General features: G+C 58.3%; 46 protein-coding genes, 1 tRNA gene and 1 riboswitch (1 of these 48 only partly in view). Of the genes, 27 read left to right on the top strand and 20 right to left on the bottom strand.

What is annotated here, in order from left to right:
* Positions 1-86: 86 nt before the first annotated feature.
* Positions 87-171: transfer RNA gene (locus tag EII23_RS03140), tRNA-Leu, on the bottom strand.
* Positions 172-289: 118 nt separating this feature from the next.
* Here EII23_RS03140 and EII23_RS03135 point away from each other — a divergent pair.
* The 4 genes from EII23_RS03135 to EII23_RS03120 all read left to right on the top strand — a co-directional run bounded on the left by EII23_RS03135 (position 290) and on the right by EII23_RS03120 (position 4,109).
* Positions 290-1,366 carry a DUF1786 domain-containing protein gene (locus tag EII23_RS03135; protein WP_124791932.1) on the top strand — a complete coding sequence of 359 codons (1,077 nt, stop codon included), beginning with the start codon at positions 290-292 and terminating at the stop codon, positions 1,364-1,366.
* 62 nt (positions 1,367-1,428) lie between these two features.
* On the top strand, positions 1,429-2,727 hold the full coding sequence (locus tag EII23_RS03130; RefSeq protein ID WP_124791931.1) for a phenylacetate--CoA ligase family protein: 1,299 nt from the start codon (positions 1,429-1,431) through the stop codon (positions 2,725-2,727).
* A 14-nt stretch (positions 2,728-2,741) separates the two neighbouring features.
* The gene (locus EII23_RS03125; protein ID WP_124791930.1) at positions 2,742-3,341 is read left to right on the top strand and encodes a DUF456 domain-containing protein; all 600 of its coding nucleotides are present in this window, start codon (positions 2,742-2,744) and stop codon (positions 3,339-3,341) included.
* Positions 3,342-3,350: 9 nt separating this feature from the next.
* Positions 3,351-4,109, top strand: a complete 759-nt coding sequence (locus EII23_RS03120; RefSeq protein ID WP_185702286.1) for an RNA methyltransferase — start codon at positions 3,351-3,353, stop codon at positions 4,107-4,109.
* A 30-nt stretch (positions 4,110-4,139) separates the two neighbouring features.
* Here EII23_RS03120 and EII23_RS03115 read toward each other — a convergent pair whose 3' ends face one another.
* Positions 4,140-5,897 carry a YcaO-like family protein gene (locus EII23_RS03115; protein ID WP_124791928.1) on the bottom strand — a complete coding sequence of 586 codons (1,758 nt, stop codon included), beginning with the start codon at positions 5,895-5,897 and terminating at the stop codon, positions 4,140-4,142.
* On the bottom strand, positions 5,894-6,613 hold the full coding sequence (locus tag EII23_RS03110) for a methyltransferase (RefSeq protein WP_124791927.1): 720 nt from the start codon (positions 6,611-6,613) through the stop codon (positions 5,894-5,896). Before EII23_RS03110 ends, EII23_RS03115 begins: the two co-directional genes overlap by 4 nt.
* Positions 6,614-6,862: 249 nt before the next feature.
* Between EII23_RS03110 and radA the strand changes: the two genes are divergently transcribed.
* The 5 genes from radA (at position 6,863) to aat (ending at position 12,334) form a co-directional block, all read left to right on the top strand.
* On the top strand, positions 6,863-8,245 hold the full coding sequence (radA, locus tag EII23_RS03105; RefSeq protein WP_124791926.1) for a DNA repair protein RadA: 1,383 nt from the start codon (positions 6,863-6,865) through the stop codon (positions 8,243-8,245).
* Entirely contained in the window at positions 8,214-8,843 is a 630-nt protein-coding gene (locus EII23_RS03100; RefSeq protein ID WP_124791925.1) for a class IV adenylate cyclase, read from the top strand. Before radA ends, EII23_RS03100 begins: the two co-directional genes overlap by 32 nt.
* A 103-nt stretch (positions 8,844-8,946) precedes the next feature.
* A complete protein-coding gene (locus EII23_RS03095; protein ID WP_124791924.1) occupies positions 8,947-9,261 on the top strand; it encodes an ATP-dependent Clp protease adaptor ClpS in 315 nt (104 codons plus the stop codon).
* Positions 9,262-9,273: 12 nt separating this feature from the next.
* On the top strand, positions 9,274-11,574 hold the full coding sequence (gene clpA / locus EII23_RS03090) for an ATP-dependent Clp protease ATP-binding subunit ClpA (RefSeq protein WP_124791923.1): 2,301 nt from the start codon (positions 9,274-9,276) through the stop codon (positions 11,572-11,574).
* A gap of 13 nt (positions 11,575-11,587) precedes the next feature.
* Positions 11,588-12,334, top strand: coding sequence for a leucyl/phenylalanyl-tRNA--protein transferase (gene aat, locus EII23_RS03085; RefSeq protein ID WP_124791922.1), 747 nt, complete (start codon positions 11,588-11,590; stop codon positions 12,332-12,334).
* Here aat and EII23_RS03080 read toward each other — a convergent pair.
* On the bottom strand, positions 12,295-12,789 hold the full coding sequence (locus EII23_RS03080; protein WP_124791921.1) for a hypothetical protein: 495 nt from the start codon (positions 12,787-12,789) through the stop codon (positions 12,295-12,297). The two genes, aat and EII23_RS03080, sit on opposite strands and share 40 nt — an antisense overlap.
* A gap of 51 nt (positions 12,790-12,840) precedes the next feature.
* On the opposite strand from EII23_RS03080, the gene uvrB reads away from it, so the two are divergent.
* The 5 genes from uvrB to EII23_RS03055 all read left to right on the top strand — a co-directional run bounded on the left by uvrB (position 12,841) and on the right by EII23_RS03055 (position 19,995).
* Positions 12,841-14,871 carry an excinuclease ABC subunit UvrB gene (gene uvrB / locus EII23_RS03075; RefSeq protein ID WP_124791920.1) on the top strand — a complete coding sequence of 677 codons (2,031 nt, stop codon included), beginning with the start codon at positions 12,841-12,843 and terminating at the stop codon, positions 14,869-14,871.
* A 20-nt stretch (positions 14,872-14,891) separates the two neighbouring features.
* On the top strand, positions 14,892-17,030 hold the full coding sequence (gene ligA, locus EII23_RS03070; RefSeq protein ID WP_124791919.1) for an NAD-dependent DNA ligase LigA: 2,139 nt from the start codon (positions 14,892-14,894) through the stop codon (positions 17,028-17,030).
* 62 nt (positions 17,031-17,092) lie between these two features.
* Complete coding sequence (dapB, locus tag EII23_RS03065) at positions 17,093-17,875, top strand: 4-hydroxy-tetrahydrodipicolinate reductase (protein ID WP_124791918.1); 783 nt, start codon at positions 17,093-17,095, stop codon at positions 17,873-17,875.
* A gap of 143 nt (positions 17,876-18,018) precedes the next feature.
* The gene (locus tag EII23_RS03060) at positions 18,019-18,330 is read left to right on the top strand and encodes a hypothetical protein (RefSeq protein ID WP_124791917.1); all 312 of its coding nucleotides are present in this window, start codon (positions 18,019-18,021) and stop codon (positions 18,328-18,330) included.
* Positions 18,331-18,537: 207 nt separating this feature from the next.
* On the top strand, positions 18,538-19,995 hold the full coding sequence (locus EII23_RS03055; RefSeq protein ID WP_260424571.1) for a DnaA ATPase domain-containing protein: 1,458 nt from the start codon (positions 18,538-18,540) through the stop codon (positions 19,993-19,995).
* A 50-nt stretch (positions 19,996-20,045) separates the two neighbouring features.
* Here EII23_RS03055 and EII23_RS03050 read toward each other — a convergent pair whose 3' ends face one another.
* The 3 genes from EII23_RS03050 to EII23_RS03040 all read right to left on the bottom strand — a co-directional run bounded on the left by EII23_RS03050 (position 20,046) and on the right by EII23_RS03040 (position 23,264).
* Positions 20,046-20,534: a HyaD/HybD family hydrogenase maturation endopeptidase gene (locus tag EII23_RS03050; RefSeq protein WP_124791916.1), complete on the bottom strand. Its 489-nt coding sequence runs from the start codon at positions 20,532-20,534 to the stop codon at positions 20,046-20,048.
* Between the two features lie 92 nt (positions 20,535-20,626).
* Positions 20,627-22,306 (bottom strand): nickel-dependent hydrogenase large subunit, encoded by a 1,680-nt coding sequence (locus EII23_RS03045; protein ID WP_124791915.1) that lies wholly within the window; start codon positions 22,304-22,306, stop codon positions 20,627-20,629.
* 10 nt (positions 22,307-22,316) lie between these two features.
* On the bottom strand, positions 22,317-23,264 hold the full coding sequence (locus tag EII23_RS03040; protein ID WP_124791914.1) for a hydrogenase small subunit: 948 nt from the start codon (positions 23,262-23,264) through the stop codon (positions 22,317-22,319).
* 429 nt (positions 23,265-23,693) lie between these two features.
* On the opposite strand from EII23_RS03040, the gene EII23_RS03035 reads away from it, so the two are divergent.
* Positions 23,694-24,959, top strand: a complete 1,266-nt coding sequence (locus tag EII23_RS03035) for an O-acetylhomoserine aminocarboxypropyltransferase/cysteine synthase family protein (RefSeq protein ID WP_124791913.1) — start codon at positions 23,694-23,696, stop codon at positions 24,957-24,959.
* A gap of 90 nt (positions 24,960-25,049) precedes the next feature.
* On the opposite strand, the gene ychF is transcribed toward EII23_RS03035, so the two are convergent.
* The 4 genes from ychF to EII23_RS03015 all read right to left on the bottom strand — a co-directional run bounded on the left by ychF (position 25,050) and on the right by EII23_RS03015 (position 27,991).
* Positions 25,050-26,150 carry a redox-regulated ATPase YchF gene (gene ychF, locus EII23_RS03030; RefSeq protein WP_124791912.1) on the bottom strand — a complete coding sequence of 367 codons (1,101 nt, stop codon included), beginning with the start codon at positions 26,148-26,150 and terminating at the stop codon, positions 25,050-25,052.
* Positions 26,151-26,365: 215 nt separating this feature from the next.
* Entirely contained in the window at positions 26,366-26,974 is a 609-nt protein-coding gene (locus tag EII23_RS03025) for a FlgO family outer membrane protein (RefSeq protein ID WP_124791911.1), read from the bottom strand.
* Between the two features lie 7 nt (positions 26,975-26,981).
* The gene (locus EII23_RS03020) at positions 26,982-27,308 is read right to left on the bottom strand and encodes a hypothetical protein (protein ID WP_124791910.1); all 327 of its coding nucleotides are present in this window, start codon (positions 27,306-27,308) and stop codon (positions 26,982-26,984) included.
* Positions 27,309-27,322: 14 nt separating this feature from the next.
* Positions 27,323-27,991, bottom strand: a complete 669-nt coding sequence (locus EII23_RS03015) for a FlgO family outer membrane protein (protein WP_124791909.1) — start codon at positions 27,989-27,991, stop codon at positions 27,323-27,325.
* A 193-nt stretch (positions 27,992-28,184) separates the two neighbouring features.
* Between EII23_RS03015 and ispG the strand changes: the two genes are divergently transcribed.
* The 7 genes from ispG to dxs are packed head-to-tail and all read left to right on the top strand — an operon-like array spanning position 28,185 to position 36,463.
* Positions 28,185-29,258 carry a flavodoxin-dependent (E)-4-hydroxy-3-methylbut-2-enyl-diphosphate synthase gene (ispG, locus tag EII23_RS03010; protein WP_124791908.1) on the top strand — a complete coding sequence of 358 codons (1,074 nt, stop codon included), beginning with the start codon at positions 28,185-28,187 and terminating at the stop codon, positions 29,256-29,258.
* Positions 29,258-30,994: a proline--tRNA ligase gene (locus EII23_RS03005; RefSeq protein ID WP_124791907.1), complete on the top strand. Its 1,737-nt coding sequence runs from the start codon at positions 29,258-29,260 to the stop codon at positions 30,992-30,994. The genes ispG and EII23_RS03005 overlap by 1 nt, the downstream gene beginning before the upstream one ends.
* A gap of 35 nt (positions 30,995-31,029) precedes the next feature.
* Positions 31,030-32,511, top strand: coding sequence for an exodeoxyribonuclease VII large subunit (gene xseA, locus EII23_RS03000; RefSeq protein ID WP_124791906.1), 1,482 nt, complete (start codon positions 31,030-31,032; stop codon positions 32,509-32,511).
* 14 nt (positions 32,512-32,525) lie between these two features.
* The gene (locus EII23_RS02995) at positions 32,526-33,419 is read left to right on the top strand and encodes a M23 family metallopeptidase (protein WP_260424570.1); all 894 of its coding nucleotides are present in this window, start codon (positions 32,526-32,528) and stop codon (positions 33,417-33,419) included.
* A gap of 5 nt (positions 33,420-33,424) precedes the next feature.
* On the top strand, positions 33,425-33,682 hold the full coding sequence (gene xseB, locus EII23_RS02990) for an exodeoxyribonuclease VII small subunit (RefSeq protein ID WP_124791904.1): 258 nt from the start codon (positions 33,425-33,427) through the stop codon (positions 33,680-33,682).
* Positions 33,682-34,572, top strand: coding sequence for a polyprenyl synthetase family protein (locus tag EII23_RS02985; RefSeq protein ID WP_124791903.1), 891 nt, complete (start codon positions 33,682-33,684; stop codon positions 34,570-34,572). The genes xseB and EII23_RS02985 overlap by 1 nt, the downstream gene beginning before the upstream one ends.
* A 1-nt stretch (position 34,573) precedes the next feature.
* On the top strand, positions 34,574-36,463 hold the full coding sequence (gene dxs / locus EII23_RS02980; RefSeq protein WP_124791902.1) for a 1-deoxy-D-xylulose-5-phosphate synthase: 1,890 nt from the start codon (positions 34,574-34,576) through the stop codon (positions 36,461-36,463).
* A 78-nt stretch (positions 36,464-36,541) separates the two neighbouring features.
* Here the strand turns inward: dxs and EII23_RS02975 are convergent, their stop codons facing one another.
* Positions 36,542-37,270 (bottom strand): translation initiation factor 2, encoded by a 729-nt coding sequence (locus EII23_RS02975; protein ID WP_124791901.1) that lies wholly within the window; start codon positions 37,268-37,270, stop codon positions 36,542-36,544.
* Positions 37,271-37,275: 5 nt separating this feature from the next.
* Positions 37,276-38,508: an HD domain-containing protein gene (locus EII23_RS02970; protein WP_124791900.1), complete on the bottom strand. Its 1,233-nt coding sequence runs from the start codon at positions 38,506-38,508 to the stop codon at positions 37,276-37,278.
* 317 nt (positions 38,509-38,825) lie between these two features.
* Here EII23_RS02970 and rplM point away from each other — a divergent pair, with 317 nt between their 5' ends.
* From rplM to nrdG, 5 genes are all read left to right on the top strand, one after another.
* The gene (gene rplM / locus EII23_RS02965) at positions 38,826-39,260 is read left to right on the top strand and encodes a 50S ribosomal protein L13 (protein WP_124791899.1); all 435 of its coding nucleotides are present in this window, start codon (positions 38,826-38,828) and stop codon (positions 39,258-39,260) included.
* A gap of 14 nt (positions 39,261-39,274) precedes the next feature.
* On the top strand, positions 39,275-39,667 hold the full coding sequence (gene rpsI / locus EII23_RS02960) for a 30S ribosomal protein S9 (protein WP_124791898.1): 393 nt from the start codon (positions 39,275-39,277) through the stop codon (positions 39,665-39,667).
* A 268-nt stretch (positions 39,668-39,935) separates the two neighbouring features.
* Positions 39,936-40,117: riboswitch (cobalamin riboswitch) on the top strand.
* Between the two features lie 109 nt (positions 40,118-40,226).
* Positions 40,227-42,482: an anaerobic ribonucleoside triphosphate reductase gene (locus EII23_RS02955; RefSeq protein ID WP_124791897.1), complete on the top strand. Its 2,256-nt coding sequence runs from the start codon at positions 40,227-40,229 to the stop codon at positions 42,480-42,482.
* Between the two features lie 121 nt (positions 42,483-42,603).
* The gene (gene nrdD / locus EII23_RS02950; RefSeq protein WP_124791896.1) at positions 42,604-42,777 is read left to right on the top strand and encodes an anaerobic ribonucleoside-triphosphate reductase; all 174 of its coding nucleotides are present in this window, start codon (positions 42,604-42,606) and stop codon (positions 42,775-42,777) included.
* Positions 42,767-43,288 (top strand): anaerobic ribonucleoside-triphosphate reductase activating protein, encoded by a 522-nt coding sequence (nrdG, locus tag EII23_RS02945; protein ID WP_260424569.1) that lies wholly within the window; start codon positions 42,767-42,769, stop codon positions 43,286-43,288. Before nrdD ends, nrdG begins: the two co-directional genes overlap by 11 nt.
* A gap of 15 nt (positions 43,289-43,303) precedes the next feature.
* Here nrdG and EII23_RS02940 read toward each other — a convergent pair whose 3' ends face one another.
* The 7 genes in view from EII23_RS02940 to EII23_RS02910 are tightly spaced (at most 25 nt apart) and all read right to left on the bottom strand, a layout consistent with a single transcriptional unit that may run on beyond the window.
* Positions 43,304-45,790: a ComEC/Rec2 family competence protein gene (locus EII23_RS02940; RefSeq protein WP_124791895.1), complete on the bottom strand. Its 2,487-nt coding sequence runs from the start codon at positions 45,788-45,790 to the stop codon at positions 43,304-43,306.
* A gap of 20 nt (positions 45,791-45,810) precedes the next feature.
* Positions 45,811-46,266, bottom strand: coding sequence for an SsrA-binding protein SmpB (gene smpB, locus EII23_RS02935; protein ID WP_124791894.1), 456 nt, complete (start codon positions 46,264-46,266; stop codon positions 45,811-45,813).
* Positions 46,263-48,032, bottom strand: a complete 1,770-nt coding sequence (gene ptsP, locus EII23_RS02930; RefSeq protein ID WP_124791893.1) for a phosphoenolpyruvate--protein phosphotransferase — start codon at positions 48,030-48,032, stop codon at positions 46,263-46,265. The genes smpB and ptsP overlap by 4 nt, the downstream gene beginning before the upstream one ends.
* Position 48,033: 1 nt before the next feature.
* Positions 48,034-48,405 (bottom strand): HPr family phosphocarrier protein, encoded by a 372-nt coding sequence (locus EII23_RS02925; protein ID WP_260424568.1) that lies wholly within the window; start codon positions 48,403-48,405, stop codon positions 48,034-48,036.
* Complete coding sequence (locus tag EII23_RS02920) at positions 48,387-49,151, bottom strand: PTS system mannose/fructose/sorbose family transporter subunit IID (RefSeq protein ID WP_124791892.1); 765 nt, start codon at positions 49,149-49,151, stop codon at positions 48,387-48,389. The genes EII23_RS02925 and EII23_RS02920 overlap by 19 nt, the downstream gene beginning before the upstream one ends.
* Before the next feature lie 25 nt (positions 49,152-49,176).
* Positions 49,177-50,025, bottom strand: a complete 849-nt coding sequence (rsmI, locus tag EII23_RS02915) for a 16S rRNA (cytidine(1402)-2'-O)-methyltransferase (RefSeq protein ID WP_124791891.1) — start codon at positions 50,023-50,025, stop codon at positions 49,177-49,179.
* A protein-coding gene (locus tag EII23_RS02910) for a YraN family protein (RefSeq protein ID WP_124791890.1) crosses the window boundary here: on the bottom strand, positions 49,970-50,057 show its 3' end. Its footprint extends 335 nt past the window's final position; only the last 88 of its 423 coding nucleotides appear in the window; the start codon falls outside the window, past its right edge; the stop codon is at positions 49,970-49,972. Before EII23_RS02910 ends, rsmI begins: the two co-directional genes overlap by 56 nt.

Below are 50,057 nucleotides of genomic sequence, written 5' to 3'. Positions count from 1 at the left end.
CTTGTGTAACAAGTTTGTGTTACAAATGGAAGAATAAGCGTTTTATTTTTAGCCAGTTATAACTGATTGAACTGGTTGGATATTCATGGTGCCGAGGGCGGGACTCGAACCCGCACGAGAATCCTCACTACCCCCTCAAGATAGCGTGTCTACCAGTTCCACCACCTCGGCTCAATTTGTAATCTTAAGCCAACCGCTCCAGCTTGGCAAGATTTTTTTCTGCTCTCCCGCAAAACTTGCGCTTGCCGTGCAATGCGGGTAGACGAAAAGCCCAGGTGGAGGCGATGCCATGGACGAAATCACACAAAAATTTCTGCGCGATGTCGGCCCTGTGCTGTGCCTGGATATCGGCAGCGGGACCCAAGACGCCCTCCTGGCCAGACCGGGGTTGGAGTGCGAAAACTGGCCACGTTTCGTCCTGCCTTCTCCGGCGCGGCTGGCAGCACAGCGCATCCGTGAGCTCACCCTGTTGAAGCGCCCCGTATGGCTGTACGGCGGCAATATGGGAGGAGGCTTTACGCAGGCTGTCAGGGAGCATCTGGCCGCAGGACTGCCCGTTGCTTCCACCGCTGCGGCAACGCGCGGCATCCATGACAATGAAGACGTGGTGCGGGGCATGGGCGTCACGGTCTGTTCGCAGTGCCCGGAAAAAAGCGTTCCGGTCTGCCTGTCGGACTATGCGCCGGATTTCTGGGCAAATTTGCTGCGGCTGTCCGGCTTGCCCTTGCCGCATCTGGTGCTGGGCGCGGCCCAGGATCACGGCTTCCACGCACAGGGCAACAGGCAGGGGAGGATGTGCTTCTGGCAGAAAGAGCTTGCTTCTTCTCCCTGTCCGACAAAGTGGATTCACGCTGTTCCCCCCGTATCGCTAACGCGCCTGGTCGCGCTGCACGAAAAAACCGGAGGCCCTGTGGCGGATACGGGCACAAGCGTGCTGCTGGGAGCCTTGTGCGATGCGGCCGTGATGGAGCGCAGCTTCCGGGAAGGCATTACCGTCGTGAACGTTGGCAACGGCCACACCATTGCGGCCCTTGTGTACAGGGGGCATGTGCGGGGACTGTACGAACACCATACGGGCATGCGCACTCTTGAGCAGCTTCTGCACGATCTTGACCAGTTCCGCAAACACTGGCTGCCGACTGAAGAAGTACAGGCCAGCGGCGGGCATGGGACGGTTTTTGGCCCGTACTGTGAAGAGGCAGGAGGGTATGTGCCGACCTACATAACAGGGCCAAAGCGCAATCTTTTGCGGGGGCATGGCCATTTTCTGGCCCCGCACGGCGACATGATGCTGGCGGGCTGCTTTGGTTTGCTGTGGGGATGGGCACATGCCCGTGCGGGTGCCGCAACGGAGCGCTGCCCATAATGCGCGCGGCTTTTCCCCTGGCGGGACAGATATGAAATCGTATTGCTGCAAGGAAATACCCTATGGAAGTTTTTGATCTGGCAGAATCCTGGAGCAGGGAGCATATTGCGGAAATCCAGACTCTCCGGCTGAAAAGCACGGTAGAGCAAACCAGAAAGTGCGCCTTTTATCGCCAGCGTCTGGACGCCGCCGGTCTGGGCCCCGGTTTTGTCCGTAGTCTGGACGACCTGCGCCGCATACCCTTTACCACAAAGAACGACCTGCGCTCCCAGTATCCCACCGGGCTGCTCTGCGTTCCGCAGTCGGAAATTGTCCGCATGCACTGCTCCAGCGGCACGACCGGATCGCCGGTGGCGATCTGCCATACGCAGAACGACATACATTCCTGGGCCGATCTGATGGCCCGCTGCATGGCGATGGTAGGGGTGCGCCGGGACGATGTTTTTCAGAACATGTCCGGCTACGGCCTGTTTACCGGAGGGCTGGGCATCCATTTCGGCGCGGAGCGTCTGGGCTGCCTGACCATCCCTGCTGGTGCAGGCAACTCCCGCAGGCAGATCAAGCTGGCCAAGGATTTTCGCACAACGGTGGCGCATATCCTGCCTTCCTATGCCCTGATTCTGGGAGAGCACTTGCGCAGCAGCGGCGAAGACCCGCGCAACCTTTCCCTGCGCATCGCGCTGGTCGGCGCAGAGCCTTATACCGAGGAATTCCGCCGCCGCATCGAGGAACTTTTTGACATGAAGGCATATAACTCGTACGGATTGTCAGAAATGAACGGTCCCGGAGTGGGCTTTGAGTGTCTGGCACAGGAAGGCATGCATATCTGGGAAGACGCTTTCATTCCCGAAATCATCAATCCGGATACCGGAGAAGTCGTGCCCGACGGCGAGGTGGGAGAACTGGTCATGACCTGCCTCTGCCGGGAGGGGATGCCCATTTTGCGCTACAGAACACGGGATCTTACCAGATTCCTGCCCGGAGACTGCCCGTGCGGACGCAAACACCGGCGTATTGACCGTATTCTGGGGCGTTCCGACGACATGTTCATCATCAAGGGGGTCAATATCTATCCCATGCAGGTGGAGCAGGTGCTCATGGCCTTTCCCGAAGTGGGGCAGAACTATCTTATCCGTCTCGAGAATGAAGGTCTGGGCGACAGCATGCGTGTTCTGGTGGAAGTGCGCGACGAGTACTTTGTGGAAGACATGCGCGTTCTGCAAAATCTTCAGCGCACCATCGCCGCGCGCCTGCGTGATGAAATTCTGGTCACGCCCAAGGTCGAACTTGTGGAAAGCAACAGCCTGCCGCGGGCGGAAGGCAAGGCGGTGCGCCTGCAGGACATGCGCAACAAGAACTGAAGACCGGGTTTTTCATGGATTTTTTGCCTTTCCCTCTGGCTTCACTGGTGGCAGGCGCCTTTATTGCCTTTCTCTGTTTTGTGCTTCTGCTCAATATTTTCGGGCTGCCTGCCAACTGGTTTTTGCTGGGCCTGGTCGCCCTCTGGAAAACGTCCCATCCGGGGGCAGTTTCCATGGATGTCTGGTTCTGGGTCATGATGGTGAGCATTGCCCTGGCAGGCGAAGCCCTGGAAATGGGTTTGCAGTACATCAAGGCCCGGCGCTACGGTTCCAGTTCCGCCGGGACTTTTGCGGGCATGGTTGGGGCGGTTCTGGGGGCAATTCTGCTGGCCCCCCTGTTTTTTGGGCTGGGGGCGCTCATCGGCGCCCTGGCTGGCGCATGGCTGGGATGCTTTGTGGTGGAACTGCTGAAGGGGCGTCCGGTTAACGCGGCGCTGGATGCCGCTTTTGGCGCCATGGTCGGAAGATTTCTGGGAACAGTGTGCAAGTGCGGAGCAGGGGGAGGGATGCTGGCTCTGGCCGCCAGGCATATCTGGCCGCAAATCCCGTTGGCGCGGCCTGATGCCGGAGACGCGCAGATTGTTTTTTCGGTCTTTTCGTGGGGAATGTGCTGAGTGGGCAGCTTGCTGGACGGTCTGGAAGTTGTGCTGGTCAGAACGCGCTTTCCCGAAAATATCGGCATGGCGGCGCGGGCGTGCGCCAATATGGGCTGCCCTTCACTCTGTCTTGTCATGCCGGAAAACCGGAATCCGGAAAAAGCCTCGCCTCTGGCAACTCCCCAGGGACAGGCGCTTCTGGACAGAATGGCTGAGTACCAGACCTTGCCGCAGGCTCTGGCGCACAGTGTTCTGGTAATCGGAACCACAGCCCGCACAGGGGGCTGGCGTCAGTCGCCGCTTGCTCCGGAACAGGCGGCGTCACTGGTGGCAGCATCGCTGGCAGGAGGAAACAGGGTTTCCCTCGTTTTCGGATCCGAAGACCGGGGCCTGATCAATGAAGAAATAACGCACTGCCACCGCCTGGTGTCCATCCCCACAGACAGTGCCGTCAGTTCGCTGAACCTGGCCCAGGCGGTGCTTTTGATGACATACGAATGCGCCAGGGCCGTTCGCGTCCTTTCCCGCGAGGAAACCGGCAGGCAGCAGCGCACAACGGGACGCCCCGTCACGGCAGCGGAGCAGGAACTTCTTTTGAACAACCTCCGCGACATGCTGCTGCGCATCGATTATCTGCACGGGGACAACCCGGAGTATTTCTTCCTGCCCTGGCGGCGCTTTTTCGGGCGGACGAAGCTGCTCCGCCACGAATACGATGCGCTGATGGGATGCTGCCGACAGATACGCAACAAGCTTGCCGGGCATTTTCCCGGCAGGGAGGGGTGAACCCGGCTTGCGGCGTTCTTTGGGCGGCTCTCATGTGCTGCGCCCGGAAAGGCCTTCCAGCTCCGCAAGGTGTGCGGAGGCAAAGTTCAGACTCGGATCCAGTTCCAGAGCCGCGCGCAGATGCCTGCGCGCCTCTTCGTTTTTCCCCAGAAATTTTTCACAGAGCCCCAGATTTGCCAGGTCTGTTGCAGACCCTTTGTCAACGCGCAAAACGTTTTCAAATATTTGGGCCGCTCCGGCGTAGTCACCCTGTTTGAAATGGGCGACCCCCAAAAGGTTGCCGTATTCCTTCATTGCAGGGCACAGTTCTGTCGCCGTTTGAAGCGGAGGGATGGCTTCGGCCCAGCGTTCCTCGCGCGTCAGAACATGGCCGAGATAGAAGGAGGCCAAAGCCCTGGAATCGGAATCGGGCTGACACTGCACAGCCTCTTCAAAAAGGGGGCGGGCGCTTGCCCATGCCCCGGTACGCAGGGCCAGCATGCCGTGGAAAAACGGCAAAAAATGGGCGTCAGGATAGATGCGCGCAAGCGTCGCCAGCCCTGTGCGCACGTCTTCGGGCGCAGCTTCTTCCAGAAGCTTGCGGCCAACAAAAAGCCCGAGGCTCTGATTGCGGTCGCGCTCACGAAATGCCAGGCCGGGGACGATGCTGTAGTGCGCGGGGATGCCCAGGTCCGGATGCGTTGTCTCCACCACATACAGCGTTTGTGGGGACAGCCTGTGCAGTGCCGTCAGCAATTCTTCCCGTATGTCGTTATTCTCCACGCTGGGCAGGAGGTGGAGGGCAGTGCCGGGGCCCTGACGCAGCCACATGGTCTGTTCCAGGGCTGTGAATTTGGAAAGACCCGATGCCTCGTAACAGGCATTGGTGCAAAAATCGCCCGCCAGTTGGGCCACCTCGGTGACGGCCCTGATGGCGGCCTTGGCGGGTGATGCGGCTGTGCCCGCAGTGAAGACGATTTCCGATGTGGCGGGAAAGGTTGCCGGATCCCAGGCCAGAGCGGCGACTGTGGGCAGAGGCATATCCAGCGAAAAATCTTTGAGGATCAGGTGTATCCCCTGCTTTTCAAAGGAGTGCAGGAGGCGGCGCAGCGTATCGTCCCCATGACAACTGGCGGGGTCAATGGTCGGCGTGGCGAGGCGCTCGCGGTCCACACGGCAGCAGACATGGCGCTCCACAAGTTCGCAGAGCCCCTGAAAAACGGATTCTTCCGTGGTATTGCCTGCGGATGTTCCGTTGAACTCGCCTAGCAGTTTGAACCAGTCCAGCGGCAGCCAGACAATCTGGCCGTCCGGCAGACGGGTGGCGGGATAAAAATGCCAGGAAACAAGATCCAGGATTTGTCGCGCCTGGTGGGAAGAAAGAGAGTCGTTGACAGAGTGCAGCATGTCGCGCACGGGAAGCAGGGCAGGGCCGAAGGCCGCTTCCGCCTCGCTCCAGGTCGCGCGCACCATGTGGGGGCGCTGCTCCCAGAAGTGGAAAAAGGCATAGCGTTCCATAAGCTCCATAAGGGCTGACGCTTCTGCCTGCTCCACGGAAGACCCTTTGCCCATCTGTTTGCGCGTGGGCATGACGGCGCTGGCGTCGGCGCCGCATACGCTCAGAAAAACGGGGATTCCCAGCCTTCCGGTGTCCACACGTTGCGTCCGGGCCAGAATGTCCAGCCGGACGCTTGCCAGACGCTCGCGCACCAGAGCCGCTGTTTGTGCCGGATCGGCGGCCTTGTCCAGATCCCTGGTGTATGCCTTGGGGCAGGGAGAAAGAGAGATGCGGGGCAGGGGGGCACTCATGCGCGCTCCAGAATCAGCACGGTATATATGCGCCGCTGTTCTCCATCGGCGTCATCGTGCGTTTTGACGCCTATGCGGCCTTCCGTGACCTTGAAGCTTTTTGCCGCCATTTTGGCGAAAGCGGGCTTGTGCCGTGTCAACTCCGTGCAGAAAAAGGCTTTTCCCGCAGGAGCGAGGTGCCGCTCGACAAACTTTATGAGCGGGCGGTGCAGGTCGTCGAGATACAGCAGTTCCGAGGCGGCAATGCAGTCGACTCCGTGGGCATAGCGCGGGTTCTTGCCCGGGGCAGTAACGTCCAGCTGTGCCACTTCAATGACATCTTGCAGGCCGTTGCGCAGGACGTTGGCCCGTGCAAAAAGCAGGGCTTCCCTGACAATATCGGTCAGGACAATGCGCGAAAAGCCGTATTGTGCGGCAATCAGGCTCAAAACGCCGCAGCCTGCCCCGAGTTCGAGCAGGGTTTTGCCTTCTGGCGCGTATTTTCGCAAAAAGCGGCCCAAAACAAAGGAGCCTGGCCATACCTTTCCCCAGAGGGGCAGGTCTTTGAGCGGGTTGCGCACGGCTTTCCGGATCAGGAGCTTGTCAATATGCTCCTGCATATTGCAGATGGAAAGGGTGTGCAGTGTTTTGCCGTCAACGTGAAGCGGCTCGAAGCGCACGTCAAACTCGGTGCTGATGGCATCCAGAAGTGTGGAGAGTTCGTCCTTTTCCGGCATGGAGTTTCCTGGGGGCTGCCTCACGGCAAACCGCCTTGTCTGGTTTGTCCGCATAAGAAGTCAGAAAAATTGTGAACTGACTTCTATATCAAAACTTTTTCCAGAGCAACGAGGGCACGGGTTGCCCCCTTGGGGGCAGGCGCGGAGCGCCCTTTTTCCAACTCCACAAACAGGGATTTTTGGAGTATGTTGTGCCTGTCATCGTGAAGCCAGCGTATTTCTTGACGGCACGGGAGTGTGGGGAGCAGCATGGCAAAACAGAAGGAAGTGTATGTCTGTTCTTCCTGCGGGGCGCAGACCATGCAGTGGCGGGGGCAGTGCCCCGGTTGCCGGGAGTGGAATACTCTTCATCCCGCCATGCGGCCCAGGGCGGGCGCTGCCGGAACATCGCGGAGTGGTGTGACGGGGCGTCCCGTGGCGCTGTCCGCGGTCACTGATGCCGGGCAGACCCCCTACGGCAGCGGCCTTGCGGCGCTTGACCGCGTGCTCGGCAAGGGGCTTGTGCCCGGTGCCGCTATCCTTGTGGGCGGTGAGCCGGGCATCGGAAAATCAACCCTAATTCTGCAAATAGCGGGATTTGTCGCCGCGCAAATGGGCGAAGAGCGCCCTGTACTCTACGTCAGCGGGGAGGAATCTCTGGGGCAGATCAAGGGGCGCGCAGACCGCCTGCGCATCCAGGCTCCCGGCCTGCTGGCCCTGGCGACATCCCGCGTCGAAGATGTGGTTGAGGCTGTTTCTGCCTCTGCCCCTCTGCTGTTGGTCGTGGATTCGGTGCAGACCCTTGCCAGCACCGAGGCGGAAGGCTTGCCGGGCAACGTCAGTCAGGTGCGGGCGGTAGCGACAATTTTGCTGGAGCTCTGCCGCCGCAGCAACTGCACCCTTGTGCTGGTGGGGCATGTGACCAAGGACGGCACGCTGGCCGGTCCCCGCCTGCTGGAGCATATGGTGGACACCGTTGTTTCTCTTGAGGGCGACAGGAGGCAGATGTTCCGCCTTTTGCGCGTATACAAGAACCGCTTCGGCCCCAATGAGGAGCTTCTGGTTTTTCATATGGGCGCGCAAGGCATGCAGGTAGTGGACGATCCTTCCACATTCTTTCTGGGGCAGCGCGATGCATCGCTCTCCGGCGCTGCCGTGGTCATGGCCGTGGACGGCCAGCGGCCGCTGGCCGTCGAGATACAGGCGCTGGTGTCCCGCACATTTTTGAGCATTCCGAGGCGCGCCGCTCTGGGCTTTGATGTCGGTCGCCTCCATCTTCTGCTTGCCGTGCTGGAAAAAAGGCTCAAACTCAATTTTTCCCAGGTTGACATTTATGCCAAGGTGGGAGGAGGCATCCGGCTTTCCGAGCCGGGGCTGGACCTTGCCCTGGTGGCAGCCGTGCTGTCTTCGTATTATGACATTCCCTTGCCGGAAAAATGTGTGCTTTGGGGAGAGGTGGATCTGAACGGGCAAATCCGTCCTGTGACCGCGCAGCATGTTCGCCTTGGGCAGGCGCGGCGGCTCGGATTTTCCCCTGTGGTGCAGCCCGAAAGAGAGCACGGGGGCATAAGCACGGTTTCTGACCTGCAAAAACTCCTTTTTCACCGGGGAAGCGCAAGCCATGCCTCTGGAAACAGAAAGAAAATATCTTGATGTGGAATTTGCTGATCTTCGCATGCGTCTGTCTGCCCATGGAGCCGTGTGTGAGGGGACGCATTTTGAAGAAAATTTTCTTTTTGACGCATCTTCGCACAGTCTTGCGCACAAGGGCTGTGTTTTTCGTCTGCGCGTGCAGGAATGCAGGGAAAACACACAGTGCCGTCTGACGTTCAAATCAGCGGCGGAGGACAGCGCAGACTACAAGATCCGGGAAGAACTGGAAACAAAAGTCGGCGACGGTGCGGCCATGTACGGTATTTTGCGCAAACTGGGCTACAGCGTTGTTGCCCGGTACGAAAAAATACGGGAAGTGTGGCGCATGGGCAGTGTCGAAGTGTCTCTTGACACAGTTCCCTTTGCAGAAATTGTGGAACTGGAAGGTCGGGCCGGTGATATTCTGGCGGCAGAGCAATGTCTGCATCTTGACAAGGCCGAAATCAGCACCAAAAGCTATCATGAGTTGCACCAAGCCTGGCTCGTGCAGCACAACAGGCCGCAGCAGCTTTCGTTCGTGTTTTCAGAGCAGCAGAGAAGCTTCTGGAGAAAAAAGCTGGATCTGCCCGAAAAAGCGCTTTGTTTGCACGGTTTTTGAATAAAAGTTTGATGCGGCACATCTGTTCCGCAGGGTACATGTGGCCGAAACAGGCCGGAGCGCGTGCCGCAAAAACGGGGTACGCTGTTTGGGGGTATTGCAGATGTCTTTCACTCATGGGCGGCCTGAAGCTGACGACAGTGTTCTTCTGAAAAAAAAGCTCAAGGAGCCTGCCCGTTACCGTGTTTTGCTGCACAACGATGATTACACAACCATGGAGTTTGTGGTTTCCATATTGCGCCGCATCTTTCACAAGACGCCGGACGAGGCGATGACGATCATGATGGCCGTTCACCAGAGCGGCATTGGGGAATGTGGTGTATACACCTACGAAATTGCGGAAGCAAAAGTCAAACATGTGCACAAGGAAGCCAGGGCGTCAGACTTTCCCCTCAAGTGCAGCATGGAAAAAATATAAAGAGATTCATATATGTTAAGCAAAAGTGTTCAGAGCGTAATACGCGAAGCCCTGATGGAGGCACACAGGCGGCGGCATGACTTGCTGACTGTGGAGCACATTCTTTTTGCGCTGACCAAAAACATGAAGGGGCGCATTATTCTGGAAGGCAGCGGTGCCAGCGTGCCGGTATTGCGTGAACAGCTCGAAGAGTTTTTCCGCAGGGAAATGGGCAGCATTTCCGCATCGACCGCGCACGAAATTGTCCAGACCGAAGGTGTGCAGCGAATACTGGAACGCGCGCTTTCCCACATCCGTTCCGCCGGGCGGGATACCGTGGAATTGGGGGATCTGCTCATTTCCATCATGGACGAAGAGGAGAGCTATGCCCACTTTTACCTGCGCAAGCAGGGGGTGGAGCGCCTTGACGTTCTGACCTTTGTCACGCACGGGTTGGAGGAAGGGCGGGGCTCGCTGGGAACAGGAGGCCCGCAGGCTGAAGACGCCAAAAACGCCAAGGACGATCCCCTGAAGCAGTTTGCCGTGGAGCTTACGGCCCAGGCCAGAGAGGGCAGGATTGATCCTCTTGTGGGGCGGGGTGCGGAGCTTGACCGCGCTGTGGAGGTTCTGTGCCGACGCCGCAAAAACAACCCTCTTTTTGTTGGCGATCCGGGGGTGGGCAAAACGGCGATGGCGGAAGGCCTGGCGCTGCGCATTGTTGAGGGCCGTGTGCCGGAGAGTTTTGCCGATGCCAGAATTTTTGCCCTGGATATGGGACTGCTGCTGGCGGGAACGCGCTACCGGGGGGATTTTGAAAACCGGCTCAAGGGCGTTGTGCAGCGGCTCAAGGAAGAGCCCAATGTCATCCTGTTTATTGACGAAATACATACCATTGTTGGTGCCGGATCCACGTCGGGCGGATCCATGGACGCCTCCAACCTCCTCAAGCCCGTTCTTGCCAGTGGAGAAGTGCGCTGCATCGGCTCCACCACGCATGAGGAGTTCCGCAACCATTTTGAAAAAGACCGTGCCCTTGCCCGCCGCTTCCAGCGCATAGACATTGCCGAGCCGGGGCAGGACGAATGCCTGCGCATTCTGGACGGGCTCAAGACGCACTATGCCGACTTCCATGGCGTGCGCTATACTCCGGCCGCTCTCAAGGCCATGGTGGAGCTTACTGCACGGCATGTGCGGGATCGTCTGCTGCCGGACAAGGCCATTGACGTGCTGGACGAAACAGGGGCTGCTGTGCGTTTGCGCCACGACGGCAAAGCCCGCAGTGACGAAAAAGGCAAAAAAAAACGCTTCCCTGTCCATGTGGCGGATGTGGAGAGAATTGTGGCCCGCATGGCGGGAGTGCCGGTGCGCACGGTTTCCGGCGGAGAGCGTAACAAGCTCGCAGCACTGGAAAAAAATCTGAAAAAGCAGGTGTTCGGTCAGGATGAGGCCATAGAGATCACGGTGCGGGCCATCCTGCGCGCCCGGGCCGGACTCGGCCAGGAGCAGAGGCCTGCCGGCGCCTTTTTGTTCTATGGCCCCACGGGAGTGGGCAAAACAGAGGTGGCCCGCAGCCTTGCCGAACTCATGGGCATAGAGTTTTTGCGCTATGACATGAGCGAATATATGGAAAAACACGCGGTTTCGCGCCTCATCGGTTCTCCTCCGGGCTATGTGGGTTTTGAGCAGGGGGGGCTTTTGACAGAAGCCGTGCGCAAGGCCCCGCACTCCGTGGTGTTGCTGGACGAAATCGAAAAAGCGCACCACGATGTGTTCAATATCCTGCTGCAGGTGATGGACTACGCAACCCTGACAGACAATACGGGGCGCAAAACGGACTTCTCCCATGTCATTCTGATCATGACCTCCAATGCCGGGGCCTTTGAAATGTCGCGCCCGTCAATGGGCTTTGGAGGCGCAGCCCCGCAAGATGCCGCGAGAAAGGGATTGAAATCTTTGGAAAACATGTTCAGCCCCGAGTTTCGCAACCGTCTTGATGCTCTGGTGCCTTTCAACAGCCTGAATGAAGACATGATGCTGCGCATTGTGGACAAGTTCCTGGCGAATATTTTGGCCAGCCTGGCACAAAAGAACGTCCGGCTGTCTGTGACGGAAAGCGCCAGAAAACGCCTGGCCCAGCAGGGATTTGAGCCAGCCATGGGAGCCCGTCCCCTTCGCCGCCTGTTGCGCGCGGAACTTGAGGATCGCCTGGCGCACGAGCTCTTGTTCGGCACGCTGACCAGGGGAGGGAAGGCGGTTTTCGGATTCAGGGACGGCGCATTTGCGCTGGAGGCAAAACCGGCTGCGCGCACCGTCAGGCAGCGGGCTGCGGAGTAGCCGCAGGGCGCTCATGCTCTCTGCATACAGGGCGCTGGCCGCACAGTTTCCTCCGCTGGGCATGGCCCGGAAAGACGGCCTGCTGTGCGCGGGGGGTGATCTGGCTCCCGCGCGCGTGCTCGCGGCGTACAGTCTGGGCATTTTTCCGTGGTATGAGCAGGGGCTGCCTGTGCTCTGGTGGTCGCCGGATCCGCGATGCATAATGCCGCTGGAAAGTTTTCACCTGCCTGAGCGCAGCCGCCGCGCACTGCGGCAAAAAGCCTTCACCATAACGCTGGACGCCGCCTTTGGCCGGGTGATACGCGCGTGCGCCGCCCCCCGGAAAAAATCTGCCGGAACCTGGATCATCCCGGAGATGATCCGGGCCTACAGCAGGCTTTTTGATTTGGGATATGCCCATTCCGTTGAGGTATGGGATGGAGAAAATCTGGCGGGAGGGCTGTACGGCATTGCCCTGGGAAAGGCTTTTTTTGGGGAATCCATGTTCCATGCCGTACCGGAAGCTTCGCGGGCGGCGCTTGCCGCTCTTGTCAGCCTGCTCCGGCTGCGGGGGGCCACGCTTCTCGACTGCCAGCAGGAGACTCCCCATATCATGCAGATGGGCGGATGCACGGTACCCCGGCCGCATTTTCTGAGCCTGCTTCAGGAAGCCCTTGAGCGTCCGGCGGGGGAGGACAAAACACAGGCCTTTCCCTGGCATCCCTGGGAGAAGGCGTATGTCTACTCCGCAGAGAGCGGATCGTGGGCTGCCAAATCGTAGAAGCCGTGTACGGCAAAGGGGAGCGGATAGTCCGGCACAGCCTCGAAGCGTATGATCCCCGTAGTCTTGCCTTCGCCGATGCCAGCCAGGGGGCCGACCCCCAGAGGCACGGGCAGATCCAGCGGACAGACCAGCAATTTTTCGATGTGTCCGGCATACCTGTTTTCCAGATATGCGGCCAGACTCCGGCTTTCTTCTTCGGTAAAAGCTTCCAGTACATAGCGCAGGGCGGCATCTCTGGTTGCCCCCTGAAGAACCTGCGGCGGCACTGAGGGATCCGGCGCGCTGACGATATCCAGTTTTTGCAGGCGTTCCAGCTCCGCATCATCTGTTTCTGCCCGGAAAATCTGGACGTCTACGTGCTTGCGTCCCTTGAAGGTGTTCAGTGTAGCGGCTATGATGTACATTCTGTCCAGCGGCGCATCGGAAGGAGCGGGAACAAAGGTGATTTCCATGCTTTTTCCTTTGTGAAATTTTTGACTCCTATTACCCCAATTTGTTGCCATATGGAAGACACTGCCTCTAGCCGCTTTTGCCTTGAAACAGAATACACGCCTACGGGAGACCAGCCCGAGGCCATCGAAGAAATCGTGGCCAATATCCGGAGCGGCGTTGCGGCACAGGTTCTTCTGGGGGTTACCGGGTCGGGAAAAACCTTCACCATGGCCAATGTGATTGCCCGTTGCAATCGCCCGAGCCTGGTGCTGGCTCCCAACAAAACACTTGCAGCGCAACTGTACGGGGAGTTCAGAAGCCTTTTTCCGCGCAATGCCGTGGAATATTTTGTCAGCTATTATGACTACTATCAGCCTGAAGCCTACGTTCCCGCATCAGATACATATATTGAAAAAGATTCTTCCATCAATGACAATATTGACAAGCTGCGTCATGCAGCTACCCATGCACTGCTGACGCGGCGTGACGTTGTCATTGTTTCTTCGGTTTCCTGCATTTACGGTCTTGGCTCTCCGGAGTATTATGCCAGAATGGTCATTCCTGTGGAAGCGGGCCAGCGGCTTTCCATGGACGCGCTGATCACGCGGCTGGTGGAAATTCAATACGAGCGCAATGATTATGATTTTCATCGCGGCACCTTCCGGGTGCGGGGGGATGCCTTGGAGATCATTCCTGCCTACCATCACGAGCGGGCTTTGCGTCTGGAATTTTTCGGGGACGATATTGACTCCCTGCGTGAAATCGATCCGCTGACCGGCAAGGTTCTGGCAGAAATCAGCAAAACGGTTTTGTATCCGGCCAGCCACTTTGTTTCTGCACGGGAAAACCTTGTGCGGGCGGCCCGCGACATTCGCGAAGAACTGGCGGAGCGGCTTGCATGGTTCAAGGGGCAGGGAAAGCTGGTGGAGGCGCAGCGTCTGGAGCAGCGCACGCAGCTTGATCTGGAAATGATCGAGGAACTCGGATACTGCAACGGCATCGAAAATTATACGCGGCATCTGGACGGCCGCCGGGAGGGAGAGCCTCCGTCCTGCCTGCTGAACTATTTTCCCCGTGATTTTCTTTTGTTCGTTGACGAGTCGCATATCAGCGTTCCGCAGATCGGCGGAATGTTCAAGGGCGACCGTTCCCGCAAGCAGACTCTTGTTGACTACGGCTTTCGCCTGCCTTCGGCCCTTGACAACAGGCCCCTGCAATTTGCGGAATTTGCGGTTCTTCTCAATCAGGTCATCCATGTTTCCGCCACTCCGGGCAAGTACGAACTGGAGCAGTCCCAGGGGCTTGTTGTCGAGCAGATTATCCGCCCCACGGGCTTGGTGGACCCTGTTGTGGAGGTGCGTCCCACGCAGGGACAGATGGAAGATATGCTCGGCGAATGCCGGAAGCGCATCGGCCGCGGTGAGCGTGTTCTGGTGACAACGCTCACCAAGCGCATGGCGGAAGACCTTACGGAATACTGCTGCGCCATGGGCGTTCGGGCGCGTTACCTGCATTCGGACATTGAAACCCTGGAACGCATACAGATCATCAGGTCATTGCGCCTGGGCGAGTTTGACGTTCTGATCGGCATCAATCTTCTGCGTGAGGGTCTGGATATTCCGGAGGTGTCTCTGGTATGCATTTTTGATGCGGACAAGGAAGGCTTTTTGCGCTCTACCGGCTCCCTCATCCAGACCTTCGGGCGGGCGGCGCGCAATATTCACGGACAGGTTTTGCTGTATGCCGATACCATTACCCAGTCCATGCGTGCGGCCATGGACGAAACCGCCCGCCGCCGCGCCAAACAGTCCGCATACAATGCGGCCCACGGCATCACGCCTGTCAGCACGCAAAAAAATCTTGATTCGCCGCTGGATGGATTGTACGCCCGTGCCGAAGAGGGAAAGGGCAGACGCAGGCACGGCAAAGGCGAGGACAGTACAGCGCAGGCAGTGCCGGTGACGGCGGAAGAAGCTGCCCGTTGCATCGCCCAATGGGAAAACGAAATGAGGCAGTCTGCCCGCAATCTGGAATTTGAACGTGCCGCAGAGCTGCGTGACCGCATCAGGGCATTGCGGGAGAAACTTCCGGCCATGCCCTGACCCGCAGGCAAAGGAATCGTATGCCGAAGCAAGACAGTCCCACAGAAATGCAAGAACATTCTTCCCGTGTTGTCGGCCCCAGCGCCGAAGATCGGGCGCGTGCCGACTGGCTGGCCGCAGAACTGGAAAAGCACAACCATCTTTATCACACCCTTGATTTGCCCGTCATCAGCGACGCACAGTATGACGCCCTGTTTCGTGAGCTTGTCCGGCTTGAGGAATTGTGGCCGGAACTGCGCTCCCCCCAGTCGCCGACGCAAAGGGTGGGCGGCAAGCTTTTGAGCGGGCTGGCCAAAAAGGATCACTCGCGGCAGATGTACGGCCTGGACAATGTTTTTTCTGTGGAGGAGTGGCGTGACTTTGTTGAGCGCATGCGGCGCGCGTGGGACGCGTCGGGCAGCGTTGCATTGCCGCTGACCTTCTGGTGTGAGCCCAAACTGGACGGGCTGGCTCTGGAAATCGTGTATGTGGACGGCCTGTTGCAGGAGGCGCTGACACGGGGCGACGGAATCACGGGGGAAGTGGTCACCGATGCTGTGCGCACCATCCGCACCGTACCTCTGCGCCTGCGCGGGGAAGGGCCTTTCCCCGCCAGGCTGGAGGTGCGCGGCGAAGTGGTCATGTACAAGAAAGACTTTCATGACCTCAATGCCCGCCAGCAGGAGCTGGGGGCAAAGGTTTTTGCCAACCCGCGCAATGCCGCTGCCGGGACTCTGCGACAGCTTGACATGACGGTGACGCAATCCCGTCCTTTGCGTTTTTTTGCCTACGGCGTGGGGGAGTGCCGCTGGTCTCCGGCAGTACCGTGCCTTTCCTGCGGGGAATTGATGGCACGGCTGGGGGCATACGGATTTTTGACCCCGCCGCACGGGAGGCTTTGCCCTGATCCGGAAAGTGTTGCGGAATACGCGGAACAGGTGCGGGCGGAGCAGGACGCGTTTTTTATGGAAATTGACGGCGCTGTCGCCAAACTTGACAATCTGGATGCTCAGGAGGCGCTCGGGTTCACCGCCAGATCCCCACGCTTTGCCGTGGCGTTCAAATTTCCTTCCCGGCAGGCGACAACAGTTCTCAGTGCTATTGAGGTTCAGGTAGGGCGCACGGGGGTACTCACTCCTGTGGCGGTTTTGGAGCCTGTTGCCCTTGGCGGGGTCATGGTGTCCCGGGCGACCCTGCACAATGAAGACGAAATCCGGGCGATGGATATACGGATAGGGGATACGGTCATTGTGCAGCGCGCGGGCGATGTGATCCCGGCGGTGGTGGGGCCAGTGATGGAACTGCGACCTCCCGGCGCGCAGGAATATGTTTTTCCCCGTTCCTGCCCGGCGTGCAGCCAGCCGGTATATCGGGAAGAGGGACAGGCTGCCTGGCGGTGCGAAAATGTTGCCTGCCCGGCCATCAGGCTCCGGGCCATCACGCATTTTGTTTCCAGGGAAGGATTGAATATTCAGGGGATAGGCCAAAGGTGGGTGGAGCAACTGGTGGCCGGGGGCAGGGTGGCGTCCCCTGCGGATTTGTTCGCCCTGCGCATGGAAGACCTGGAAAAACTGGACCGCATGGGCGAGGTGCTGGCCAGAAAATTTTTGGACAACCTGGAAACGGCGCGGCAGTCCGCCACACTGCACCGCCTTTTGTGTGGCCTGGGCATCCGGCATGTGGGCAGGGAAACAGCACGAACCCTGTCCCGGTCTTTTGGCGATCTGGCCGCTCTGGCGGAAGCGGATACGCAAAGCCTGCTGGCGCTTCCGGATATCGGCCCGGAAGTGGCTGCTTCCATACACAACTTTTTTGCCACTCCTGCCAACAGGCGCTTGCTGGAGCAGTTCCGGAGTGTGGGCTTGTGGCCGAAAGGCGAAAGTGTGGCGGCACCGTCCGCCGCACTGTCCCCGGCCGTCCAGGGACCGCTTGCAGGAAAAGCCGTTCTTTTTACCGGAACCCTGCGCATGCCGCGAACCCTTGCCCAGGAACTGGCGGAAGCCGCAGGGGCTCTTGTGCTTGGCAGCGTCAGCAAAAAGCTGGACTATCTGGTTGTTGGCGAGAAACCGGGCAGCAAACTTGCAAAAGCGCAGGCCCTGAATGTCAGCATTGTGCAGGAAGAGGATTTTGTTGATTTTTTGCGTCTGTCCGGGCTGACTGTCCCGCCCGGAACAGCATGAGAAATACGTTGACGCGGCGCGCGCCTGCAAAATGTGCCCGCACGCACGAGAGGGAGAGCAGAGTGAAAACAGATATCATTGTGATGGGTGCCAACGGGCGCATGGGCAAAAGCATCTGCCAACTGGCAGTTGCAGACCCTGACTGCACTCTTGCGGGGCTGGTCGACAACAGGGAGCATCTGGGCAAACTGGAAGGTTTCGGATGCCCCGTGGCGGACAGTCTTTCTGCGGTGTTGCCTGCCGCCAATGCCGTGGTCATTGATTTTACGGCTCCTGCGGTAAGCCTGCAATCGGCCCGTACCGTGAGCTCTACAGGCAACGCCCTTGTCATCGGCACTACCGGATTTTCTCCGGAAGAGAAGCAGGAGTTGGAAAGCCTGGCCGGGGCGGCTCCCATCTTCTGGGCTTCCAACATGAGCATTGGCGTCAACGTGTTGCAGCAGATACTGCCCGCGCTTGTGCAGGCTTTGGGCCCCGGCTACGATATGGAGATGGTTGAGCTCCACCATAACCGCAAAAAAGACAGCCCCAGCGGCACTGCCCTGACCTTGGGAGAGTGTCTGGCCAAAGCCAGGAACTGGGATCTTGGCGAAGTGCGGTGCTCCGCGCGCGATGGCATGATCGGCGAGCGTCCCGAAAGGCAGATAGGCATCCAGGCCGTCCGGGGAGGGGATGTCGTTGGGGTGCACACCATCTATTTCATGGGGCCGGGAGAGCGGATCGAGATAACGCACCATGCGCACTCGCGGGAAAACTTTGCCCAAGGGGCACTGCGGGCCGCCAAATGGCTTTCCGGCCAGAAGGCGGGCAGGCTGTACGGCATGAAGGATATTTTTCAGTCCTGATGCCCCCATTATCACCGGCCATTGGCCGATTGGAGGCTTGCTGCGCCGAAAAAACGCGGTTTTCAGCCTGTTTTCGTTGTCTTTGGTATCGTTCCGTTCGGCGTTGGCGGTCATGCCGGAAAGAGTGCCTTTCGGGAAAGTATTTGGAGGGCAGGCAGCGGGTACTGCCCCCTGAAAGTGCGGATCTGACCGGGAAAAACTTCTCCCCCGTCTTGCTGTGTATGCAGGGTGGGGGAGAGTTTTTTGTGTCAGGCGCACAACGTACCGCGCTACGCGCTTTCGTTGTGCGTCAATTCTCATGCAAACTTTCAAGTGGTTCTTTAAAAAAATTTGCCTTCTGGTGTATCATGCTGATTTTTATGAAATATTTAAAGGCGTGTTCTCTTGCAAAGAAAAAATATTTCTTGACATCCAGATTTTTCTTATGGTTTGCAAGTTTTTTGATAAAACCATAAAAAAGTGAGTATATATTGAAAATACGATAAAATATAAAAATATATCTGTTGATAATATGAATGTATTTTGTGGGTATTTTTTTCCGGGCAAATAAAATCCTTTGGACTGCAAGGATTTTTGCTGTCCATAAATTTTTGTCAATAAAAAAATTCAATTATTATCTTGAAATAAAAAAATGAGTATTGGGGACAGAGAAAAAAGACTTCATGGAAAACATCATTTTTGTCTTCCTTGGCGAAAGCTGCTCCCGTGCGTTACAAGAGGGCATGAACGACCGCTGGTTTGAAATCTCTGAAAATCTGAAAAAAATGGTGGATTCTGCCCTGTTCAGGGTCTGGATAGCACCTTTGCAGGCATGCATTGGCGATAGGGAGGTAAGCCTTTGCGCACCCAACGCCTTTACCGCCAACTGGCTGAAAAACAATCTGGTGCAGGCCTTGCAGCAGGCGGCTGCGCCGGTGCTTGGGCTCCAGCCATCCGAGGTGAACATCCGCATTGCAGTGGATGAGGCGCGCAAGAAGATTCCTGCCAGCGAACAGGGAGCGGCGGCCAATGCTTCTGCCCGCCAGGCCTGTGATTGCCCCCGGTCTCCGCGTCCGGAGCAGGGTTTGCTTCCGCTCAACGCCTGCTTTCCCCATACGGTTTCGCGCTGGCGCTATTCCTTTGAGGATTTTGTGGTTGGCCCCACCAACAATATGGCGGTGGCGGCCGCACAGGACGTGTGCACATGCAGCGGCTGTGTGCAGACCCTGTTTGTGAATTCTGCTTCCGGCATGGGCAAAACCCATTTGACGCAAGCCGTGGGGCAGGCCATCAGCCAAGAGCGCAGCGGGATGCGCGTGGGGTACCTGACAGCGGAGGAATTTGCTTCCCATTTTGTGGCCTCGTTGCGCACAAACAGCGTGGAGGCTTTCAAGGAAAGATTCCGCAACCTGGATGTTCTGTTGCTGGAGGATGTGCATTTTTTTCAGGGCAAAGAAAAAATGCAGGATATGGCCTTGGCCGTGGTCAAAAGTCTTCAGGCAAAAAACGGCAAAGTAATTTTTACCTCATCGTTTTCGCCCCGCGATTTGCAGCGCGTGGACAGTCAGCTTGTTTCCCATTTTTGTTCCGGAATCCTGGCGGAAGTCGGGCAACCAACAGAGGACATGCGGCGTCGCATCCTTGAGAAAAAGGCCAAAAGTTTCCAGGTTCTGCTGCCTGACAATGTCTGCACCCTGCTGGCCAGTCGGCTTGTCGGCGATGTGCGGCAACTGGAGTCCTGCCTCAACAGCCTGATCTTCAAGGCCCGCCTGCTGAATTGCGGCGTAAACCTGGATCTGGCCATGACAGTGCTGCGCCAGTACGCCAAAACGCCTTCTGTTGCCGATATCTCCACCATTATCCAACTTGTCTGCCAGAGCTACGGACTGACGGAGCAGCAACTGGCGTCCCGCTCCCGGCGGCAAAATTGTGTGTTGGGGCGCAATACCGTGTACTATCTTGCCCGCAAGCACACACAACTGACATTGGAAGAAATCGGAGAACAGCTGAACCGGAGGCATTCCACGGTCATCAAGGGCATCACCTCCCTGGAGCGCGAAATTTCCAGAGAAACTCCCTTGGGACGCCAAATCAGCAGTGTGCTCCGCCTTGTGGAGCGCAATGCGGGTGCCGGGGCCTGAATTTTTTTCTGTTTTGTTGCTGCACGCTTTATAGTGCTGACAGCAGAAATCTACCGGGGGATCGCCTGCGCGATGCCCCGTTTTTGCATTTCCGCCACAACTTTTTGGCAAAATTCGGGAATTTTTTTCTGGGCTTCGGGAGTCAGGCCCACATTCATGGTGTGGTAGTCGTACGGCTGAAAGCCGAAAACCAGCGCATTCACCGTATGACCGGCCATGGAGCAGGTGAGCAGAGTGTCCACCAGATCCGTCTGGTGCATGGAATCCCGAAAACTCAGGCTTTTCCGCAGATCTTCGCCTTCCAGCACATAGGTGCTGCCGGGCGCTTCCGGCCCCAGAACAACATCAAGCACCACCAGAGTATCACAGCTCATGATTTCGTTCATGAGCATGAGGCCAAGGGTGCCGCCGTCCAGAAGGCGTACATCGTCCGGCCAGTGAAAATTTTTTTCAAGATATTGCAAGGCGCAGACGCCAAAGCCTTCATCCGTCAAAAGAATGTTGCCAACGCCCAGAACAAGCACTCGTGTTTTGTCCAAAAAGATCCCTCGTGGATAAAAAGCCTGGGGCGGGGCAATGCCCCGCCCCCTTCCTTCACATCAGCGGAAAGCACGCTGCGCGCGTGCTGCGCCTACAGCACCTTGAACTTGTGCACTTCGTTGGTTTCTCCGTCAATGACGTGTACAGCACAGGCGATACAGGGGTCAAAGGAGTGGATGGTGCGAAGAATTTCCACAGGGCGCTTGGGGTCGGCAATGGGGGTGCCCACCAGGGCTTCTTCCGCTGCGCCGGGTATGCCTTTGGCGTCACGGGGGCCGAGGTTCCAGGTGGTGGGAACAACCAGCTGGAAGTTGCCGACCTTGCCGTCCTCAATGCGGATCCAGTGGGAGAGGCCGCCACGCGGCGCGTTCACAAAGCCCACGCCCTTGGCGCTGGCGGGAACCGCATAGTCCTCCACGATCTGCTTGTCCTTGACGATATTGTTTTCGTATTCGTTGAGCCAGTTTTCCGTCTGCCGGGTAATGACCAGGGTCTGGATGCCGCGGGCGGCCGTGCGCCCCAGGGTGGAGAAGAGTGCTTCCGGGCCTACGCCGAGGGTTTTCAGCACATGATCCACAACAGGCTTGATGACCTTGTGGTTTTGCCCGTAGGCGATCAGCATCTGGGCCAGAGGGCCTGTTTCTACCGAGTGGCCCGCATAACGGGGAGCCTTGAGCCAGGAATACCTGTCGGTGTCCCCCATTTTGGTGAAGGCGGGCTTTGTTTCCCCGTCAAAGGGCGGCAGGGCCTGATCGCCTTCATACCAACTGTGGCGCACATGCTCGTCAATCTTGGTGGGGTCAAAGGGCAGAACATTGCCGATTTTGCGATCCAGAATGATGCCGGGTTTGTACCAGCGGGTGTTGAGATCCCGCTCCCCTCCGGGCGTGGGGAATTCGCCGAAATCCATGAAGTTGGTAGTTCCGCCGATGGAGGCCCAGTCCTTGTAGTATCCGGCAACCATGAGCAGGTCGGGAATGTAGACTTCTTCAACAAAGGCGCGGGCTTTCTGGTACAGGTCGCGGAATTCCTTGATGCGCTGGGGGGTCAGGGCATCATAACAGGTCACGCCGCCAGCCACCATGAACTGCGGATGCGGATTTTTGGAGCCAAAGACGGCCATGGCGCGCGCCACGTCCACCTGGGCGCGGAGAGCTTCCAGATAGTGGGCTGTGGCCACCAGATCCGCTTCGGGATCCATGTAGTAACCTTCGTGCCCGCCGAGAAAATAGGCATTGGTGAAGGGGCCGAGTTGGCCGCTTTCCACAAAGGATTTCAGCTTGGCCTGAACAGCGGCAAAGTCTTCTGCCTTGGCCGGACGGGGGGAGAAGGACTGGGCAAGCTTTGCGGCTTTTGCCGGGTCTGCCTTCAAGGCATTGGTCACGTCCACAAAATCAAGGGCATGCAGCGCATAAAAATGGACCAGATGGTCATGGATGAACAGCATGGCCAGCATGAGGTTGCGGATATATGTGGCATTGGCCGGAATGGGTTTGTTGATGGCATCTTCAAGACTGCGCGTGGAGGCCAGCGCGTGCGTGTATGTACAGACGCCACAGGTGCGCTGTGTAAAATGCTGCACATCGCGAGGATCGCGGCCCTTGAGGATGGTTTCCAGCCCGCGGAAAAGGGTTCCACAGCTTCTGGCTTCCTTGATTTTGCCGCCTTCCACTTCCACTTCAACGCGCAAGTGGCCTTCAATGCGGGTCAGCGGATCCACGACAATGGGCCCGGAATATGTGCTCTGGGGCGTTTTTTTGACTTGGCTCATGAATTTCCCCCTAGTTCTGATAGAACGGCGTCATATCGTCCCAGAAATTGGGCTCGCTGCACCCGATGCAGGGATGCCCGGCAGCCACCGGCCAACTGGTTTCATTGAACAGCACTTTGGGACAGTTATTGTAGGTTTCAGGCCCCTTGCAGCCCAGATCGTACAGACACCAGCCTTTGCGGGCTTCTTCGGAATTGAAGGACGGAGCGAACTCGCCCGCATCAAAATGCTTGCGGCGTTCGCAGAGGTCGTGGACGCTCTGGCCAAAGAACATGAGCGGACGATCCAGTTCGTCCAGTTCGATTTTTTGGCCTTGCAGGAAGGCGACAAGCGTACCAACCATGTTCAGGGGGTTGGGCGGACAGCCGGGGATATTGATGCCCTTGACTCCGAGTTCGGCGAAACATTCGTTCACGCCCTTGGCATTGGTGGGATTGGGCTTTGCGGCCTGCACTCCGCCGTAACTGGCGCATGTGCCGATATTGACCACAGCCTTGGCCTTGGGCAGCACTTCTTTGCAAATGTCGTACATGGTGTGCCCGCCCACATAGCCGTACTTGTTGTCAAGCCCTGTGGGAATGGCCCCTTCAACCATGCATATGAAGCCATCGGGATTTTCCACTGCGGTCTTCAGGGTTGCTTCGGCAGCCTCACCGGAGGCAGCCATGATGGTTTCGTGATATTCCAGGGAGATGGAGTCCAGAATCAGGCTGTCAATAAAGGGTTTGTAGGTACGCAGCAGAGCTTCGGAACAGCCCGTACACTCCGCGGTGTGCAGATACACGACAGATGCCCGCCGTCCCGTGAGGGCCGCTGCCACCTCTGAAGCGAACGATGGCCCCATGCCCATGGTTACCGCTATCGCAGTGCAGAACTTCATGAAATCCCGGCGGTTGATACCCTGGCGTTCCAGACGCTTGTCGCCGCCTTTTTTGCCCAGCCCCACGGCAATACGCATAATAGCCTCCTGGCAAAAGTGAATGAAAGTGTGTCCAGCCCCCCTTGGCTCACTTCAGAGCAAAGTGCCGTTTTTCCGTGCTGCCGCTTGTGGTATTGTGTTTGCTGCGCACAGACGGTCAGGCAGAAAAACGGGGTTATCCGCATCCCGGGGTTGCTGCTGTGATGCTTTCTCCTCCGAGCGTATGCAAAGCCTGACAAATGATACGCCAGCTGTCCTGTCCGGTCAATATGCAAAGGTATTTTCTGTTATCGGCGGCAGACATTTCCCGAAAGGGGAGCAGACAGCTTTGCCGCTGCACGTGCTTTTTGCCCCCAAAAGGCGTGCATGCTGCCCCTGACCCGGAGTTGCCACGGTTTGCTTCTTGGCGTACACACTGCGTTTGCAGTATGCTGCACACCCTAAAAAGGCCGCAGGAGCCGGAAAACAATGAAAACAGAAACACTGTGTCTGCATGGGGGTTACCAGCCGGGCAACGGCGATCCGCGGGTTGTACCCATTGTCCAGAGCACAACCTTTACCTATGACAGCGCCGCAGAAGTCGCCGGGCTTTTTGATCTGGAGCGGGAGGGTTTTTTCTATTCCCGGCTTGGCAATCCGACCGTTGATGCGGTGGAAAAAAAGATCGCTGCCCTCGAAGGCGGGGTCGGGGCCCTGTGCACCTCATCAGGGCAGGCAGCCATTCTCCTGGCTGTGCTCAATCTTGCGCGCAGCGGCGATCATGTTGTCAGCAGTTCCAGCATTTATGGCGGGACGTTCAATCTGTTTGCCGTAACCTTGAAGAAAATGGGCATTGAGGTTTCGTTTGTGGACCAGAATGCCCCCGACGCAGAGCTGGAAGAAGCTTTCCGGCCCAACACGCGGGCTTTTTTTGCGGAAACCCTGTCCAACCCCTCCATGAACGTGCTGGATGTGACGCGGATTGCCGACCTGGCCCACGCGCATCATGTGCCGCTGATTGTTGACAATACGTTTGCCACGCCGGTGCTGTGCCGTCCCTTTGAGCACGGCGCGGACATTGTGCTGCATTCGACCACAAAGTATCTGGACGGGCATGCCCTCCAACTGGGCGGGGTTATTGTGGACAGCGGCAATTTTGACTGGACTTGCGGCGGTTTTGCCGAATTCACCGAGCCGGACGCCTCCTACCACGGTCTTGTCTATACCAAGGCTTTCGGCAAGGCCGCATATATCGTCAAGGCCCGTGTCCAGCTCATGCGCGATATGGGGTGCTGCCAAAGCCCGCAGGGCGCGTTCTATGTCAATCAGGGGCTGGAAACTCTCCCCATGCGCATGGAAAAACACTGCCGCAACGCTGAAATCGTTGCAGACTTTCTTGCGCATCACCCTGCTGTGGAGTCGGTCAACTATCCCCGCCTGCCGGGCCATCCCCTCGCGCATCTGGCAGAGAAATATCTGCCGGCGGGATGCAGCGGGGTCACTGCCTTTTCTCTTCGCGGGGGGCGGGATGCCGGCATGCGTTTCCTTGACGCTCTGAAGCTGGTTTCTCTTCAGGTGCATGTGGCCGATATCCGCACCTGCGTTTTGCATCCGGCCAGCTCCACCCATCGGCAACTCAGTGACGCACAACTGCAGGAGGCGGGCATCACGCCGGGCATGATCCGCCTTTCCGTGGGGCTTGAGCATGCTGACGATATTCTGGCGGATCTTGCGCAAGCTCTGGACAAGGCATAGCGGCGTTTTGCCGTCTTTTATGACACTGATGCGCGCAAGCCCCTAGCCAGGGCTTGCGCGCATCAGTGTCATATACTTTGCGGCGCAGGGCTATACATTGAACAAAAAGTGCATGATATCGCCGTCATTGACCACATATTCCTTGCCCTCCACCCGCAAAACGCCGTCTGCCCGGCAGGCGGCTTCGCCGGGACGGCTCATGTAATCTTCATAGGCAATGACTTCCGCCCGTATGAAGCCTCGCTCAAAGTCGGTATGGATGACCCCGGCCGCCTGCGGAGCTTTTGTGCCTTTGCGTATGGTCCACGCGCGGACCTCGTCCGGTCCCGCAGTGAAATAGCTGCACAATCCCAGAGTGACATAGCCGGTGCGGATGATACGGGCAAGGCCGCTTTCCTTGATGCCGTAGGAGGAGAGCATTTCTGCCTGCTCCTCTTCCGACAGGCCGTGCAGATCTTCTTCCAGCTTGGCGCAGATGCGGCAAAAGCCCGCATTGCGCTGGCGGGCAAGGTCTTCCAGAGCGCCCGCAAGGGCATTGCCTTCGGCCACGGAGTCCTCATCAACATTGGCGCAGTAAATGACGGGCTTGGCCGTAAGCATTGCCGACTCTCTCCAGACAGTCAGCAATGCGTCGTTTTGGGGCAGAGGAAAATCTCGGGCAGGCCTGCCTTCGTTGATATGGGCCAGCAGGCTCTGGACAAAATCGGCGCTCATTCTGGCATCCTTGCTGCCCTTGGCCATTTTCTGCAAACGCTCCAGACGGCGCTCCAGGCTCTGCACATCAGCAAGCAGCAGTTCCGTCTCAATGGTGTCCACATCCCGCAGGGGATCCACACGGCCGTCAACATGGGTGACATTGTCATCCGCAAAACAGCGCACCACATGCACAATGGCGGCGCATTCCCTGATATTGGCCAGAAACTGGTTTCCCAGCCCTTCACCCTGGCTGGCCCCACGAACAAGACCGGCGATATCAATAAAGTCCACACTGGCATATACGGTTTTTTTGGGTTTCGCCTTGGCGGTCAGGGCGTCAACGCGCCTGTCGGGAACGGCCACCGTGGCCTTGTTGGGCTCAATGGTACAAAACGGGTAATTGGCGGCCTGGGCGTTCTGCGCCTTGGTAAGGGCGTTGAAAAGGGTGGACTTGCCCACATTGGGCAGGCCGACAATGCCGATGCTGAGAGCCATGTTTTCTCCTTGTGCGCATTTCCGGCATACCGGGGCAGTGTGCCGAGAAGCGCACAGCTTTTTCTGTTTGCGCCGCTTTGTGACGACGTGCTTTCTGGTTTGATGCCGCTTCGGTTTTTCTGAAGCTGGATTGCCGCTTTCTGCCCGGCGTGCGAAAAAACGCTCCTGTTGGCAGGAACGGGAGTATAGACAGAAAGGCAGGTACGGGCAAGGCGCTACTGCAAGCGCGTGCGCACGGTGGGCACAAGGCTGTCGCTACCGCCCTTGCGGTCATCAAGCAGGGGCAGCAGGTCGTCGGTCACGGGAACCGTAGCCGTGCCCATGGCCAAAACTTCATTGCTGTTGGTATGGATAAGACGCATGCTGAAGCGAACCTGCTTTGCGCTGACAATATAGGTTCCTGCCAGAATAGCCTGGCTGGTGGCGCTGGTCGTGACCAGTTTGCTCACATCGCGTGTCAGCAGAAATTCTCCGGCCAGCCGGTCAAACCGCAAATATTTGCCCTTGCGCAATTCCTGAAATCGGTAGCCCCTGTCGATCAGCCAGCGCGAGATTTCTTCCGTTATTTGTCGGGCCAGAGGCGAGGTTTCTTCCAGATTGTTGATATTGACAGGGGTTGTGCCCATGATCATGATCTGTGACCGGGCCAGGGCTTCCCGGTCTTTTTTTTTCGTGTTTTCATCCTTGCCGGCAAAGCGCATCATGAGTTGACTGTCCAGTTGTTTGGCGATGCTGATGCCCGCATCGGGCACATTGCCCGCCGCTGCCGTCAGGGGTATGAGCAGTGCCGCAAGGAGAAGAAGAATAACGGTAAAGCGATTCATGGTGTTCTCAACGCATGGTGCGCAAAAGAAGTTCAACGCCGTTCAGCTCCCGCTGGAGAATGGCATGCGTATGCTGATCAGCACAAATGGAGAGAGCCTTCAGGTATTCCTGCCGGGCCAGTTCATACCGCCCCTGGGTTCTGTATTCGCGCGCTTTTTCAAGATGGTCAAGGCTGTATTCGTCGGCCTCCGTCAGGTACGCATTCCATTTTTTCGCAGCGGCTTTGGAGGATTGGGCTGCGGCAGGGTTTGCCTGGGGGCCGTCCGCATGCACGGGCATGAGCAGAGCCGCCACGCAACAGAGAATAAAGAGTTTTCGGGGTAGGGTATTCATGGTTTTTCCCGGCATTATCTGCCCTGTGTGATGCGCATCTTGCCGCTGCGTATCTCACTGGCCGGTGTGTACAGCGGCGGGGGCACTGGTTTGGGTTGCGGTCGGGCTATGAGGCTTCCGCCAGAAGCGGCGGGCTTTGGGGGCTGCACGGGTTTTCCCATGCGGCGCACAATGGGGGTGTTGACCAGCACAAGCTGCCCGGTGCGCAAGACCAGCCCATCGCTCGCGCGCACAAGGCGCGCATTGACAAAGGTCGCATCCTTGTCCACATAATAGGTGCCCACAACCAGAGCGGCCCACTTTTGTCCTGTCGTGGACACAAGCTGGTTGGCCGCCAGAGCGAGATCGCTGCGCCCTCCCTGGACAGAAATATTGCCCGTCAGGCGGTATTCCCTGGTGGGAAAACCCCGCTGCTGAAATTCGTAAAAAAGCGATTCCGCCATGAGCCTGCCCAGAGACGAACTCTGTGCCGTATTGTTTTGATTCACAAAGGATGTGGGCATGGCAACGTACCCTTGCAGGGCATCGTTGGGCATGGTGGCGAGCATCTGATCCGCCAGTTCGCGGCTTTTGAGTTTGAGCTCCACGGCATCAATATATCCGGAGGACTGGGGCGATGCGGCGCAGGCGGCAAGAAGCGCCAGCAACGGGCAGAGCAGCGAAATGCGAAAAAGTGTGGGCATGGTATCCTCAACAGGTTCTTCTGTAAGGGCATATCGGCGGGGCGCAGGAGAACTTGAGGCCGGAAAAAAATGGCATGCGGCCGCCCTGCGGCAAAAATATGCAAGACATGTTCCATGCCCCTGCTTGGCTTGAATGGCGAAATGCCGTAAAAAATTTCGCTGTTCCGGGATGTGCTGTTTTTGGGGAGATGCAATGCCTGTAAAAAAGACGCGTGCTGTTCGTTTGGGGGCTCTGACTGTGGGAGGGGGGGCGCCCGTTCTCGTGCAGAGCATGACCAATACCGACACGCGGAATGTGGCGGAAACGCTGGCACAGATCGCCAAACTGGAGGCACACGGTTGCGAGGCCGTGCGTCTGGCTGTGCCGGACGTGAAGGCCGCAGCCGCCCTGCCTGCCATCCGTGCCGGAACAAAACTTCCCCTTATCGCGGACATTCACTTTGACCACAGGCTGGCTGTGGCGGCAGTGGAGGCCGGTCTGGAGGGCCTGCGCATCAATCCGGGCAATATCGGCTCCGCCGCACATGTGCACCGCGTGGTGGACGCGGCTAAAAGCTGCGGCGCGGTTATCCGCATCGGGGTCAACTCCGGATCGGTGGAAAAACATCTGCTTCACAAGTACGGGGGGCCTTGCCCCGAAGCTCTGGTGGAAAGCGCCCTCGGGCATGTGCGGCTGCTGGAGGACCGCGGTTTTTTTGCAACCAAGATTTCCCTCAAGTCCTCTTCAGTGCAGGACACCGTGACCGCATACCGGATGCTGGCAAAGGCGTGCGACTATCCCTTGCACATAGGCGTGACGGAAGCCGGGGGCAAGATGCGCGGCACGGTAAAATCCGCCGTTGGGCTGGGAATACTGCTGCATGAAGGCATCGGAGACACCCTGCGGGTTTCCCTCACGGCAGACCCCGCAGAAGAAGTTGCCGTGGCCTGGGAGATACTGCGCGCTGTCGGCCTGCGCTCCCGTGGTCCGGAGATCATCTCCTGCCCCACATGCGGACGTACGGAAATCGATCTTTTTTCTCTTGCGCATGCGGTTGAAGAACGCCTGGCCATGTCCACGGCTTCCATCAAGGTTGCTGTCATGGGCTGTGTGGTCAACGGCCCCGGCGAAGCCAGAGAGGCAGATCTCGGTCTGGCCGGAGGGCGTGACAAGGGCATCATTTTTCGCAAGGGAGAGGTGATCCGTTCGGTGCACGGACAGGAGAACCTGCTGGCCGCGTTCATGGAAGAATTGCATACCCTGCTTACCGAAAAGGAAAATCACTAATGCGTTTCAGTACCTGCTATATCCCCACGCTCCGGGAGTCCCCCTCTGATGCCGAAGTTGTCAGCCACAAACTTCTCCTGCGCGCCGGAATGGTGCGCAGGCTCACTTCGGGCCTCTACACATATCTGCCCCTCGGGCTGAAAGTTCTTGAAAAAATCAGTGCAATCATCCGGCGGGAAATGGCCCACGTGGGCTATCAGGAACTGCTCATGCCCATGGTGCAGCCGGCGGACCTCTGGAAAGAGTCCGGACGCTGGGAGCATTATGGCAAGGAATTGCTGCGCTTCAAGGATCGCAACGAGCGCGACTACTGCCTTGGCCCGACCCATGAAGAGGTCATCACGGACCTTGTGCGGGGCGAGGTGCGTTCCTACCGCCAGCTGCCTGTTCGCCTGTACCAGATCCAGACCAAATTCAGGGATGAAATCCGCCCGCGTTTCGGACTCATGCGCGGGCGTGAATTTCTCATGAAGGACGGGTATTCCTTTGACGCTTCCGTGGAATGTGCCGAAGAAAGTTACAGGGCCGTGCATTCTGCCTATACCCGGATTTTTGGGCAGCTTGGCCTGAAATTTCGTGCCGTGGAAGCGGATGCAGGCTCCATCGGCGGCAGCTTTTCCCATGAATTCATGGTCCTTGCCGATACGGGTGAAGACACGCTGGCTTTTTGCCGGCAGTGCGAATATGCCGCCAATGTGGAGAGGGCGGAAGTTGCCTGCCCCTCTTCCCCTGCTCCCGCTCCGGGGCCGGTGGTGGAGAAGGTTTCCACTCCCGGTATTCATAGCGTTGAGGAACTGACGGCTTTTCTGGGCGTGCCCGCCACCGGCATTGTCAAGACCATGCTTTTTTCCGTGGACAGGTCTTTTGTGGCTGTTCTGGTGCGCGGCGACCGGGAAGTGAACGATATCAAACTCAAAAACCTGCTCAATGCGCAGGAAGTCAGCCTGGCTGATGCCGCAGCCGTGCAGAGGCTGACAGGAGCCCCTGTGGGTTTTGCTGGCCCTGTGGGGCTGGACATTCCCGTGTATGCCGACAATGAGCTTGAAGGCGGCACGGATTATGTGGCCGGTGCCAATGAGGGTGACGCGCACCTGCTGCATGTGGATCTGGCACGTGATGTCCGTATTGCCGGTTGGGCTGATCTGCGTTTCATTGCTCCCGATGACAGATGCCCGCGTTGTGGCGGCTCCATAAGCCTGACCAGAGGCATAGAGGTGGGGCATGTGTTCATGCTGGGGCGCAAGTACAGCGATGCCCTGCATGCCGTGTTTCTGGACGAAAAGGGAAAGGAGCAGACCATGATCATGGGCTGCTACGGCATTGGCGTATCGCGAGTGGCCGCAGCAGCCATCGAGCAGAACCACGATGAGCGCGGCATTGTTTTTCCGCCGCCGCTGGCTCCCTTTGACTGTATTCTGCTCAATCTTGACCCGCGCAACAGGGAAGTTGCGGACGCAGCGGAAGACCTGTATGCCCGTCTGCGGGCGCAGGGTGTGGACGTTCTTCTGGACGACCGCGACGAGCGGCCGGGCATCAAGTTCAATGATGCGGATCTGTTGGGCATTCCCATGCAGCTTGTGCTGGGGGCCAGAGGTTTTGCGCGCCGCATTGTGGAATGCAAGGATCGGCGCAGTGGCGTCAAGGGGGAACTGCCCCTTGACGGAATGGACGATGCCTTTGCCGCCTGGGCGCAGACGGTTCGCGCTGGCTGGGAAGAACAGCAGGGGCAGTCCTGACGGAGCGACAGGCCCAAACAGTCGACGCAGGAAATATGGAAGCAGCCATACTGACGGTCCGCGAGCTCACAGAGCGGCTGCGCAAGACCATCGAAGGAAATTTTCCCTTTGTATGGGTTCGTGGGGAGGTGAGCAATCTTTCCCGGCCAGCTTCAGGGCACCTCTATTTCAGTCTCAAGGATCAGGATGCCCAGATGCAGTGTGTCTGGTTTCAGTACATGCAGCGTCGGCAGCACCAGCATTTTGATCCGCTGACAGGGGAGGTTTTTGACAAACCCCGTCCCCCGTTGCCGGAAATCGTCCAGAACGGGCAGGAACTGCTCTGTGCCGGACGCATTGGCGTCTATGCCCCGCGCGGACAATACCAGTTGATGGTGGAAATGGCGCAGCCGGCAGGGCAGGGGCTGTTGGCAAAAGCTCTGGAAGAGAGCAGGCGCAGGCTTGCGGCGCAAGGTTTTTTCGCTCTTGAGCGCAAAAGGCGTCTTCCCCCTGATCCGCAAAGGGTGGCGGTTGTCACCTCGCCTCGCGGAGCAGCCTTGCAGGACTTTCTGGAATTGGCCCGCGGGAGGGGGAGCGGGGCGCGTATCAGGATTTTTCCCGCGCTGATGCAGGGTGAGGAAGCCGCGCCGTCCATTGTGCGCGCCATGTCTGAAGCCAATGAGCAGGAGTGGGCGCAGGTGATTGTGCTCATCCGGGGAGGAGGCTCTCTGGAGGATCTGTGGGCCTTCAATGAGGAAAGCGTGGCACAGGCCGTGTTTTGTTCGCGGCTTCCTGTGCTTGCCGGGGTCGGGCATGAGGTTGATACCACACTGGCCGACATGACAGCAGATGTTCGCGCGGCCACGCCTTCCCATGCTGCCCAGATTCTCTGGCCGTTGCGTAGCGAACTGGCGCAAAGGGTGGACGAAGCCGCCCTCGCTTTGCGCCGTGTCACAAAAAGGTGTGTTGACATGTACGGGTATAAGCTGGAGCGGTGCGAAAGCGCCTTGCGCTGGCTTTCGCCCCTGCGCAGCCACAAGCGGCTGGCCGATCAGGTGGGGGCGCTGGAAGCTTCTTTACGGCGGGCTGCCGCACGGTGGCTGGACGAAAAAGAGATCCGCTGCGCGCGCTTTGAGCAGTCCCGTCTGGCGGCTTGGGATGCGGAAAAAATAGGCATGCTGGGGGCCCGTCTGGCCGTGCTTGAGGGCGCTCTTTGCCATGCGCTGCCGTCCCTGCTGGAAAAAAAAGAAAAATTTCTTGCTCTGGCGACGCAGAGCCTTCATGCAGCGGGGGCGGCCGTGCATCTTTCCTTTGCCCACCGTCTTGACGGCTTGGCGTCAGCTTTGGAGGGGGCCAGTCCGCTGGCTCTGCTCGGAAGGGGTTATGCCTTTGTTCGCACGCGGGAGGGAACGCCCGTACGCTCGGTCAGAGCCGTCTCTCCCGGCGAAAAACTTGACATATGCCTGCACGACGGGAGTCTGGAGGCTGTGGTTTCCGGGCTGTCCCCAACGGGGAAGACACAAAAGCGCAAAGGATAAGGGGAGGCGTTACGGTGAAATCACGGGCATTTCTTCCTTTCTGGGTGCTGCTCTGGCTTTGTTGGCTGTGCGCAAGTGCGGTTGCGGCGGGGCTTGCCCTCGAAGCTCCGTCCAGAACGGCCAAGGGAGACGCCTTTCTTGCCAGGGCTGTGAGCGAGAAACCGGTACACACGTTCCGTTTTCACTGGCAGGGCAAGTCCTTCCCCGTTCAGGCTGTCCATGCAGAGGGGCTGTGGCAGGGGCTTGTGCTGCTGCCGGTAGATCTGGACGCAAAAGAGGGAAAAGGACGTCTTTCCGTGACCTGCGTGGGGGAAGAAAGGCAAAATCCGGAGCGCGTTGGGCGTGATATTGTTTTTTTTGAAAAAAAGCGTCCTGTGCAGCGCCTGACTGTGGACAAAAAATATGTTTCGCCGCCTGCGGACCAGTTGGAACGCATCAGGGCCGACCGGGAAAAAGTGCGTGCCGCCATGGCCGATCATTTGCCGCAACGCCACTGGTCGCTTCCTTTTGCGCGCCCTGTTCCCGGAGGAGTGTCGAGTCTTTTCGGAGTAAGGCGCGTCTTCAACGGGCAGCCCCGTGGGACGCACCGGGGGCTTGACCTTCGCGCGGCGGAAGGCGTGCCCGTTACCGCCTGCGCGGACGGGCGCGTGGTTCTGACGGACGATTTGTACTTCTCCGGCAATGCAGTGTATCTTCACCACGGCGAGGGAGTTTTTACCGCATATCTGCACCTGAGCGAAATTTCGGTGCAAAAGGGCGATATGGTTCGCCAGGGGCAGATGATCGGCCGCGTTGGAGCCACAGGGCGTGTCACGGGCCCCCATTTGCATCTTTCCCTGTTGGTGCAGGGAGTTTCTGTTGATCCGCAACCCTTTCTCGCGCCTGCACCGGGCCCGACGGAACAGTGAAAGACATGAGCGCAAAAACAGAAAGCCTTTTTGAAAAAAAACTGAAACGCCTGCAGGAAATTGTCAGTGCGCTTGAGTCCGGCGGTCTGCCTCTGGAAAAAGGTATGGCCCTCTACAAGGAGGGAGCGGCGTGCTCCCGGTACTGCCGCCAGCAACTGGAGAAGGCCCGGCATGACATTGAACTCTGGCAGGATGGTCAGGCGCTTCCGCTGGGGGAGCCGGAAAACGCGGAAACTGTGACGCAGCGCGAGGAGGATCTGTAATGTCGCCGGAAGACATGAAATCCCTGTTGCGCGAGCGCGGGGAAAAAACAGAGGCATACCTTTCTGTTTGTCTGGATGCGCACCCCATTCCCCCCCGTTTGAAAGAGGCCATGCTCTACAGCCTCCAGGCTGGCGGCAAACGCCTGCGTCCGGTATTGTGCCTGAGCGTGGCCTCCCTGTGCGGCCTTGACCCTGAGCGGGCCATGCCCTTTGCCGCTGCCATCGAAATGATCCATACCTATTCCCTGATCCATGACGACCTGCCCGCCATGGACAATGACGATCTTCGCCGGGGAAAACCCTCCAATCACAAGGCTTTTGGAGAAGCAACGGCAATTCTCGCCGGCGATGCCCTGCTGACGGACGCTTTTGGCGTGCTGTGCCGCTGCCCTGTGGAGGCGGAGAATTTGCTGCGGGCTGCCGTCGCTCTGGCTCTGGCCGCAGGCGCCTCGGGAATGGTCGGCGGGCAGCAACTGGATATGGCGGCCACTGGCGGAAAATTCATGACAGTGGAAGAATTGCGGAGCATGCACGCCATGAAGACGGGGGCACTGTTGCGCGCCTCCTGTTTGTGTGGAGCCCTCCTCGCTGGTGCGGATACGGCCGTCTGCGATGCTGTTTCGGAATACGGAAGTTCCTTGGGAGTGGCTTTCCAGATTGCCGACGACATTCTGGATGTCGTTGCGGATACGGAAACGCTGGGCAAGCCTGCGGGCAGTGATGCCGCTCAGGGCAAGCAGACCTATCCGGCGTTGCTCGGTCTGGAAGAAAGCCGTACCCTTGCCCAACAATACGCCCGCGCGGCTCAGGACTCCCTGAAAAGTTTTGACGGGGTTGACGCGGACTTTCTGTGCGCTCTTGCCCAATATGTAGCAGACAGGGCGGCATGAAATGAAAGTACGCCTGCCCCTCGATCAGATCACCAGCCCCGCCCAGGTGCAGGGCCTTTCCGACGGCGACCTGGCGCGCCTGGCGGAGGAAGTGCGCCAGCGCATCATTGAGGTGGTTTCCCGCACAGGGGGACATCTTGCGCCCTCGCTGGGTGCCGTGGAGCTTACGCTGGCTCTTCTGGCCACATTCAATATGGAACAGGACAAGCTTGTCTGGGATGTGGGGCACCAGGCCTATGCCTACAAGCTGCTGACAGGGAGGGCCAGGGAATTTTCTTCTCTGCGCACCTTCGGCGGGCTGTCAGGTTTTCCACGAATGGCAGAAAGCCCCTTTGACCACTTTGGCGTGGGGCATTCCTCCACCTCCATTTCCGCCGCTCTGGGCATGGCGCTTGCCCGTGACCGCTCCGGACTTTCCCACCATGTGCTGGCGATTATCGGTGATGGATCCCTGACGGGCGGTGAGGCTTTTGAGGGCCTCAATCTGGCCGGGCACATGGGGCGGCGCCTGATTGTCGTTCTCAACGACAATGCCATGTCCATTTCTCCCAATGTGGGCGCTCTCTCACTTTTTTTGAGCAGGACACTGTCCCGCAGGTGGGTGCGCCAGGCCCGCAAGGAAGTGCTCAACTTTCTGCGCTCCATCCCGCGCATAGGGCAAAAACTTGCCGTGTACGCCATGCGCGGCGAATGGAGCTTCAAGTCGTTCTTTACGCCCGGAATGCTCTTTGAAGCGCTGCGGTTCAACTATATCGGGCCGGTGGACGGGCACGACATTCCTGCCTTGCGCCGCCATCTGGAAATGGCGGCGGCTGTTGAAGACGGTCCGGTATTGCTGCATGTGCGCACACAAAAAGGGAAAGGCTATGTGCCTGCGGAAAAAAATCCCGTTCTGTATCACGGAGTGGGGGGATTCACGCCGGAAACCGGGAAGCCGCTTTCCTCTCCCGCCGCAGTGCCCTCATTTACAAGCGTGTTCAGCCAAACTCTGGTGGAACTGGCAGAGCAGGACGAAAAGATCATCGCCATTACAGCGGCCATGCCCGAGGGCACGGGTACGGACAGTTTTTATCGGCGCTTTCCCGAACGCTTTGTGGATGTAGGCATCTGTGAGCAGCATGCGGTCACTTTTGCCGCAGGACTCGCCACCCAGGGGCTCCGGCCTGTCCTGGCCATTTATTCCACATTTCTGCAACGCGCATATGACCAGATCGTGCACGACGTGTGCATCCAGAACCTGCCGGTCACTTTCTGCATTGACCGCGCGGGCCTTGTGGGAGAAGACGGGGCCACGCACCACGGTGTTTTTGACATCGCCTTTTTGCGACATATCCCCAATATGGCATTGCTGGCCCCGCGCGACGAAAACATGTTGCGCCACTGCCTGCACACAGCGCTTTTGCACAACGGCCCCTGTGCGCTGCGCTACCCCCGCGGTGCGGCCTTTGGCGCGCCGCTGGAAGATCCGCTGCGCCTGCTTGCCGCAGGAGAGGGGGATATTGTGCAGGACGGCGAGAGGGTGGCGGTGATTGCTGCGGGCAACAGGGTGCACCCGGCCCGCGAAGCCGCTGCTGCCGTGGCGGAGCAGACAGGAATTTGCCCGCTTGTTTTTGATCCGGTGTGGCTCAAGCCCTTGCCGGAAAGGCAACTGGCGGAGCTTGCCCGAAAGTTTGACCGTATCCTCCTGATTGAGGAAGGGGTGATGGCTGGCGGATTTTCTTCCGCTGTTCTGGAATTCTGGAATGATGCTGGCCTGTTGCGCGGACAACGCATCCGGCGGCTGGGGATAGCGGACAGCTTTGTGGAACACGGCAGCCAGTTGCAGTTGCGTGCGCAGGCGGGTTTGCGCAGCAGTCATATTGTTCAGGCATTGCTTGAACTTTTGGAGTGATCTGCTCCGGAAGCCTGCAATGGGGCAGGCTGCGCATTTTTGGGGGGCATCCGCTGCACGGCGGAGGCGGGCAGCTCTCTACTTCCGCAGAATGGCGCGCAAGGTGTCGGCTTCCGGCCCGCCGGCGCTGCGCAGGAAGATTTCCAGCCGTTCGGAAACGATCGGGTGGCGGGGAGCCAACTCGTACAGCGATGCCGCTGCCGCCGCAAACATCGGAAAAGAAGGGCCCTTGCGCTCTCCCCGTGCGTTGAGATGGGCATACTGCAAGGCGGCCTGAATGATCGCGTCCAGATAGCGGAGGCTGCCGCAAGCCATGAATGCGGTCCAGTACATCTGGAGCACTGTCGCTTCCGAAGAGATTTTCCAGTCGTGCAGCAAGCCGGGGCTGCCCGCAATCTGCCTCCGCAACAGGGCATCGTTCTGCCCCAGCAAGGCATTCAGGAGAGACTCTTCATCGGGCAACCGGGCCAGATGAACCGCCCAGGCCAGCGTCCTCTTGCCGTCCTGCCCCAGCGCGGGAACCGTTGCCCATATATGGATTCGGGCTTCGGGCGCAGCGCGCAGAGTTTCCGCCAGAAAGGCTGCCAGGGCAAGACGTTTCTGGCTGTCGGCCAGAACTCCTTGTGTGTCAAAGGCGCGCAGAATGCCGGGCAGGCTTTCCGGCTTGGGGGCGAGGTAGTAAAATTCCATGCTCTTGGCGTAGGACGTTATCCCTCTGGGGGCCGGACGGGAAAAGGCTGTACAGGGGGCGGCGAGAATCTGCATGAGGGCAAGAGCAACCAGCAGCCGAAGAAAAATGTGCTTCATGATTTTCAGTCAAAGTCTGCCAAAAGGGTGTCCAAATGCAGGCTTGTGAGTGGGCTTTCCCGCAGGCCGGTCAGCAGGCGTACGCGGGCTTCCAGAAGGTGGGGAGAAGAAACGCCGTTGCGAATGGAGCTGTGCGCTTCAAGAAACGCTGCCAGATTGTCGCAGATTTTGACAAGCTGGCCGTCCTTGGGGTCGAGTTCGTCCCTGTTTTGGGCGTTCAGTCCGCTGAAGCCGTCAACGCTGCGAATCCGCCCGTTTTCGCACACGCTTTCCTGAAATTCCGAGCCGACGGCAGAGCCAAGGTAGTATTCGATGCGCTCTGCCAGCGATGTCAGGCCTTCGGCGCGCAGGGGCGCAAAGACACGGCGTTCCAGCTCTTTGTCTTCATATTCCTTGATGATTTGGGGCAGGCTGGAAATGGACTGCTTTACGGGCGAAATGATATCGCGGGTGAGCACTTCCGGCAGGTCGTGAAAAAGGCCGCAGAAAAAATTGTTGTTTGCTCTGGCCTGGCAGGCATTGACCGCCAGACTGAAAAAGTAGGCGAAGCATGCCACAATGAACATGTGCCCCAGCACGGATGTTGCCGGAATGCGTGGAGCCTGCGTCCAGCGGATCTGAAAGCGCAACTGGCCGCACAGATTCGCCAGGCGAAAAAGCGCCGTGCCCGGCGTCTGTATGAGGGCAAGACCTTGCAGGTCGGTGAAAGTGTTCAGCCTGTCGGGAAAAGATTTTCCGATGTCGTCTATCTCATCGTCAAAAGGGCGGTTCAGCGGTTCGATAAGGCGAAACTCCCATTGTGAGGCAAAGAGGTGGGCGGCGGCGAGGATGCGGCGCGTCAGGCTGTCTTCTTCCGGCGCGGTATGCCAGTGGCACATGCGCTCCCAGAACGGCCCCAGGGGGGCCATGACAGGCTCCAGCCTGCCGAGAACGTGCTTTGTGAGTTGCGCGTAGTGGAGAGGATTGTCCTTGATTTTGTAAAAAATGGGCGGTTTGATATCCGTGATGATCAGCCGGTAAAAGTAGTCAAAGAGGCCGCCTTCAATAATATGCTGCGCCAGGGCAACGCGCTGCTGCATGGGGAGGTCGCGGGAGTTTTCGTGCCACAGGATGCAGGCGATCAGCATCTTGTGCGCCTGTTTGTCGATTTCGAGCAGTTCCACGGGGCGCAGCTTGTCGTTCCAGCGCAGCAGGTATGATCCTGAAAAAATGAGCTGAAGCAGGCTCTTGCGTATCATGTTGCATCCCTCCTGTTTTGGAGGTTTTCGTTTTCTTGCCTCGCGCAGGGGTTACGCAATGGCCCGGAAGGCGCGAAATTGTTTCTTTTTTGCGTGTCCGGCATGGCACTATGCCGTGCGGTACGGGAAAATTCAAGCCTTCCCGTCCGTGCGCGGACAGGCATTGGGGGGGCGATGCTGTCTTGACATTTGTTTTTTTGTGGCGTAGCAACTGTTCTTTATTGCGGTGTTTTCAGCTTCCCCGTTCGGCTGCGCGCCGCACAAAAAAATATCCATGTTACTGCGGCTGCTGGTTGCAGGCAGAGGAGTCATTACAGATGAAGACGTTTAGCCCCTCCCCGAAAGACATCAACCGCCAGTGGTTTGTGGTTGACGCTCAGGATCAGGTGCTTGGTCGTCTGGCAAGCCAGATCGCCCACCGCCTGCGCGGGAAACATAAGCCGGAATTTGCCCCGCATATGGACAACGGGGACTTTATCGTGGTCGTCAACTGTGAAAAAATCAAAACCACCGGCTCGAAATTGAGCGACAAAAAATATTATCGGCATTCCGGCTGGGTGGGGGGCCTCAAGGCCACCGTTCTTTCCGACATGCTTGCCGAAAAACCCGCCCGTGTTCTGATGCACGCCGTGCGGGGCATGCTGCCCCGCAACAGTCTTGGCCGGGCAATGCTGAAAAAACTCAAGGTATATGCCGGTCCCGACCATCCGCATGCCGCCCAGAATCCTCAGGCGCTGAGCTTGCCTTATTAAGGAGCACTAAAGACATGAGCGAAAAATTTGAATACGGCACCGGACGCAGAAAAACGGCCACGGCCCGTACCCGCCTTTATGGCGGCTCCGGCGGCATCACGGTGAACGGGCGTCCGTTTGAGGAATACTTCCCCCGCAAGACGTTGCAGATGATTATCCGGCAGCCTCTTGTGCTGACCAAGCTTGCCGACAAGATTGATGTCCGTGTCAATGTTGCGGGCGGCGGAGTTACCGGGCAGGCTGAAGCTGTGCGCCACGGAATTTCCCGCGCTCTTTTGCTGGTGGATCCGGCGTTGCGCCCCGTACTGAAAAAGGCCGGTTTTCTTACGCGTGACGCGCGCAAGAAAGAGCGCAAAAAGTACGGCCTGCGCGCTGCACGCGCCCGGTATCAGTATTCCAAGCGTTGATTTTTGCATGCCTTTTGGTCGGTGGCAAGGTTCGCGCGGCGTTGCCACCGACCTGACGCGGGCTGCCCAAGGGCAGCCCGCTCGTGTTTTTGCCGCGCTCGGCATGCGCAAGCAGAGGCCGCCCGCTGTGCAACAGATCTGCTCAAGGCATCTCTTTTGGGCTCATGCAGGTTTTTTTCAACAAAATTGTATCTTGGAAAACAGGGTATTATCTTGACCCAAGGAGTTTTTTTTCGCGTATGCGGTTGACATGCCGCAAATGTTTTGAGATTTTTTAGACATTGGAAGCGCCACAGGCTTAATAGGGAATCCCGTGCGAAACGGGAGCGGACCCGCCGCCGTAAGCCGTCAAAAAATGCCACTTTTCCACGCACGCCACTGGAGATGCTCCGGGAAGGCTGAAAAGATGGTCGGCAAGCCGGAAGACCTGCTTTCAACCAGTCTGAAGATCTGTCGGCAACGGGCTTTTGCCGGTGGATGCAGGGGACTTTTCCCCTTTCTCCGTTCGCGCTCTCTGCGGACGGGCTTTTTCGCCAAAGCCCACAGCGGAGCATTTTTTATGCTGGATACCATTATCAAGCGCGATGGTACGCAAGTTCCTTTTGATTCGACCAAAATTCTCAATGCCATCTCAAAAGCCAACCACGCCGTCGGTGGGGAAGACATGTCCCCCACGGATCTGCTTTTTGTCACAGAAAAAGTGTGCAAAAAAATTGCGGAGGGCGGGCGCAGGCATGTGGAAGAAATCCAGGATGTCGTTGAAGATGTTCTGATCCAGTTTGATTACGCCAAAACTGCCAAGGCATACATCCTGTACCGTGCGGAACATACCAAAATCCGCAATGCCGAATCCTATCTCATGGATATTTTCAAAAAGCTCACGTATTCCCCGGCAGTGCAGGAGGACATCAAAAGAGAAAATGCCAACATTGACGGCGATACCGCCATGGGAACCATGTTGAAATATGGTTCTGAAGGCTCCAAATTTTTTATCGACAATTATATTTTGCCCAAGGACGCGTCAGCCGCGCATATCAACGGGGATATTCATATCCACGACAAGGATTTTTACATGCTGACGCAAACCTGCTGCCAGATCGATCTGATCCGCCTGTTTCGGAACGGTTTTTCCACGGGCCACGGATATCTGCGTGAACCCAATTCCATCGAAAGCTATTCGGCACTGGCCTGCATTGCCATCCAGGCCAACCAGAACGAGATGCACGGAGGGCAGAGTGTTCCGCATTTTGACTTTGCCATGGCCGAAGGCGTTGCCAAAACCTACCGCAAGGAATATGCCCGCGCTTTTTCTTCTTTTGTCCGCATCGCGGGGCACAGGGACGAGGCGGCGGCCAAAGACTTTGCGCAGCGCCTGACGGATGCTGCAGGGGCTATGCCGCGCCTGGGCGGCGAAGAGGATTTCGGCCGCAGGCTGGTGGAGGCTGCCGCGCCAGAAGAGCGGCTTCTGGTGCAAAATGCGCACACATACGCGGCGGAAGAGGCGCTGAAACATACGGAACGCCGGACGTATCAGGCCATGGAGGCCCTGATCCACAACCTGAACACCATGAACTCCCGTGCGGGAGCGCAGGTGCCCTTCAGTTCCGTCAACTATGGAACCGATGTGTCCCCCGAGGGCCGCATGGTGGTCAAAATGCTTCTTCTTGCCACCAGGGCGGGGCTTGGGGGCGGCGAAACCTCCATTTTCCCGGTGCAGATTTTCAAGGTCAAATCCGGTGTCAACTACAATCCCGGCGACCCCAATTATGACCTGTTCAAGCTGGCGATGGAAGTGTCGGCCCTGCGGCTTTTCCCCAACTTCAGCTTTCTCGATGCCCCCTTCAACCTCCAGTATTATCGGCCCGGCGACTATAACAGTGAGGTCGCCTATATGGGCTGCCGGACGCGCGTGCTCGGCAATACCTACGACAAGGAGCAGGAGGTGACCTGCGGGCGGGGAAACCTGAGCTTCACCTCCATCAATCTGCCGCGTCTGGCCCTTGAGTCCGGGGGGAATGTGGAGCGCTTCTACGCCCTGCTGGACGAAAAGATTGATCTTGTTTTCCGGCAACTGCTGCACAGGTTCAAGATACAGTGCAGCAAAAAGGTCCGGAATTATCCCTTTCTCATGGGAGAAGGAATCTGGTTGCATTCCGGCGATCTGGACTGGGACGACAGCATTGAAAGCGTGCTCAGGCACGGCACGCTGTCGGTCGGTTTTATCGGCCTTGCGGAAACGCTCACGGTTCTTGTGGGCCGTCACCACGGCGAAGACGAAAAAGCCCAGAAACTGGGTCTTGAAATCGTTTCCCACATGCGCAGGCGTTGTGATGCGGAGTCGGAAAAAATGCGCCTCAACTTTTCGCTCATCGCCACCCCCGCCGAAAGCCTGAGCGGTCGCTTCATCATGCTGGACAAGGCCCGGTACGGCAATATTCCGGGAGTGACAGACAAGGAATACTACACCAACTCTTTTCATATTCCTGTGTCCAGCCATATCAAGGCGTTCAGAAAAATCGAGATTGAAGCCCCGTACCATGCCCTGACCAATGCCGGGCACATCACCTATGTGGAACTGGACGGCGATACGTGCAAAAACCCCGAAGCCTTTGAAAGCATCATACGCTTCATGCACGACAAGGGCGTGGGCTACGGCTCTGTCAACCATCCTCTGGATCGCGACCCGGTTTGTGGCTATGTGGGGTTCATCAAGGATGTGTGTCCGCGTTGCGGGCGCAGAGATGGCGAAGGCATAAGCCTGGAGGCCCTCCGGAAAGCACGCCGGACCAATGCGCTTGCTCCAAAGTGGGACTGAACGGGGAGTGCCGCGGGCATTTGCTGCACGGCATCAGTGTGCACACCTTGGTGGCCCAGAGGAAGTTAGAAATATTTTTTTCTGCTTTTGTACAGCAAAAACTCTTTTCAGGAGGTTTCCCATGTTGATGGAATCGCGTCTCTTTCAGGAAAGCAAGCCGGAACAGAAACTTGTGGGCGAGGGCGTAAGCTTTGAGCGCACCCGCCGCATCACCGGCTACCTTGTGGGAGACCTTTCCCGCTTCAACAATGCAAAACGGGCGGAAGAGCGGGACAGAGTCAAGCATGCCTGCTGAGGTCATGCTCAAACAGTATGTGCGCCTTTCCGGCATTGCGGACGAATCCATTGTTGACGGCCCGGGGCTCCGGTATGTGCTGTTCACGCAGGGCTGTCCGCACCGCTGTCCGGGATGTCACAATCCGCAGACCCACAGCTACGAGGGCGGCTTTTTTCTGTCCGTTGCCGAGATCCTTTCCCAGGTGCGGGAAAATCCTCTTTTGTCCGGCATCACACTGTCCGGGGGAGAGCCTTTTCTGCAGGCGGAGCAGCTCTGTGCTGTTGCCGAAGGGGTGCGCGGCATGGGAAAAAACGTGGTGACCTATTCCGGGTACACGTTTGAGCAATTATGGCTTCTTGCCCGTGGTGACCTTTGGAAAAAGCGCCTCCTGGAATTCACGGACATTCTTGTTGACGGGCCGTATGTGGAAGCCCTGCGGGATCTTGAACTGCGTTTTCGCGGCAGTTCCAACCAGCGTCTGCTGGACAGGCAGGAACGCGCCGATCTTCTTGCCTCTTTGGCGCAGTAAGGAAAGAGCGTCAGTTCACTTTTGTTTCCGCGCTGTGGATATGCGGGGCAGGGAAAATCCCTGCCCCGCACGCTGCCAGGCAATGCGCACAGCGCCGTCCCTGCTGGTGTACGCCAGGGAGATATGGTTTTCGGCGAGCCACTCCCGTAATTTTTTGTCCGGGTATGCATAGCGCGAACCGCAGGAGGCAACCACAAGCTGCGGGCGTACAGCCTGAAAAAATTGCGGCAAAAATCCTGTGTACGAGCCGTGGTGCGGCGCAATGAGCACTTCTGCCCGCACATCCAGTCCTTCAGCCAGCAGTCTTTGCAGCACCGGGCGTTCCGCATCGCCCATGAACAGAGCCAGGCCCCGTTCGTGATGCAGCAGGCGGGCAACCAGCGAAGCATTGTTGCCGCGCCATTTGTCTTCGCTGTGGCGGGGCGGGTGCAGAATCTCAAGGCGCAGTCCGTTTTCCGGTTCTCCCAGAACAAGCGTGTCTCCCTGGCGCAGCGGGCGTGCCGCATGCTTTTGCCGCGTCAGATCCCAAAGCTCTCCCCACTTTCCTTTGGCGTTTTTTCCGTTGTCGAACAGGCCTTGTGTCCGGAAATGACGCAGGATGTAAAGCAGGCCGCCCATATGGTCCAGATCCGGGTGGCTGTTGAGCACAGCCGTCAACCGCGGAGCATCGTTGTGAACAAGCACCGGGGCAACAAGACTCTTTCCCGGATCAAAGCGGGGAGATGCGCTGCCGCTGCCGTCCAGCAAAAGGCGCACATGCCCCGGCAGGCGCAAAAGAAGGGCCTGGCTTTGGCCCACGTCCAGAATATCCAGCCGCACTTCCGGCGAAAGGCGTTCGCCTGCGCGCAACAGCGGCCCCGCGCAGAGCAGCAGGGCGCCTGCCAGAAGCAGGCGGCGTCCGGCAGGCGGCAGCCGCAGGCGTCCTCCCCGGAGGGCCGCTGCGGCAGTCAGGGCCGCAAAGGCAGGCAGGGCTGTCCAGTGCGGACGCAGGACGACCGGAGACTCCAGAGCGTTTTGGCGTGCCAGCCATGCAAGGGCATCTGCCAGCCATTGGCAGGGCAAGGAGGCATATTCCAGAATGGCGCGCGCCGCAGCATCCCAGCCGCAAGCGCCAGCCAGCAAACCTAGAGCCGCTCCCGGCAGAACCAGAAGATTCACGAGGGGCAGCCAGAGCACGTTGAGGGGGAACCAGTGCCCAGTATTCCCGAAAAGAAGAATGCCCACAGGGAGCAGCACTGTCTGGATGATGAGCGAGAGCGCAAAGATGCGTTGCAGGCTCCATAAAGCGTCTTGCAGGAGTGAGCGCCAGCGGGCAGCGTGTTCTGCGGGATGCGGTCTGGGCAGAAGGCGGCGCAGCCACGGCATGCTCATGCCGATGACGGCCACACAGATGGCGGAAAGCTGCAAGCCTGTATCAAAAACTGCGGCGGGCGAAAACAGTGTGATGCAGAACAGCGCGCTGCAGAGAACATCCAGGGTCGTGTGGACGCGCCTTCGCAGCAGCCAGAGCGCCAGAATGCAGAGCATGATGGTTGCGCGGACCAGTGATGGCGGCGCATTGCCCAGCCAGAGGTACGCAAGGGCCGGGGGAACCGATGCCGACATGACCCAGACCGTGCGTGTGCGGCAAAGGTAGATGCCGGGGTATGCCCGCGCCACAACGACAACAAGCAGTATGCCCGCCAGACCGGCGACAGCCAGATGCTGACCGGAAAGCGCCAGGCTGTGCCCCAGCGCGGCCATGGAAAAACCGGCAATGGTTTGATTGTCCAGAAATTGGCGGTCGCCAAAAAGGAGGGCGACGAGAATGGCCTTGCCTTGGGGAAGCTTCTGGCGCGGAAAGTGCTCCGCATCCGGGGAAAGAACTGTAAAAAAGCCTTGCCGCAGGGATTCGCGCCAACGGGCAGACAGCGAAGGCTGTCCGTCAATGCGGGGCTGGCCGCTCTCTCCCTGACTCCAGATGCGCCAGCGCACATTCCGGACAGACTGAATCACGACGTCCCGATCCGGAAGTCCCGGATTGGCAAAACCCTGCATGGCTTGCGGGCGGCGGGAGAGGCAGGCCGACTGTCCCGGCAGGGGATATGCGGACGGATTTTGCCACGTCCACTCCATCAGACCGGAAAGCGATTTTTCCGCCCCGCCGTGCGGGCGCACATCGGCGAGGAGCATGCGTATGCGGTTGTCGGGCAGGCCGCGTACCTCCTGTATCTGGCCGCAAATGCGCATGCTTTTGGGGGCGGTATCAAGCCAGGCTACAGGCGTGGGCGTATGGTCGCGCCACATTTTGCCTGTGGTCAGGTGGCCCGCCAGCACTCCGGCCAACAGGACGGCCAGTGCCGCAAAAATACCTTTGGCACGCCACAGGCGCGCGTCAGCCAGAAAAAGCAGAAAGGCGCAAGATGCTGACGGTACGGGCCAGGCGACTGCAAGAATGCCCAGTATCCAGAAACCCAGGAGGCTCTGCCAGAGCAGGGGAGCGGGCAGGGGTGGGTGGCGCATACTGGTCGGGGGGAAAGCCGTTATGCGAGTTCTCTGGCCATATCGCGCTCTTCGGCTTTCCGTTTGAGGGTTTCGCGGTGGTCGTGGAGTTTCTTCCCCTTGCCCAGCGCGATTTCCACCTTGATTTTGCCGTACTTGAGATACAGGCGAACAGGAACAACCGTAAAGCCCTTTTGGGCAACCATTTCCTGCAGCATGAGAATTTCCCGCGCGTGCAGCAGGAGCTTGCGGGGGCGTCCGGGGTCTTGCGGGGCATACCCTGCATTGGCATACGGGGCCACATGCAGAGAGACCAACCATGCCTCGTTGTGGCGAAAGTCGACATAACTGTCGATAAAATTGACCTTTCCCGCGCGGATGCTTTTGACCTCCGGGCCGGTGAGCACGACTCCGGCTTCGGTAAATTCCGAAAGATTGTAGAGGTGACGGGCTTTCTTGTTGACGGCAATGGTGGCGGAAGAGTGTTTTTTGCTCATGACAGGCTGTCTGTAAAAAGGCTTGTGGTGTGAAAGAACAATTCCGGCCCCAGGGACTGGTGCAATTTTTCGTAGATCATGCGCTTTGAGGCGGCAGCGTCAGTGCTCAAGAGAACATTGTACGCCAGTTCCGTGCAGGATTCGGCGTCAAACTGGCGGATAAGGTGTTTGATGCCGGGCACAAAGCGTGGAGCGGCAGAAACGCTGTCTACCCCCATGCCCAGCAGAACGGAGAGAACAAGGGGATCAGACGCCAGCTCCCCGCAAACGGAAACGCCGATATTTTTGCGGTGGGCAGCGTCAATGATATGCTTGAGAGAGCGCAGCACCGCAGGGTGCAGAGATTCGTTCAGATAGGCCACATGGCGGTTGCTGCGGTCAATACTCATGATATAGTGGATCAGATCGTTGGTGCCGATACTGAAAAAGTCGCATTCGCGCGCCAGAGCATCGCAGATCAGGGCTGCGGCGGGGGTTTCGATCATGACTCCCAAGGGCAGGCGGGGCGCATGAGGGAGCTTCTGGGCCACAAGCTCCTGATGCAGTTCCTGAAGAATGGCGCGTACCTGCTGCACTTCTTCCAGAGTGGAAATCATGGGCAGCATGATGGCCACATTGCCGCTGGCTCCCGCACGCATGAGGGCGCGCAACTGGGTCCGGAATATCCCCTGGTGCCGCAGGCAAAAGCGTATGCCGCGCAAGCCCAGTGCCGGGTTTGGCTCCTTGAGGGCAATCTGGGCATGCAGCATTTTGTCCGCGCCGACATCAAGAGTGCGAAAAACTGCCTGCAAGGGGGCAATGCCTGTCGCAACGGACGCATATTCTTCCAGAAGCTCCTCTTCTGTAGGCAGTCTGGCCGAAAGGTGCGCGAATTCCGTGCGGTACAGCCCGATACCGTCCGCGCCGCTCCGGAGCACGGCGTCCAACTCCGTGGCGCGTTCCAGATTGGCTTGCACGCCAACGCGCACACCATCGCACATTTCCGCTGGCCATGTGCAGGTCTGGAGGGTGAAGTTTTCCCAGGCCGTATATTCTTCCCGGCGTTCCGTGTGCCGGTCCAGATCATTCTGGTCCGGGCCGAGCAGCACGCGCCCGCCCAAACCGTCCACAATGACCTGCTCATTTTCCCTGGCAATGCCCAGCAGTCCCGTAACACCGGCAAGGCAGGGGATGCGGAGGCTGCGCGAGAGGATGGCCGTATGCGATGTGGGCCCGCCTTCTTCTGTCAGGATGCCCTGAACACAGTCCAGGTCAAGTTCCATGACATCGGCTGGTGAAATATCTTCGGCAATCAGAATGTCCGTCTGCCCGCTGCTGTTTCTGGAGGGATTTTCCGTCAGCCCTTCACGCAGCCGCAGGCCGACAGCGCGAATATCCTGGGCGCGGTCGCGCAGATACGGATCATCCATGTCGCGGAATAGGGCGCACAATTCTTCAATGGTCAGCTTGAGTGCCCAGGCGGCGCAAACAAGCCTGTGTTCGATGCGAGAAAGGATGGCGTTGACGAGCTTGGGATCTCGCGTCATTTCTATTTGCGCGGCAATAACTTCTCTGTATTCCGCAAGATCTTCCGGCACGTTCTGCATGGCTGCGCTCAGGGAAGCGCGCACCTTTTCCACCACGACGCGGAATTTTTCCTGTTCCTGGGCCACGGCCTCGGGGCTGATGCGCTTTTCCTCATCGTGCGGGGCATTGTGCATGAAGCGCACAATGCCTGTGGCTATGCCGGGGGAAACAGGGATGCCGAAAAGAATTGCGCGTGCCATGTCAGTCCTGCAGGTTCAGCAGAAAATGGGACAGTCCGTGAAGAGCTTCGCGGGCGTCAGCCCCGTGGGCCAGCAGCAAAAGTTCCGCATTGCCCTGCGGGGCCAGCGAGAGGATGTCGAGCATGCTTTTTGCGTCAACCTCGCCGGTTTCCGTGACAATAAGTATGTCGGCAGAATAGGTCTGGGCGAGTTGCGCCAGACGGGCGGCAGGGCGGGCATGCAAGCCCTGACGCAGGTTGAGGCCGATCTTTGCGGCCATGCCGCGCGGAGTCTCTTCGATTTTCACTTCCATGGCCAGCCGTTCCCCTTCTGCATGCTGTATCACAAAAAATATGTTGCCGCACCAGATACCGGTCAGAAAAACAGCGGGCATTTTTGCGCCCACGCCGTGCCCCATATAATGGCCGTACCCGTTGCAACAAGCCAGAAAAGCAGCCGCGGCAAACGCCGCCGGTACATCAGAACCGTTGCGAGCAGAACCGCGCACAGGCCTGCCGCGTGCATGGCCTGGGGCACAGCGGCGGACGCCATCTCCGGCAGACGCAGTACAAGAATGGCTGCCAGAACCGCATTGAGCATCTTGATGCGCCCCACCCAGTTGATGAGGTCCATGCGCTTCAAGTGGGCAAGAGCGGCCATGCCGTAGCGCAGACCGGCCCAGAAGCTGCCGACCCTGAAGGCAGACAGCAGACAAAAAGAAAAAAGGGTCAAAACCGCCGCCCATCCGATCATGCCGAAGGAAATGAGCAGCAGGCAGCCCAATGCCCACAGGGGCAGAATGGCTCCGCTGCAAAAGGAGTCGCCCAGAGCAGAAAGGCTTGTGGCAAGGGTTTCGCGCACAGAGTCAAGGGCAGTGTCCGGGAGGGAGCCTGCGGCGATTTCTTTCTCCATCGCCAGCAATATGCCTGAAAAAAGAGGCACCATAAAGGGGTGGGTATTGCTGGGGCCAAGATAGCGCAAAAGGGCGGAGGAAAAGTTTTTGGGGGCAGGATAGAGCCAGCGCAGGCCCGGTTCCAGAAGAAAGACAAGGCCGATCTGCTGCATGTTGCTGGCTGTTCTTGCCAGATTCACGCAGTAGGTGCGCAAAAAGCATGCACATATGACCTGCCTGGGATACATGGCGCTCCTGTTTTGCGCAAAACAATCACGAACCGTGGGGGGTGTTGGCGGCGGAAAGGAGAGCATATACCTCTTTTCCCGTCCAGCCGCGCACGGCGGACTGTACCCGGCGGACGACCTGACGCGGCTTTCCTCCCTGTGCCAGCTCCCTGCGGAGCAGGCGTTCCACTTCGGATGCGGAGGAGCGGGTTTCTTCTTCCGGGGGGCCAATGACAACAGTGATTTCTCCCCGCAGATCATCAGGAATATCCGCGCTGTTTTCCAGCCTGAACAGTATAAAATCCTCGTGCGTCTTGGTCAATTCACGGCAAATGGCAACATCCCGGGGGCCGAGCAGGGCAGCCGCCTGCTTGAGACTGCTCTTCAGACGGTTTTTTCTTTCAAAAAAGACAAGAGAGCCGGGAACGGACGCAAAAACGGAAAAGAGCGCCCTGCGTCCCGCAGCATCACGCGGCAAAAAGCCAAGAAAGCTGTAAGGCAGGGGGGCGATGCCCGCTGCGGAAAGCGCAGCCGCCGGAGCCGAGGGGCCGGGCAGGGGGGAAACTTTGATGCCTTCCGCGCGGCAGGCCTGCACAAGCCGAAATCCGGGATCAGCCAGCAGGGGCGTGCCCGCATCGGACACAAGCGCCACGGCATGGCCCTGCCGCAAGAGGCGCAACACGCCTTCCTGACGTTTTTTTTCATTATGCTCATGGAAGCTCGCCACACGGTGCGCTGTAATGCCGCATGCCTGGAAAAGGCGGAGGGCACGGCGCGTGTCTTCGGCCAGCACAAGGCTGACGGAGGAGAGAACCTCACGCGTCCTGGGCGAGAGATCGTCAGGGTTGCCAAGCGGCGTAGCCGCGACCCACAAACAAGGTGCAGTCAAAGGCATGGCGAAAATGCTCCAGGTTGTAACCCTCGCCC

The sequence above is a fragment of the Desulfovibrio sp. OH1186_COT-070 genome, assembly GCF_003860215.1.
GTDB lineage: Bacteria > Desulfobacterota > Desulfovibrionia > Desulfovibrionales > Desulfovibrionaceae > Desulfovibrio.
The sequence above is the reverse complement of the archived record's forward strand: the minus strand, read 5'-3'. Positions and strand labels throughout refer to the sequence as shown.

What these genes read in the sequence shown, in the direction of transcription:
- EII23_RS03015 (WP_124791909.1), bottom strand. Translation starts at nt 27,991, where the DNA reads ATGCCCACACTTTTTCGCATTTCGCTGCTCTGCCCGTTGCTGGCGCTT.
- EII23_RS03110 (WP_124791927.1), bottom strand. Translation starts at nt 6,613, where the DNA reads ATGCCGGAAAAGGACGAACTCTCCACACTTCTGGATGCCATCAGCACC.
- nrdG (WP_260424569.1), top strand. Translation starts at nt 42,767, where the DNA reads ATGCCTGCTGAGGTCATGCTCAAACAGTATGTGCGCCTTTCCGGCATT.
- clpA (WP_124791923.1), top strand. Translation starts at nt 9,274, where the DNA reads ATGTTAAGCAAAAGTGTTCAGAGCGTAATACGCGAAGCCCTGATGGAG.
- EII23_RS03115 (WP_124791928.1), bottom strand. Translation starts at nt 5,897, where the DNA reads ATGAGTGCCCCCCTGCCCCGCATCTCTCTTTCTCCCTGCCCCAAGGCA.
- EII23_RS02970 (WP_124791900.1), bottom strand. Translation starts at nt 38,508, where the DNA reads ATGATACGCAAGAGCCTGCTTCAGCTCATTTTTTCAGGATCATACCTG.
- rpsI (WP_124791898.1), top strand. Translation starts at nt 39,275, where the DNA reads ATGAGCGAAAAATTTGAATACGGCACCGGACGCAGAAAAACGGCCACG.
- EII23_RS02920 (WP_124791892.1), bottom strand. Translation starts at nt 49,151, where the DNA reads ATGTATCCCAGGCAGGTCATATGTGCATGCTTTTTGCGCACCTACTGC.
- smpB (WP_124791894.1), bottom strand. Translation starts at nt 46,266, where the DNA reads ATGAGCAAAAAACACTCTTCCGCCACCATTGCCGTCAACAAGAAAGCC.
- nrdD (WP_124791896.1), top strand. Translation starts at nt 42,604, where the DNA reads ATGTTGATGGAATCGCGTCTCTTTCAGGAAAGCAAGCCGGAACAGAAA.
- uvrB (WP_124791920.1), top strand. Translation starts at nt 12,841, where the DNA reads ATGGAAGACACTGCCTCTAGCCGCTTTTGCCTTGAAACAGAATACACG.
- rplM (WP_124791899.1), top strand. Translation starts at nt 38,826, where the DNA reads ATGAAGACGTTTAGCCCCTCCCCGAAAGACATCAACCGCCAGTGGTTT.
- EII23_RS03025 (WP_124791911.1), bottom strand. Translation starts at nt 26,974, where the DNA reads ATGAATCGCTTTACCGTTATTCTTCTTCTCCTTGCGGCACTGCTCATA.
- EII23_RS03135 (WP_124791932.1), top strand. Translation starts at nt 290, where the DNA reads ATGGACGAAATCACACAAAAATTTCTGCGCGATGTCGGCCCTGTGCTG.
- EII23_RS02985 (WP_124791903.1), top strand. Translation starts at nt 33,682, where the DNA reads ATGTCGCCGGAAGACATGAAATCCCTGTTGCGCGAGCGCGGGGAAAAA.
- EII23_RS03045 (WP_124791915.1), bottom strand. Translation starts at nt 22,306, where the DNA reads ATGAGCCAAGTCAAAAAAACGCCCCAGAGCACATATTCCGGGCCCATT.
- EII23_RS03020 (WP_124791910.1), bottom strand. Translation starts at nt 27,308, where the DNA reads ATGAATACCCTACCCCGAAAACTCTTTATTCTCTGTTGCGTGGCGGCT.
- EII23_RS03100 (WP_124791925.1), top strand. Translation starts at nt 8,214, where the DNA reads ATGCCTCTGGAAACAGAAAGAAAATATCTTGATGTGGAATTTGCTGAT.
- EII23_RS03125 (WP_124791930.1), top strand. Translation starts at nt 2,742, where the DNA reads ATGGATTTTTTGCCTTTCCCTCTGGCTTCACTGGTGGCAGGCGCCTTT.
- rsmI (WP_124791891.1), bottom strand. Translation starts at nt 50,025, where the DNA reads ATGCCTTTGACTGCACCTTGTTTGTGGGTCGCGGCTACGCCGCTTGGC.
- radA (WP_124791926.1), top strand. Translation starts at nt 6,863, where the DNA reads ATGGCAAAACAGAAGGAAGTGTATGTCTGTTCTTCCTGCGGGGCGCAG.
- xseB (WP_124791904.1), top strand. Translation starts at nt 33,425, where the DNA reads ATGAGCGCAAAAACAGAAAGCCTTTTTGAAAAAAAACTGAAACGCCTG.
- EII23_RS03055 (WP_260424571.1), top strand. Translation starts at nt 18,538, where the DNA reads ATGGAAAACATCATTTTTGTCTTCCTTGGCGAAAGCTGCTCCCGTGCG.
- EII23_RS02955 (WP_124791897.1), top strand. Translation starts at nt 40,227, where the DNA reads ATGCTGGATACCATTATCAAGCGCGATGGTACGCAAGTTCCTTTTGAT.
- EII23_RS03040 (WP_124791914.1), bottom strand. Translation starts at nt 23,264, where the DNA reads ATGCGTATTGCCGTGGGGCTGGGCAAAAAAGGCGGCGACAAGCGTCTG.
- EII23_RS03130 (WP_124791931.1), top strand. Translation starts at nt 1,429, where the DNA reads ATGGAAGTTTTTGATCTGGCAGAATCCTGGAGCAGGGAGCATATTGCG.
- ispG (WP_124791908.1), top strand. Translation starts at nt 28,185, where the DNA reads ATGCCTGTAAAAAAGACGCGTGCTGTTCGTTTGGGGGCTCTGACTGTG.
- EII23_RS03080 (WP_124791921.1), bottom strand. Translation starts at nt 12,789, where the DNA reads ATGGAAATCACCTTTGTTCCCGCTCCTTCCGATGCGCCGCTGGACAGA.
- ligA (WP_124791919.1), top strand. Translation starts at nt 14,892, where the DNA reads ATGCCGAAGCAAGACAGTCCCACAGAAATGCAAGAACATTCTTCCCGT.
- EII23_RS03005 (WP_124791907.1), top strand. Translation starts at nt 29,258, where the DNA reads ATGCGTTTCAGTACCTGCTATATCCCCACGCTCCGGGAGTCCCCCTCT.
- xseA (WP_124791906.1), top strand. Translation starts at nt 31,030, where the DNA reads ATGGAAGCAGCCATACTGACGGTCCGCGAGCTCACAGAGCGGCTGCGC.
- EII23_RS02925 (WP_260424568.1), bottom strand. Translation starts at nt 48,405, where the DNA reads ATGCCCGCTGTTTTTCTGACCGGTATCTGGTGCGGCAACATATTTTTT.
- EII23_RS03035 (WP_124791913.1), top strand. Translation starts at nt 23,694, where the DNA reads ATGAAAACAGAAACACTGTGTCTGCATGGGGGTTACCAGCCGGGCAAC.
- EII23_RS03095 (WP_124791924.1), top strand. Translation starts at nt 8,947, where the DNA reads ATGTCTTTCACTCATGGGCGGCCTGAAGCTGACGACAGTGTTCTTCTG.
- ychF (WP_124791912.1), bottom strand. Translation starts at nt 26,150, where the DNA reads ATGGCTCTCAGCATCGGCATTGTCGGCCTGCCCAATGTGGGCAAGTCC.
- EII23_RS02975 (WP_124791901.1), bottom strand. Translation starts at nt 37,270, where the DNA reads ATGAAGCACATTTTTCTTCGGCTGCTGGTTGCTCTTGCCCTCATGCAG.
- dxs (WP_124791902.1), top strand. Translation starts at nt 34,574, where the DNA reads ATGAAAGTACGCCTGCCCCTCGATCAGATCACCAGCCCCGCCCAGGTG.
- EII23_RS02940 (WP_124791895.1), bottom strand. Translation starts at nt 45,790, where the DNA reads ATGCGCCACCCACCCCTGCCCGCTCCCCTGCTCTGGCAGAGCCTCCTG.
- ptsP (WP_124791893.1), bottom strand. Translation starts at nt 48,032, where the DNA reads ATGGCACGCGCAATTCTTTTCGGCATCCCTGTTTCCCCCGGCATAGCC.
- aat (WP_124791922.1), top strand. Translation starts at nt 11,588, where the DNA reads ATGCTCTCTGCATACAGGGCGCTGGCCGCACAGTTTCCTCCGCTGGGC.